Source organism: Streptomyces sp. NPDC006872, from assembly GCF_040635845.1.
Classification (GTDB): domain Bacteria; phylum Actinomycetota; class Actinomycetes; order Streptomycetales; family Streptomycetaceae; genus Streptomyces.
Window position 1 is genome coordinate 170,775 of sequence record NZ_JBEYIL010000019.1, and the last position, 57,671, is coordinate 228,445.

Genomic DNA, 57,671 nt, shown 5'->3' on the forward strand with positions numbered 1-57,671 from the left:
TCCCGGCCATGACGTCCCAGTCCTTCCTCAAAGCGGAGCTCACCGGAGCGGGCTACGGCACCGCCGGGCATCTGATGACCGTGATCGGCTTCACGGCCGCGGGCGATGTGATCGCCAACGACCCGTTCTCGGCCGACGACTCGGCGGTGCGGCGCGTGTACCGGCGGCGGGAGTTCGAGAACGTCTGGCTCAGGACCAAGCGCCACAACGCGAGCGACAATGTCGTCTCCGGCACCGGAGGCGTCTGCTACCTCTACTTTCCGGCGCGTCCGACCGCGCGCCAGTGCCAGGCCCTCACGGCAGTGGGCGTCCCCGTGTGAGTAAGGTCTCTGCCGCAAGGGACCCGCGAGGTGGCAAGGTGGAAGGGCAGGTGGGGGGAATCCACCCAGTTCGTCCGACCTCAGCGAGACACCATGACCGCACAGACAGCCACCGCCGCCCGCACCCGCACCGGCGGTCCCGAGACCGACGGCCCGAAGCTCCTGGAACACGTCATGGGCTGGGTTCTCGTCGCCGTCGTCGCGATGCTGATCACCCAGCTCGGACTGCTGTGACGGGTGGGACCTGACGCGCGGTTGACCTGACATACTGCGGATGTCCCGCAGACTGCCCGAGACCAGGGTCGAAATTGAATATCAGTGAACAGCGCGAAGTCGCCCGTCCCCGGGCACGCGGCACCGAGCGCTCACTGGCGCGTCGCGCCGAACTCATCTCCATCGGGCGGAAGTTGTTCGCCGACACGTCCTACGACGCGCTCTCGATGGACGACATCGCCCGGCAGGCGCACGTGGCCAAGGGGCTGATCTACTACTACTTCCAGTCCAAGCGCGGCTACTACCTGGCGATCATCCAGGACTCCGTCGCCGATCTGGTCACCTTCGCGGCGAGCGGTCATGAACTGCCCCAGGTGGACCGGGTGCACCGCACCATCGACAGCTACCTGCGCTACGCCGAGCACAACCAGGCCGCCTACCGGACGATCGTCAGCGGCGGCGTCGGCTTCGACACCGAGGTGCACGCCATCCGGGACGGGGTGCGCGCGGCGATCGTCTCGACCATCGCCGAGGGCGCGTACGGCAGTGCCGACATCCCGCCGCTGCCCCGCATGGGCCTGCTGGCCTGGGTGTGCAGCGTCGAGGGCGCCACCCTGGCCTGGATCGACCGCCCCGAACTCTCCCGCGAGGTCATGGGCGACCTGCTGGTGAAGACCCTGGGCGGCTCCATGCGCGCCATCGAGGAACTCGACCCCGCCTTCCCCGCGCCGAAGCCGGCCCAGCGCGAGGACTGACCCCGGAGAAGAGGACTGGCGCACCGGGCAAGAGGACTGACGCACCGGGCAAGAGGACTGACGCACCGGGCAAGAGGACTGACCCACCGGGCAAGAGGACTGACCCACCGGGCAAGAGGACTGACCCACCGGGCAAGAGGACTGACCCACCGGGCAAGTGGACTGACCCACCGGACAAAGGGACTTGGGGCGAAGGCTCGTGGTCCTCCGCCCCAAGTGGCCTACCCGGTGGGCTACTTGATCGCCTTGATCAGCTCACCGTTCGCGGTGTCCCCGCTCAGCTCCCAGAAGAACGTGCCGCCCAGGCCCGCTTGCGACTTGTACTTCATCTTCGTGGCGATGGTCGCCGGGGTGTCGTAACTCCACCAGTCGTTCCCGCACTTGGCGTACGCGGTGCCGCCGACCGTGCCGGTCGCCGGGCACTTGGTCTTGAGCACCTTGTAGTCCTCGTTGCCGGCCTCGTAGGTGCCGGCCGCCGGCCCGGTGGCCGTGCCGCCCGGCTTCGCCTGGGTGACGCCGGTCCAGCCGCGCCCGTAGAAGCCGATGCCGAGCAGCAGTTTGCGGGCCGGGATGCCCAGGCTCTTCAGCTTGGCGATCGTGGCGGCGGAGTCGTAGCCCTGCTGCGGAATGCCGGGGTACGAGGTCAGCGGCGAGTGCGGTGCCGTCGGGCCGGTGGCCGCCCAGGCGCCGAAGTAGTCGTACGTCATCGGGTTGTACCAGTCGACGTACCGTGCCGCGCCGCCGTAGTCCGCCGCGTCGATCTTGCCGCCGGCGGTGGCGTCCGCGGTGATCGCCGCGGTGATCAGCTCCCGCTTGCCGAACTCGGCGCGCAGTGCCTTCATGACGTCCCGGAACGCCTCCCGGCCGCTGGTGTCGCAGGTGAGGCCGCAGGCGTTCGGGTACTCCCAGTCGATGTCGATGCCGTCGAAGACGTCGGCCCACTTGGGGTTCTCGACGAGGTCGTGGCAGGACTTGGCGAAGGCCGCCGGGTCCTTGGCCGCCTCGCCGAAGCCGCCCGACCAGCTCCAGCCGCCGAACGACCAGATGACCTTGAGGTTCGGATGCAGCTTCTTCAGCTTGCGCAGCTGGTTGAAGTTGCCGCTGAGCGGCTGGTCCGCGGTGTCGGCCACGCCGTCCACGGACTCCTCGGCGGTGAACGGCTTGTCGGTGTCCGCCCAGGAGTCGCCGAGGGCGCACTTGCCGTCGGTGACGTTGCCGAAGGCGTAGTTGATGTGGGTGAGCTTCTTCGCCGAGCCGGACGTCTCGATGTTCTTGACGTAGTACTGGCGGTCGTAGATGCCCCAGTCGGTGAAGTAGCCGACGACCTTGGAGCCGGTCGCGCCGGTGGTGTGCCCCTTGGCGGGGCCGGGCTCGCCGGCGCTGGCGGTGCTCGCGCCGACGAGCAGGGCGGCGCCGAGAGCGGCGCAACAGGCGGCTGACAGGAGCGTCCGGAACCGGGCGCGGGGGTGGAGCGGGGTGTGCATCGGGTGTCTCCTCGCAGGGGACAGGGAGGGGATCGCACGCCGATTGGCATGAACGCGGGGAAGCGTTGGACCGAAACGGTAGGTGGACTAGACCAGTCAGGTCAATGGTTTGGACCAATCAGCCGTGCGGTGACGGCGCCGCGCGCGCATACTCACAGCGCGAAGCCGCGAGTCGGCCACGGAGGAGGAAGCCGCCATGCCCGACCGCCCGCCGACGCCGGTGGACCGCGTCCTGCCCACGGCCGAGGCCCGGCAACTCATGACGCTGGTGCGCGACATCGCCCGCCGCGAGATCGCGCCGGCCGCCGCGGCGGAGGAGGACGCCGGGCGCTTCCCGCGCGAGCTGTTCACCCTCCTGTCCGAATCGGGGCTGCTCGGTCTCCCGTACGACTCCGCGCACGGCGGCGGCGACCAGCCCTACGAGGTCTATCTCCAGGTCCTCGAAGAGCTGGCCGCGGCCAGGCTCACCGTCGGACTCGGGGTGAGCGTGCACACCCTGGCCGCCTATCCGCTGGCTGCCCACGGCACGCGGGAGCAGCGGGCCGCACAGCTGCCGGCCGTGCTCGGCGGCGGGCTGCTCGGCGCGTACTGCCTGTCCGAGCCGTCCTCCGGTTCGGACGCGGCCTCGCTGCGGACCCGGGCCGTGCGGGAGGGCCGGGGAGACTGGGTGATCACCGGCACCAAGGCCTGGATCACCCATGGCGGGATCGCCGACTTCTACACCGTCATGGCCCGCACCGGCGGCGAGGGCGCGCGGGGGATCACGGCGTTCCTGGTGCCCGCCGACGCCGTGGGCCTGAGCGCCGCGGCCCCCGAGCGGAAGATGGGGCTGAAGGGCTCGCCCACCGCCCAGGTCCACTTCGACGGCGTGCGCGTCCCGGACGCCCGGCGCATCGGCGACGAGGGCCAGGGCTTCGCGATCGCCCTGGCCGCGCTGGACTCCGGGCGGCTCGGCATCGCTGCCTGCGCGGTCGGTCTCGCCCAGGCCGCCCTGGACGAGGCAGTCGCCTACGCGGTGCGGCGACGGCAGTTCGGGCGGCCGATCGCCGACTTCCAGGGGCTGCGCTTCCTGCTCGCCGACATGGCGACCCGGATCGAGGCGGGCCGGGCGCTGTACCTGGCGGCCGCGCGGCTGCGGGACGCCGGCCGGCCGTTCGCCCGGCAGGCGGCCATGGCCAAACTCCACTGCACGGACGCCGCCATGCAGATCACCGTCGACGCCGTCCAGGTGCTGGGCGGGTACGGCTACTCCGCCGACTTCCCCGTCGAGCGCTACCTGCGCGAGGCCAAGGTCCTGCAGATCGTCGAGGGGACGAACCAGATCCAGCGGATGGTCATCGCCCGTCACCTGCTGGGTCCGGAGAGCCGCTGAACTGCCCGGGCCGCACCTGCGGGGCCGCCAGCCGCGCCCACTCCGGGTCGTGGCGTCCCGGCAGGGTACGACCCCGGTCGGCCCAGAGACGCAGCAGCGCGCGGTAGATGGGCGGGTCCTGAGGGGCCGGCGGAGCCAGCGGAACCGATCCTGCACGGACGGCCTCGGCGCGACCGGACTCCGTGCGACCGGACTCCGCGCGGACGGCTTCCGTGCGGAGGGCCTCTGCGCGGACGGGTTCCGGGCGAAGGGGGACGAAGAGCTGGCGGTGACGCCCGGGCGCAGCCGAAGAGGTGGGGGTCATACCAGGGCAACGCGCGGCCGCGGGGCAGGTCACCGGCAGGCGTGGTCGAGCGTGAGTTCGGGCAGTGCCCCGGTTCCGGTCCGACTTTCATCTGGTCGCCGGACAGTGTCTGACGTACCGTCAAATCCCTTGCCCTCAGGGAGGTGCGCTCATGGGCGACGACCGCCCCGTGCCGCTCGACGAGTACCCCGTCCACCAGGTGCCCCTGTCGATGAAACACGTCGCGACCGGGGACCGGAACGCCTACGACCGCTGCATCTTCCACGTCCTCGACCACGAGGGCCGGGCCCTGCTCATCGTCGGCCTCGGGGTCTACCCCAACCTCGGTGTGATCGACGCCTACGCCACCCTGCGCCTCGGCGATCGCCTCTTCGCCGTCCGCGCCTCCGACGCCCTCGGTGAGGACCGTATGCGGCTGGAGGTCGGCCCACTGCGGATCCGGGTCGAGCGCCCGCTGCGGGACTTCGTGCTGAGCTGCGCGGCGGACCCGGACGACCCCGAGGGGCTGTCGTACGAGATCCACTGGTCGGCGGACTTCCCGGCCCTGTGGGAGCCGCACCACCAGCAGCGGCGCGGTGGACGGCTCACGCTGGAGGGGAAGCGGTTCGTGCAGGCGGGACGGTGCGTGGGGTGGCTGCGCGCGGGCGGCGCCCTGACCCGGCTGACGGCCGGCGCGTGGACCGGAACCCGCGACCGCAGCTGGGGTGTACGGCCGGTGCCGGGCGAGGAGGGCGGGCGACTCGCCCAGGACCATCCGACCGAGGGGTTCCACTGGATCTGGTGCCCGGTCCGCTTCGACGACCGCTTCCTGATGGTCATCACCCAGGAGGACGCCGACGGCTACCGCTCCCTGAACGACGCCACGCTCGTCCGCCCCGGCCGCCGTGACCGCCAACTCGGCTGGCCCCAGGCGGAGATCACCTACCGGCCCGGCACCCGCCGGCCGGAGCGCGCCCTCATCCACCTGGGGGACCACCGCAAACCGCTGGAACTGGAGGCGGAGATCCTCACCTCCTCCCCGCTCGCCGTCGGCGCCGGCTATCCGCCCGCCGACGACTGGCAGCACGGCACCTGGCGCGGCCCCCGCTGGACCGACCGCCGCACCTACGACCTGGCCGGCCCGCACCCCCTGGCCGGGTACGGGGTGACCGACCACGCCGCCCGGTTCCGTCTCGACGGCCGGGAGGGCCACGGGATCTTCGAACACGGTTCGTTCGGCCGCCACGACCCGAGCGGCTTCACCGGCTTCGACTCCGTTGCTCCGCAGGGGAGTTGAGAGCATGCCCACGGCACCGCGGCCCCGCACCACCACCCGGGATCCGGAGGAACTGGCCCGCCGTCTGACCGCCTGGCTCGCCACCCGGCTGCCGGGCGCCAAGGCGGTCGGCGTGACCGTCCCCGCCGCCAACGGCATGTCCAGCGAGACCCTGCTCTTCGACGTCGAACACCCTCGACCGCCCGTCCGCGCCTGTGCGCTGAGGCTCGCGGCGGATCCCGCGGCGTACACCGTCTTCCCCGTGTACGACATGGCCCGGCAGTACCGCACGATGCGAGTCGTCGCCGAGTGCACGGACGTGCCCGTGCCCCGTGTGCTGTGGCTCGAGGAGGACCCCGGCCCGCTCGGTGCGCCCTTCTTCGTCATGGAACGCGTCGAGGGGCGGGTCCCGCCCGATGTGATGCCCTACACCTACGAGGGCAACTGGCTGCACGCGGCGAGCGACACGGAACGGGAGCGCCTGGAGGCCGCGACGATCGGACTCCTGGCCCGGCTGCACGACCAAGTACCCCTGAGGAAAGCCGAGTTCCTCGCTCTTCCCGGCGAGGGCGACGCGCTGCGCCGGCATGCCGCCGCCCAACGGGCCTACTACGACTGGGTCGTCGACGGCCTCGCCCGCTCACCGCTCATCGAGGACGCCTTCGACCGGCTGGCCGAGCTGTGGCCCGACGATCCGGGCACACCCGTCCTGAACTGGGGCGACGCCCGCATCGGGAACGTGATCCACGACGGCTTCGAGCCCGTCGCCGTCCTCGACTGGGAGATGGCGGCCCTCGCCCCGCGCGAGGTGGACCTCGGCTGGACGCTCTACCTGCACCGCTTCTTCCAGGACCTCACGGTCGCCTCCGGCGGGCGCGGACTGCCCGACTTCCTGCGCCGGGAACGCGTCGAGGAACGCTATGCGCGGCTGACCGGCCACACCCCGCGGGACATGGACTTCTACACGCTGTACGCCGCGCTGCGGCAGGCGATCGTGATGCTGCGGGTGGCCTACCGGCAGGTGTACTTCGGCGAGGTCGCCGTCCCGGCCGATCCGGACACACTGATCCTGCACCACGGCAGTCTGCGGGCCATGGTGCAGGGCAGCTACTGGGGTTGAGCCGGTGAGCCGAGCGCGGGAGCCGTGCTCAGGCGGCCGCGCGGCGCATCGCCGGCACCCGCATCGGGCGCGAGGCCGGGCCGCCGACGTGCGAGAAGGGCTGGGTGCGCCAGTCCAGCCCCTGAGGGAGCGTCAGCAGGAGCGCGGTGTCCTGCTCCTGGGGCTCCACGGACTCGTCCGCGGGCCGGGCCTCGGAGGCCCCGCGCCCGGTCCCGGCGCAGACCGTGAGCCCGAACGGGTTCCACGGCGAGGCGCACAGGGCGTGCTCCGGCAGCACCTCCTCGTCCGCCAGCAGCGCGATGGGCTGCGCGCAGTCCGGGCAGATCACCCGGTACATCTCGAAGGTGTCGTACGCGTCGAAGTGGTCGGCGTCATCGCCGTCGAAGCCGTCGGCGTCGAAAGGTTCGACGCCCTCCGGCTCGGGCTCGACGACCGACTGGAGCCGCTTGGGCGCGGTGCGACCAGGGCGCTTAAGACTCTGCATGGGATTCTCCCCCTCGGGCTGGGCCGTGAAGGCACTGCGGCCTCGACCACAGCAAGCACTTCCCAGCCCGTCTCGGAGGTAATCACGAGGGCATCACGAAGCCTTGACGAGCGCTGTGGCATTCGTCACATGCCACTTGCAGGTGCCCAGGGCGCGGCCGAGTGCGTCGGATGGCTCACAAGTGACCCACAGCGGGCTCGTGGTCGACCTTCGGACACATCACAAACCGGCTATGACCTGGGCTGTATAGGTATACGCGGAGATCGCACGCACGGTAAGTTCTTGCGTCATGGAGGAGCTGGACCGACAAATCGTGCAGCTGCTCGTCAAGGACGGGCGGATGAGTTACACCGATCTGGGCAAGGCCACGGGCCTGTCCACCTCGGCCGTGCATCAGCGGGTGCGCCGGCTGGAACAGCGCGGCGTCATCCGCGGGTATGCGGCCGTCGTCGACTCCGACGCCGTCGGGCTGCCCCTGACCGCCTTCATCTCGGTGAAACCGTTCGACCCCAGCGCCCCCGACGACATCGCCGAGCGGCTGGCGGGCGTGCCGGAGATCGAGGCCTGCCACAGCGTGGCCGGCGACGAGAACTACATCCTCAAGGTCCGTGTGGCCACCCCGCACGAGCTGGAGGAGCTGCTGGGACGGCTCCGGGCGCTCGCCGGGGTGTCGACGCGCACGACGGTCGTGCTGTCCACCCCCTACGAGGCCCGGCCGCCGCGGATCTGAGGGGTCCCCGTGCCCGGGCCGCCCGGGGAAGGCGCGAGACTGTTCCCCATGAGTGAGCGCACCCCCGAGCCGAACACCGTCCTGCTCCGCCGAGGAGAGGTCCACAGCCCCGCCGACCCGTTCGCGACCGCGATGGTCGTCGAGCGCGGCCAGGTCGCCTGGGTCGGTTCCGAGGGCGCCGCCGACGCCTTCGCGGACGGCGTCGACGAAGTGGTCGACCTGGACGGAGCCCTCGTCACCCCGGCGTTCACCGACGCCCATGTGCACACCACCTCCACCGGCCTCGCGCTGACCGGGCTCGACCTGTCCGCCGCCCCCTCCCTGGCGGCCGCCCTCGCCCTTGTCCGGGACTTCGCGGCGGCCCGTCCGCACGACAAGGTGCTGCTCGGGCACGGCTGGGACGCCTCCCGCTGGCCGGAGGGCCGCCCGCCCCGGCGGGCCGAACTGGACGAGGCCACCGGCGGCCGCGCGCTCTACCTCAGCCGGATCGACGTCCACTCGGCCGTGGTCGGCACCGCCCTGCTCGACCTCGCGCCCGGAGCCCGAACGGCGGCCGGCTGGACCGACGGCGAGCCGCTCACCCGCGACGCCCACCACGCCGTCCGCGCCGCCGCGTTCGCAGCTGTGACGCCCGCTCAGCGCGCCGAGGCCCAGCGGACCGCCCTCGCACACGCCGCCGCCCTCGGCATCGGCTCCGTCCACGAGTGCGCCGGGCCGGAGATCTCCTCCGAGGACGACTTCACCGATCTGCTGCGGCTCGCCGCCGAGGAACCCGGCCCGCGGGTCGTCGGCTACTGGGCCGAGCAGGATGTCGACAAGGCCAGGAGGCTGGGCGCGCTCGGCGCCGCCGGGGATCTGTTCGTCGACGGCGCCCTCGGCTCCCACACCGCCTGTCTGCACGCCGCGTACAGCGACGCCGCCCACACCGGCACCGCCTACCTGGGCGCCGCCGAGGTCGCCGCGCATGTGACGGCCTGCACCGAGGCCGGTCTCCAGGCGGGCTTCCACGCCATCGGCGACGCCGCCGTGACCGCCGTCGTCGAGGGCGTGCGCGCCGCCGCGGAGAAGGTCGGCCTCACCCGGATCCGCGCCGCCCGGCACCGCGTGGAGCACGCGGAGATGCTCACGCCCGAGACGATCGCCGCCTTCGCCGAACTCGGCCTCACCGCCTCGGTCCAGCCCGCCTTCGACGCCCTGTGGGGCGGCGAGGAGGGCATGTACGCCCAGCGGCTGGGCGCCGAGCGGGCTCGCACCCTGAACCCCTTCGCGGCCCTGCTGCGGGCCGGCGTCCCGCTCGCCTTCGGCTCCGACAGCCCGGTCACCCCCCTCGACCCGTGGGGCACGGTCCGCGCCGCCGCCTTCCACCGCACCCCCGAGCACCGCGTCTCCGTACGCGCCGCCTTCACGGCCCACACCCGCGGCGGCTGGCGGGCGATCGGCCGCGACGACGCGGGCCTCCTGGTCCCGGGCGCGCCCGCGGACTACGCGGTCTGGCGTACGGAGGAACTCGTCGTCCAGGCCCCCGACGACCGGGTCGCCCGCTGGTCCACCGACCCCCGTTCCGGCACCCCCGGGCTGCCCGACCTGACCCCCGGCGCCGACCTGCCGGTGTGCCTGCGCACGGTGGTGGGCGGCCGCACGGTGTTCGTGCGGCCGAGCGAGTGATCTCCCGCGGCCGCGCGGCGAAGATCACCCGTCCGCCCGCCGCAGTGCGACCTGCGTCTCCTCCCCGCTGACCAGGCCATTGACCGAATAACCGCAGGTCGAACAGCTGTTGACAGCCGACTGCGGCGGGCCGGTAGGTTCGGCGGAGTCCACCACCGGACGCCCCGCCGGGGAACATCCGCGCACTCGCCGCGGCGCCGCTGGGTCAGGGACGGTGTGCCGCACCGGCGCACCGCCACTGGCAGCCAGGCTCAGCGCCCGTGCCGCAGCGAGGGAACGTTCCGGCCGGTCGGGGAGGTGTGACCCGGGTGGGGCCCGGGCGCTCAGTAGACAACGGCATTCGGTCGACCCGCAGCCAGCGGGTCCCGGGCCGGCCCGAAGGGCGCCGGGCCCCCATCCGCAGCAGGCTTGCCCGCACCTGTGCGGGGTATGTGTGCACATACGAGCCCAAAAGCAGATTCTTACCCCGCTCTTTCGGATACGACACCATGATTCGAACGTCCAGTCACGTCCGCTCAAGCGGCGGCCACTATGGTGGTCCCCTGCGTACGGACTTGAAGGGGCAGTAGTGAACGACGGCGACGGGACCCTCGCGGCACAGGACCGAGGGAGGCGGTTGGGCCCGCTCGGCACGGCCTTGGTGATCATCCCGACCTACAACGAGGCGGAGAACATCAAGAGCATCGTCGGCCGGGTGCGCAAGGCCGTCCCCGAGGCCCATGTCCTCGTGGCCGACGACAACAGCCCCGACGGCACCGGCAAGCTCGCCGACGAACTGGCCGTCGGCGACGACCAGGTCCAGGTCCTGCACCGCAAGGGCAAGGAAGGCCTCGGCGCCGCCTACCTCGCGGGCTTCCGCTGGGGCCTGGAGAACGGCTACGGCGTACTGATCGAGATGGACGCCGACGGCTCCCACCAGCCCGAGGAACTCCCGCGCCTGCTCACCGCGCTGAAGGGCGCCGACCTGGTCCTCGGGTCGCGCTGGGTGCCCGGCGGCCGCGTGGTGAACTGGCCCAAGTCCCGCGAGGTCATCTCCCGCGGCGGCAGCCTCTACTCCCGCCTCGCCCTCGACCTCCCGCTGCGCGACATCACCGGCGGCTACCGCGCCTTCCGCCGCGAGACCCTGGAGGGCCTCGGGCTCGACGAGGTCTCCTCCCAGGGCTACTGCTTCCAGGTCGACCTCGCCCGCCGCGCGGTCAGGGCCGGCTTCCACGTCGTCGAGGTGCCCATCACCTTCGTCGAGCGCGAGCACGGTGACTCCAAGATGAGCCGCGACATCCTCGTCGAGGCGCTGTGGCGGGTCACGGCCTGGGGCGTGGGGGAGCGGGTCGGCAAGATCACCGGCCGCACCGCCGACCAGCCGGAGCGCTCGGAGACCCCCGCGAAGTCTCACAGCGACGGCTGACCGTCCCCTTATCCCGCTCTGAGCCGGGTCCGGGCACACTGGAAGCATGACGACAGGCGCCCCGACCCCCGCGTACCCGACGACTTCCACCCAGCAGCCCCGCCGCTCCCGCCTGCGGACGTTCCTGCCGCTGGGCCTCGCCGCGTGGCTGGTGCTGGAGATCTGGCTGCTGACCGTGGTCGCGGGCGCGGCCGGCGGTTTCACGGTCTTCCTGCTGCTGCTCGCCGGGTTCCTGCTCGGCGCGGTGGTCATCAAGCGGGCGGGCCGACGGGCCTTCAAGAACCTGAACGAGGCACTGCAGCGCGGCACCGCCCCCAGCCGGGGCGGCGGCAACGGCCTCATGATGCTCGGCGGCCTTCTGCTGATGATCCCGGGTCTGGCCTCCGACGCCCTGGGCCTGCTCCTGCTGCTCCCGCCGGTCCAGAAGGCCATCGGCGCCTACGCCGAACGCAAACTTCGCCAGTCGGCCCCCGGCACCCTGGGCGACGCCTTCCAGCAGGCCCGGATCCACCGCCCGGACGCCAAGGTGGTCCCGGGCGAGGTCATCAGGGACGAGCAGTGAGTAATTCTTCGGGCGGGCCGGCATCCTCCAGCCCGTCCGGCGTTTGAGGACGAGGCCCTTTCAGGGCCGAAGGCGGCCCGGGGGCACAGCTCCCAGGGCCGGTCGCACAACGCGCACCGCATGCCAATGACCGCGGGCGCCGTACGTAACCTCACGTACGGCGCCCGCGGTCATTCGGCGTGCGCTGTATGGCCGCCCCAGCCCCGCAGGGCTACGCGGACTTGCGGCTGTCCCGGGGATGTACCGCAAGGTTCATCGCCCCGGACCGCAGAACGGCCAGCCGCTCCTCGAGGACCTCTTCGAGTTCCTCGCGGGTCCGCCGCTCCATCAGCATGTCCCAATGCGTACGCGCGGGCTTGGCCTTCTTTTCCTCAGGGCCATCGCCGTCGACGAGGAGTGCAGGGGCTCCGCAGACCTTGCACTCCCACTCCGGCGGAATCTCCGCCTCGACCGAGAAGGGCATCTCAAAGCGATGTCCCTTCTCGCATGCGTACTCCACGGCCTGGCGCGGGGCCAGGTCGATACCGCGGTCCGTCTCGTAGCTGGTCACCACGAGGCGCGTGCCGCGAAGAGCTCGCTCACTCATGAATCGTGCCTCCCGGGCTTGTCGCCCACAGGACAGGTGTCGCTGTCGTCGTCATCCGGTCAACGTCCGGTCGGCGGTAAAGATTCCCGTTCCGAGTCCCGTTCCGGGTCATGCGTCGCCGTCGTAGCCGCAGCCTTGTCAACCAGTGCAGTACCCACCGGCGCCCGGTTTGTCACATCTGAAAGGAGATGTCACCCAGCGTTTCGGCATCTTTGACGCGCAGTAACGGTACGCCTGGCAGGCCAAACGCGTACACTACCGCCCTTTCGCTCTGAGTGCTAAATCCTCTCGGGCACCGGATTCCCCACGCCCTCGATCGCCCGCCGCACGGGGACCCGCGCGAGCAGCAGGAACCCGATGACGAAGAAGACCACCAGGGAGATGATCGCGTCCCGATAGCTTCCGGTGAGCTGGTAGGTGATCCCGAACAGCAGCGGGCCGAGCCAGCTCATGCCGCGGTCGCTCATCTCGTACGCGGAGAAGTACTCGGCCTCCTTGCCGGGCGGGACGAGATGGGAGAAGAGGGAACGAGAGAGGGCCTGGCTGCCGCCGAGGACCAGTCCGATCGCGGCCGCCAGCAGGAAGAAGCCCACCGGCGCCCCGGCCGGCAGGAAGTACCCGGCGCCCAGCGTCAGCGTCCAGGCCACCAGGGAGCCGAGGATCGTCCGCTTCGCGCCGTACGTCCTGGCCAGGCGTCCCATGCCCAGCGCGCCCGCGACGGCGAGCACCTGCACCAGCAGGACGGCGCCGATCAGCGTGGACTGGCTGAGGCCGAGCTCCTCGGAGCCGTAGACCGAGGCCTGGGAGATCACGGTCTGGATGCCGTCGTTGTAGACGAGGTACGCGAGGAGGAAGGCGAGGGTCAGCGGATGGCGGCGCATGTCGCGGACCGTCGCCGCGAGCTGGCGCAGCCCCGGAGCCGTCGCCGCCTCCTTGCCTTCCGTCCGTGCGGCGGTCGGCCGGTCGCGCAGCCGCAGCAGCGGGACCAGCGTGAAGCCGCCCCACCACAGCCCGGCGGAGGCCAGACAGATGCGCACGGCCGTCGACTCGGAGACGCCGAAGGAGTCGTGGGCGAGATAGAGCACCAGGTTGACGACCAGCACCAGCGAGCCCGCCGCATAACCGAACGCCCAGCCCCGGGAGGAGACCGCGTCGCGCTCCTCGGGCGGGGCGATCTGCGGCAGGTAGGAGTTGTAGAGCATCATCGACACCGACTGGGCCGCGTTCGCCACGATCAGCAGCGCGCCGCCGAGCAGATAGCGGTCGCCGCCCAGGAAGAACATGCCGGTGGTGGCCGCGGCGCCCACATAGGCGGCGGCGCCCAGCAGGGGCTTCTTGCGGCCGGTGCGGTCGGCGGCCGCGCCCACCAGGGGCATCACCAGGACGGCCACGATCACCGACAGGGACACCGAGTACGCGAAGAACGAGCCCGCGCGGACCGGGATGCCCAAGGGGTGCACATACCCGTCGGCGTCCGCCGCGTGCTTGGCGACCGACGTCAGATAGGGGCCGAGGAACACGGTGAGCACGCTCGTCGAGTAGACGGAGCACGCCCAGTCGTAGAAGTACCAGCCGCGCTGCTCGCGCCGCCGCTCGGCGGCCTCGTCGGACGCCGCCGTCCGCACGGTGTCGATGCCCACCCGCGCCCTCGCTTCCCGCTTCCCGCAACCGCGCGCGGGGGGCGGGCCCGAGGTCAGACCCAGACGCCCCGGTCCTCCATGACCTTGCGCAACGTGTCGATGTGATCGGTCATGATGCCATCGACTCCCAGGTCCAGGAGCCGGTGCATCCGATCCGCGTCGTTGATCGTCCACACGTGCACGTGCAGCCCGCGCGCGTGGGCGGTGCGGACGAAGCGCCGGTCCACGACCTGGATGCCCGACTGGGCCTCGGGCACCTGCGCGGCGATCGCCGAGCCGCGCAGCGCCGCGGGCACGCCCCAGGACCGCAGCCGCAGGTTGAGCACGCCCCGGGTGCCGTACGACGTCGCCAGGCGCGGCCCGGCCAGCCGCTGGGCGCGCACGACACGGGCCTCCGAGAACGAGCCGACGCAGACGCGGTCCCACGCGTCCTTGGACGCGATCAGCTTGAGCAGAGGGTGCAGAGCGGGCTCCGCCTTGAGGTCGACGTTCCACCGCACCTCGGGGAAGGTCTCCAGCAGCTCCTCGAAGAGCGGCACCGGCTCCTTCCCCGCCACGCGCGCGTGGCGCACGTCCGACCACGGGAGGTCGGCGATCCGGCCCGCGCCGTCGGTCAGCCGGTCCAGCGTCGCGTCGTGGAAGGCGACGAGCTTGCCGTCCCGCGTGGCGTGTACATCGGTCTCCAGGTAGCGGTAGCCCGCCTCGACCGCGCGCCGGAACTGCGCCACGGTGTTCTCCAGACCGTCCGCGGCCCCGCCGCGGTGCGCGAACGCAATGGGCCCGGGATGGTCGAGGTACGGGTGGCGCATCAGGGTGGTCACGGACGAAGTATTGCTCCCTGGGGTGTCCCGGTGGCAACGACCGTGCTGCCGCCGGATGCCGCGGGAACGGCGAACACCCGAAGGAAGAGCTGGGCGAGCGGACCGATCGCCACCGCGTAGAGCAGCGTGCCGACTCCGATGGTGCCGCCGAGGGCGAACCCGGTCACCACGACCGCCACCTCCACCGCGGTCCGCATCAGCCGGATCGAACGCCCGGTGCGCCGGTGCAGCCCCGTCATCAGCCCGTCGCGCGGACCCGGACCGAAACTGGCCGCGATGTAGAGGCCGGTGGCCACCCCGTTGAGAACGATCCCGGCCAGCAGCAGGGGCACCTGAACGGCCAGGGCGCGGGCCTCCGGGACCCACGCGAGCGTGCCGTCCATCGCGAGGCCGACGACGAAGACGTTGGAGACGGTGCCCAGGCCCGGGCGCTGGCGCAACGGGATCCACAGCAGCAGCACCGCCGCGCCGACGACGATCGACACCACGCCGATGGTCAGTCCGGTCAGCTCGGCGAGCCCCTGGTGCAGCACGCCCCAGGGCTCCAGGCCCAGCCCCGCCTGCACGAAGAGGGCAGCGCTGGCGCCGTACAGCACGAGGCCGACGTAGAGCTGGATCAGCCGACGGGCGAGGCGGCCGTTCGGATCCCGCAGCGGTGATTGCCGCAGCGGTGAATCCTGCAGAGACGATTCCTGCGGCGGTGATTCCTGCGGCCGTGAATCCTGTGGTGGCGACTCGGACACGGGGTCCCCCTGGTGGTGGTAGTGGCCTGACTCGTGACACTCTGTGGCTTGGAAGCGAACGTCATCCATGGCCAATTCGGGGAAGGTGGACTGATCACCATGGCGCAGTGGACCTCAGCGGTGGGGGCCGCGCAGCTCGCGCGACTGCTCAAGTCCCAACAGGACCGCCCGGCGGGCCCGGGAACGCGCCGTCCGCCCGCCTACCGCGCGCTCGCCGACGGCGTCCGGCTGCTGGTGCTGGAAGGCCGCGTTCCGGTCGCCGCCCGGCTGCCCGCCGAACGCGAACTGGCCCTCGCCCTGTCCGTGAGCCGTACGACCGTCGCCGCCGCCTATGAGGCGTTGCGCGCGGAGGGGTTCCTGGAGTCCCGGCGCGGCGCGGGCAGCTGGACGGCCGTCCCGGCGGGCAACCCGGTGCCGGCCCGCGGCCTGGAGCCGCTGCCGCCCGAGGCCCTCGGCTCGATGATCGACCTGGGCTGTGCGGCCCTGCCCGCGCCGGAGCCCTGGCTCACCCGTGCCGTGCAGGGCGCGCTGGAGGAGCTGCCGCCGTACGCCCACACGCACGGCGACTATCCGGCGGGGCTGCCCGCGCTGCGGGCGATGATCGCCGAGCGGTACACCGCGCGCGGGATCGCGACGATGCCCGAGCAGATCATGGTCACGACCGGGGCGATGGGGGCCATCGACGCCATCTGTCATCTGTTCGGCGGGCGCGGCGAGCGCATCGCCGTCGAGTCGCCCTCCTACGCCAACATCCTTCAGCTGATGCGTGAGGCGGGCGCCCGCCTGGTGCCCGTCGCGATGGCCGACGGGCTCGCCGGCTGGGACATGGACCGCTGGCGCCAGGTCCTGCGCGACGCCGCGCCGCGCATCGCCTACGTCGTCGCCGACTTCCACAACCCGACCGGCGCGCTCGCCGACGAGGACCAGCGGCGCCGGCTCGTGGAGGCGGCCCGCTCCGCAGGCACCGTGCTGGTCGCCGACGAGACCATGAGCGAGCTGTGGCTCGACGACGACGTCGAGATGCCGCGGCCCGTGTGCGGCTTCGATCCCGCCGGGTCGACGGTGATCACGGTCGGCTCGGCCAGCAAGGCCTTCTGGGCCGGGATGCGCATCGGCTGGGTGCGGGCGGCCCCGGACGTCATCCGCAGCCTGGTCGCGGCGCGCGCCTACGCCGACATGGGCACGCCCGTGCTGGAGCAGCTGGCGGTGAACTGGCTGTTCAGCACCGGGGGCTGGGAGCAGGCCGTCGAACTGCGGCGAAGCCAGGCCCGGGGGAACCGGGACGACCTCGTCGCGGCGGTGCGCCGGGAGCTGCCGGAGTGGGAGTACTCCGTGCCCAAGGGCGGGCTGACCCTCTGGGTCAGGGCCGGAGGCCTCTCCGGGTCGCGGCTCGCCGAGGCGGGGGAGCGGGTGGGCCTGCGGGTGCCGTCCGGACCCCGGTTCGGGGTCGACGGCGCTTTCGAGGGGTATGTGCGGCTGCCGTTCACCGTGGGCGGCGCGGTCGCGGAGGAGGCGGCCGCTCGGCTGGCCGCCGCCGCCCGGATCGTCGAGAGCGGCGGCGCAGCGGGCGGCGAGGGCCCGCGCACATTCGTCGCGTAGAGAAGGCGACCGCCCTGGGGGCGAGGCGGGGACAGGCGGGCTTGATCCGGCGGGCTTGATCAGGAGGGCTCGACCAGGCCCGCCTGCCATGCCGGCGGGCCTGGTCGGCCGCCTGCGCTCGCCGACGGATCTGGCACGCGCGGGCGGCCGGTGGCGATCTGGTCGCCCGCCTGTGCTCGCCCGTGCCGGGAGGCCTGGTCAGCCGCCCGTCTGCGCCGATGCGTCCGGTTACCCGCCTGCGGTCGGCACCTGCTCGGCGACCGCTGCCTCCGTGACCGACGTCTTCGTGACCGACGTCTTCGTGACTGGCGCCTCCGTGGCCTCGGCCTTCGCCGGCAGCGGCAGTGCCTTGGTGTCGGCCGGGGTGGAGCGTGGGGGCAGGAGGTCCAGCACCGCCTGGCGGTGGGCGTTGCTCGTCGCGTCGTCGTAGGGGTCCGGGGTCGCCGGTACCTGCAGTCGGTGTACCGGACCCGATCCCAGCCGGGCGTAGCCGCGTCCCGGCGGGACCTGGTCGACGGGAGTGGTGTGCGGGGGCGCGCCGAGGACCGTCTCCAGTTGGCCGGTCGTCGCCGGGCCCAGCACGACACGCGCGCGTGTGTGCTGCCGTACCGCGTCGCTCAGTGAGTCCACGGTGTCGAACTGTTCGGCGACGACCACCGTGACCGCGGCCGCGCGGCCGTGCCGGAGCGGGACCTGGAGGAGGGACTGCGGGTCCTTGCGGCCGTCCGCCTCGGCCAGATGGGTGAATGCGGTGGGGCGGTCCAGGAGGATCCACAGCGGCCGCTTGGTGTCCTCCGGCGGCGGGTGGCCCGCCTGGCGGGCGCGGTTGGCGGCGATGAGCCGGCGCTCCGTCTCCCCGGCCGCCCACTCCAGGGCGGTCAGTGCCCCGTCCAGGCCGACCTCGACGCCCAGGACGCCGTCCCGGCCGGTGAGGCACGCGTACTCGCCCGTGCCGCCGCCCTCGACGACGAGGACGTCGCCCTGGTGCAGGGCCTGCAGGGCGATGGAGCGCAGGAGGGTCGACGTGCCGCTGCCGGGCTGGCCGACCGCCAGCAGGTGCGGCTCGGTGGAGCGGACGCCGGTGCGCCAGACGACCGGCGGGACGTCGCGCTGTGCCTCGCCGAAGGCCAGCGGGAGCGTCCGCTGGACCCGGGAGGGGTCGGTGAAGCCCAGGACCGTCTCGCCGGGGGCGGTGACGAAGCCCTGGGCGCAGATGTCGGTGGGGAGGGCGGGCAGGACGCTGACCGTGAGTTCGTTGCCCTCCTCGTCCCAGGCGAAGAGGTATTCGCGGCCGCGGCCGGACTTCGCGGCGAGCAGCTGCTCGATCCGCGCGCGGGGGCCGGCCTCGCCGTCCGGGAAGTACGCCGGATAGTGGATCACGAGGTGGGCGACTCGGCCCGAGTCGTCGAACTCCTGCTCGGGGAAGACCTTCTCCCAGTCGCCGCCGTGGGCGTACAGGGGAGAAGGGTCGTCCGCCGTGGAGAAGTACGGGACCAGGGCCTCGTACAGCACCTGGAGTCGCTGGATCTGCGATTCGTCAAGGCCTTCGGGGACCGGGGTGCGGTCCCTGCCCTGCCAGGCCGCCGCCGCCATCAGGGTGATGACGGCGAGCAGCGGACCGTACGGCACCAGTACGACGACCAGGATCACCGAGGCCGCCAGGAACAGCAGCGGCCCGCGTTTGTCCTTGGGCGTCTCGGCCCATCTGCGCCGCCCGGCCGAGGCCAGCCGGCGCAGTCCGCGGGTGATCGTGATCAGCGGATGGAGGACATCGGTGGCGCTGTCGGCCGCCGTCCGGGCCAGCTCCCGGCTTCGGGCGATCTGCGCGCTGCCTGTGCTCAGGATGCTGGGGAGGGGGCGCCGGGCCACTGCTGTCTCCTGGAGGTGCGTACGGGCGGGACGTGCGGCGTCAGAACTTGATGCCGCCGAGAAGGCTGGCCAGGCTCTCGCCGCCGGCCTTGATGCTCGGGGCGATGGCCGTACTGGCCATGTAGAACCCGAACAGGGCCGAGACCACGGCGTGGGACGCCTTGAGCCCGTCCTTACGGAAGAAGAGGAAGACGATGATGCCGAGCAGGACTACGCCTGACATGGACAGGATCATTTGGGTTCTCCTGGTTCGCGGGGGACAGTCACCATGAGTACTTCCAGGCTCACAGGATGTATCCATACGATAAAAGGTGCAACTAGGTGAAATACGGCTGATTTCCCCCAGGTGGCGGAGGGTCTGAAGGGTGCCTGAGCAGGAGAACTGCGTCGAAAGGGGCCGTTCGTGATCTTTGCCGACGGCCGCACCGGCCATGGGTCCGACGAGCCAGTACCCTGGCGATTCACCTGAACGGTTGTAGCGAGAGGCGGTCCGGCCGATGACTGAAGCCCCCGACCCCGAGGTCGTGGAGCTGGCGACCAAGATCTTCGATCTGGCCCGGCAGGGGCAGACCGAGGAACTCGTGGCGTACGTCGACGCGGGCGTTCCGGCCGACCTCACCAACGACCGCGGCGACTCGCTCGTGATGCTCGCCGCGTACCACGGGCACGCCGACGCGGTCCGGGCCCTGCTGGCCCGCGGTGCCGAGGCCGACCGGATCAACGACCGGGGTCAGACCCCGCTCGCCGGGGCCGTCTTCAAGGGTGAGACGGAAGTCGTCAAGGTCCTGCTCGAGGCCGGCGTCGACCCTTCCCAGGGGACGCCGTCGGCCGTCGACACGGCCCGTATGTTCGGCAGGGCGGAGCTGCTGGAGCTCTTCGGCGTGCACTGAGCCGACGTGTCCTGAGCAGGTCAAAAGAAGTTCCTGACCAGGTAAAACAACGACCACGGGGGAGGCGGTACAAGGCCGCCGGAAATTTCGGTCGCGGCAGGTAGAACAGCCGGGTCATCATGACGTCGTGATTCACGGACGCGATGGCTGGGCAGGTGTTGCCGCACCGCGCGGGCCGTGATGCGGTCCGCATGGGCCACCGACGAGAGGCAGAGGAAAATGGTCTACAGCAAGCAGGAAACGGCGGGCGCCCCGACGTGTTGTCACGCGGCCAGGTAATGCACGTCCCCGGTTGCGTCGACGCTTGATGTGAGGCTGTTTCCCATGTTCGATCCGGTCATAGCGCCCAGCGGTACGCTGCTCGGCCTGCTCCAGAGGGGCCGCGGCGACGGCACGCTGCACGCGCTCACCGCCCCGCGAGCCGAGGCGCTCGCGGCGCTGAACCACTGTGTGCTGCGGGACCCCCGCCACGACTGGCAGGTGGAGAACCGCTCCCTTTACTACGCCCGCCTCTACCTCGACCTCAGCGGCGAGCTGGACGAGATCGAGGCCCACCTCTTCGACGTCGAGGACGTCTTCGACACCGAGGAGTCACGCACGGGCCTCGCCCTGGCCGTCCTCGGCCACCTCGCCTCCTACGGCAGGCGGGACGCCCTCGACCTGCTGCGCAGATACGCCGCATCGGGCTCCAACTGGGCCTGGGCACTGGACGAGCTCGCCCTGCGGGACGACGACGCCGGCCTGCGCGCCCTGGCCGCGCCGGTGCTCGCCCGGTTCGCCACCGATCCCGAGGGCGAGGCCGAACTGGCCGCCGTCGTACGGGACGCCTTCGAGCCACGGCCCTGGCGGCTATGGGCCGAGGATCCACGCGAACACGTCTCCACGCGTGTGCGTGCCGCTCAGGAGGCCGGCTGTTTCGACCGCTGGCAACGGCAGATGAGCCCCAGCGGACCCCGTCCGGGCTGGAGCGTGCAGGCCGTGTTCGAGTGGGCCCAACAGGGCATCGAACGCGGAGCCGCGCTCCATGTCCCCGCCGCCCGCTGCCTCTCCGCCGTGGCCGGACCCGAGGACCGCCCCGAGATCGTGCAGGCGGCCAAGGACGGCACCGAGGGAGCCCGCTGCACCGCCCTGCGCTATCTCGCCGACGCCAATGATCCCGACGCCCTGCTCCTGATCGAACAGGCCGCCGCGGCAGGCCCGACGCCGGTCGTGGAGGCCGCCGTCGACGCCTTCGAGCGCATGCGCAGCGTCGCCGCCGTCGACCGGGCCCGCGGCTGGGCCCACCGGCCCGACGCCCTGGGCGCCGCCGCCGGCCGTATGCTCGCCTGCCGGGGCGGCACCCGGGACAGCGACCTGGTCCTCGGCGCCCTGCGCGAGGCCGTACGCGGCGAGGGCTGCGACGCGCCGACCCTGTGGACCCTCGTCGACGGCGCCGGACGGCTGGGCATCGTCTGCGCGGCGCCCGTGCTGCGCCATATCTACCGCGAGACGGCCTCGTCCCATCTGCGCGGGCGCTGCGCCCGCGCACTCGCCGCCACCGACCCCTCCTACGCCGCAGGCTTCGCCGTCGAATGCCTCTGGGACTGCGAGGAGGGCACCCGCGAGATCGCCGCCCGGCACGCCGAGACCGGTGACGCCCGGGTCGTGGAGCGCCTGCGCCGACTCGCCGCCGACCCGGCCGAGGAGGCCGAGGTCCAGACGGCCGTACGGAGCCGGATCGGACCGGACGCGGCGTCCGCCATGTGAACACGGAGCAGGCCGCCGCCGGAGGGGAGCCTGGCGGGGGCCTGCACCCGTTCATGAACACGAAGTGGCCGGTGGGGCGGACGGGCATGGACGGCGTCCGACCTGCGTGGTGCGGATCGGCTCCGCACCGACTGCGCAGCGCAACGCTCATGGGACGTTTGTCATTCGGAAAGATCCACGTTGACGCGGCCACGTCCAGGGCGGCGACAACACGGGTATGCGTGTCGTCATCGTGACCGAATCCTTTCCCCCCGACGTGAACGGCGTGGCCCATTGCGCCTTCCAGACCGCCCGACACCTCGTCGATCGCGGTCACGCCCCCGTCGTCGTCGCCCCGGCCACCGCCGCCGGGACCGGGCCGGACGCCGAAGCGCCCTGCCCCGTCATCCGCATCCCCTCCCTCCCGCTCCCCGGCTACCCCCAGGTCCGCGTCGCCCTCCCCAGCCGACGCGTCGCCGCCGCCATCGCCGAGCACCGTGCCGAGATGGTCCATCTGGCCAGCCCCTTCATCCTCGGCGTCCGAGGCATGGCGGTCGCCGCCCGGCTCGGCATCCCCGCCGTCGCCGTCTACCAGACCGACCTGGGCGGATACGCCCGCACCTACATGGGTGCCGGCGAGGCCGCGGCCTGGCGTCGGATACGGTCCGTCCACGCCGCCGCCGACCTCACCCTCGCCCCCTCCAGCGCGGCCCTGCACGACCTGGACACGCACGGCGTGCCCCGGGTGAAGCTGTGGCCGCGGGGCGTGGACACCGCGCGCTTCCGCCCCGAACACCGTGACGACGCACTGCGCCGCGCACTCGCGCCCAACGGCGAGCTGATCGTCGGCTACGTCGGCCGGCTCGCCCCCGAGAAGCAGGTCGAGCTCCTGGCCGGGGCCTGCGGGCTGGACGGCGTCCGGGTCGTGGTGGTGGGCGACGGGCCCAGCCGGCCCGGCCTGGAGGACGCCCTGCCGGGCGCGGTCTTCCTGGGCAAGCGCACCGGCGACGAACTCGCCCGGATCTTCGCCTCGCTGGACGTGTTCGTGCACACGGGCCCCTTCGAGACGTTCTGCCAGACCGTGCAGGAGGCCATGGCCAGCGGCGTGCCGGTGATCGCGCCCGCTGCGGGCGGCCCCCTGGACCTGGTCGACCACGGGCGCACCGGGCTGCTCTTCCCGCCGCGCGACGAGGCCGCCGTGCGGGACGCGGTGGCGGCACTGGCCGCCGACCCCGCGCGGCGGACCGCCTTCGCCGCCGCCGGGCGGGCCACGGTCGAGGGGCGCACCTGGGCCGCCGTCGGCGACCGGCTCATCGGCCACTACCAGGACGTGCTCGCCGCACGCCGACTGGTGGTGGCGGCATGACCGGCCCGAACAGCGCGAACGGAACGATAGGCGCGAACGGCGTGATCGGCCCGAACGGCATGAGCGACGTGCAGGGCAGGACCGGCGTGGACGACCGGGATGTCGCGGGCCGCGTCCCGGGCACCTGCTCCGGGCCGCTGCGGATCGTGCGCCTCGCCAACTTCGTCGCCCCCGCCTCGGGCGGCCTGCGCACCGCCCTGCGCGAGCTCGGCAAGGGCTATCGTGCGGCCGGCCACGACTCGGTCCTGATCGTGCCCGGCGAGCGGACGAGCGACCGGGAGACCGAGCAGGGCCGGGTCATCACCCTGCCGGGGCCGCTGCTGCCCGGCACCGGCGGCTACCGCGTGCTCGCCGACAAGAGGCGGGTCGCCCGGCTGCTGGAGGAGCTCGCCCCCGACCGGCTGGAGGTCTCCGACCGGACGACGCTGCGCTGGACCGGCAAGTGGGCGCGGCGGGCCCGGGTGCCCGCCGTGATGGTCTCCCACGAGACCGCCGACGGCGTCCTGCGCACCTGGGGCGTACCGGAGGGAGCGGCCCGGCGCGCCGCCGACTCGCTCAACCTCCGTACCGCCCACACGTACGCGCGCGTGGTGTGCACCACGGAGTTCGCCGAGCGGGAGTTCGTGCGGATCGGAGCGCGCAACGTGGTGCGGGCGCCGCTCGGCGTCGACCTCGTCGAACGCCACCCCGCCCTGCGGGACGAAGGGCTGCGGGCCGTCCACGCGCGCGTGGACGAGACCTTGCTGGTGATGTGCACCCGCCTTTCCGTGGAGAAACGGCCCGGGACGGCGCTGGACGCCCTGGAGGCGTTGCTGCGGCGCGGTGCCCGGGCGGTGCTGGTCGTCGCCGGGGACGGGCCGCTGCGGCCGCGGCTGGAGCAGCGGGCACGCGAGCGCGGGCTGCCCGTGACGTTCCTCGGGCATGTCGCCGACCGCGGTGCGCTGGGGGCCCTGCAGGCCTCCGCCGACGTGTGCCTGGCACCGGGGCCCGCGGAGACGTTCGGGCTCGCCGCCCTGGAGGCGATGGCCTGCGGGACCCCCGTCGTCGCGAGCTCCTCTTCGGCGCTTCCCGAGGTGATCGGGGCCGCGGGGGCCACCGCGGCCGACCGCGGCGAGGCGTTCGCGGAGGCCGTGGAGCACCTCCTGGAGCGCCCCTCGGCGGCACGCCGGGAGGCGGCACGCGCGCGTGCGGAGTGCTTCGGCTGGGGGACGGCGGTCGACGCGTTCCTCGCGGCGCACGACGCGACGCTGCCGACGCCGGTGGCGCCCTTCGTGCCCGGAGGCCTCGGATGAGACCCGTCCGCTTCGTCGCCCTCGGTGACTCGCTCACCGAGGGCGTGGGGGACCCCGTCGGCGAGGGTTGGCGCGGCTGGGCCGCACTGCTCGCCGACGGCCTCGCCGCGGAGCCCGAGGGAGCCGTGCAGGGCGCGAAGGCCGTGGAGTTCACCAACCTCGCGATCAGCGGGGCGCAGACGCGGGACGTGCTGGAACGGCAGCTTCCGGCCGGCCTGGAGCTGCGGCCCGACGTCGTCTCCGTCGTCGTCGGCGTCAACGACACCCTGCGCTGCACCTTCGACATCCACGCCGTGGCCGCCCGGCTCGACACGGTGTACGCCGCCTTCGCCGAGCAGGGCGCGGTCCTGCTCACCGCGTGTCTGCCCGACCCGGGGGGCACGCTGGGGCTGCCCGGGGCCCTCGCCCGCCCGCTGGCCCGTCGGCAGCGCGCGGTCAACGCCGTCGTCCACGCGCTCTCCGAGCGGTACGGCGCCGTCCATCTGCACGCCTGTGAGGGCGCCTGGCTGACGGACCGGGCCATGTGGAGCGCGGACCGGCTCCACCCCGGCGAACGGGGGCACCGGCAACTGGCCGTGCGCTTCCACGCGTTGCTGGCGGAGGCGGGCCTCGCGACCGGGCGCGCGCCCTCGCCCGAGCCCGAGTTCCCGGCGCCCACGACGTCGGCGAGCCTGTGGTGGCTGGCGACCGCGGGCACCGGCTGGGTGGCCCGGCGGTGCACCGACCTGCTCCCGCAACTGCTCACGCTGGCCGCCGACGAGATGCGTCACCGCGCGCGCGGGACGAGCGCACGGCTCGACCTGCGGGCGTCCGCGGCCGTGTCCGCCGCACTCGCCGCCCTGTCGGTGGCGGAGCGGCAGCCGGACGCGGCGTGAGCGATCACCGGCGGTACCGGCGTCACCGTCGGCGTACGGCCACGAAGCGGACCGGTGTCCCCGGCGCCGCCTGGGCGGCGGCCGGGAGGTCGCTCGCGCGCACGACCCCGATCACCGGGTAGCCCCCGGTGGTCGGGTGGTCGGCGAGGAAGACCACCGGCCGGCCTGCCGGCGGCACCTGTACGGCGCCCAGGACCATGCCCTCGCTCGCGAGTTCCCCGCCCACCGCTCGCTCCAGGGCGGGCCCGTCGGTGCGCAGCCCGATGCGGTTGCTCGCCGAGGACACGAGGAACGTCCGCGAGGTGAAGGCGCGGACGGCGTCCGGGGTGAACCAGTCGTCGCGTGGGCCGAGCGTCACCCGCAGGACGAGTTCGGCCGGAGGCCCCGGCTGCGGGGCGACGTCCACACGCGTGTGCGCCCCGGCGGGCTCACACCCCAGGGGGAGGACGGCGCCGGCCGTGAGCGGCGCGGGGCCGAGTCCGGAGAGCAGGTCCGTGGACCGGCTGCCGAGGACCGGCTCGACGGCGATGCCCCCGGCCACGGCCACATAGGCGCGTACCCCGCGGACGGCCGGTCCGACGTCCAGCACCGCCCCGGCCGGCACGCGCACGGATGCGCCCCAGGCGGCGGGGCGGCCGTTCACGGAGACCCGGCAGGGCGCGCCCCCGACCGCCACGGTCACGTCGGAACGCGGCCTGAGGGCACAGCCGCTGAGCGTCGTCTCCAGGACGGCCGCGTCGAGCGGGTTGCCCACCAGCCGGTTGACCAGGGCCGCAGCGGGCGCGTCGAGCGCACCGGAACGCGGCACGCCGAGATGTGCGTGTCCGGCCCGGCCCAAGTCCTGCACGGTGGTGAGCGCTCCGGCGCGGACGACGCAGAGTGCGCGGTCGCTCATGCGGGCGCCGCCGTCTTCACCGGTTCCGCCGTCGTCGCCGCTTCCGCCGGAACGAAGCGCACGCGCGTGCCCGGGGACAGCAGTGCGGCCGGCACGCGCGCGTGGTCCCACAGCACCGCCTCCGCCGTACCGATGAGCTGCCAGCCGCCCGGCGACGAGCGTGGGTATACGCCCGTGTACGGCCCCGCCAGCGCCACCGAGCCGGCCGGCACGGCGGTGCGCGGGGTGGCCCGGCGCGGGACGTCGTAGCGCCCGGGCAGGCCGGTCAGATAGCCGAAGCCGGGCGCGAACCCGCAGAAGGCGACCCGGAACTCGGCGCCCGCGTGGATACGGGCCACCTCCTGTTCCGCGACGCCCCAGTGCGCGGCGACCTCGGCCAGGTCGGGGCCGTCGTAACGCATCGGGATCTCCACCACGTCCTGCACGCGCGGGGGAGCGGGCGGTACGACGGAGGCGGCGAGCTCGGCCGCCAGCCGGTCGGGGTCCGTCAGGCCGTCCAGGAGGACGGTGCGGGCCGCCGGGACGATCTCGCGCGCGCCGAGCAGACCGGCCGCGCGGCGCCGCAGCAGCTCCGCGTGCAGGGCCTCGGCCTCCGCGCCCGACGCCACCTCGACGAGCAGGGCGTCGTCGCCGACGGGCAGGACACGGATGCTCATGCGAAGGCCTCCACCCGTACGCCCGACTCCTCCAGCCGACGCCTGACCCTGCGGGCCAGCTCGACCGCGCCGGGCGTGTCGCCGTGCAGACACAGGGAACGCGCGCGTACCTCGACGGAGGACCCCGTGTGGGAGGTGACCCGGCCGAGGCGGGCCAGGCGTACCGACCGTTCCACGACGGCGTCCGGGTCGGCGACCACGGCTCCGGCCAGGGCACGCGGCACGAGCGTGCCCTCGTCGGTGTACGCCCGGTCCGCGAACGCCTCCGGGACGGCCCGCAGCCCCGCCTTGCGGGCCAGCTCCAGCAGGCGCGAGCCCGGCAGCCCGAGCACGGGCAGCGCGGCGTCGGCCAGGAGCACCCCGTCGACCACCGCGCCGGCCTGCTCCACGTCGTGCACGACCCGGTTGTAGAGCGCGCCGTGCGGCTTCACGTACGCCACGCGCGCGCCCGCCGCCCGGGCGAACACCTCCAGGGCGCCGATCTGGTACGCCACCTCGGCGGTCAGTTCGGCGGAGGGCACGTCCATGGCGCGCCGCCCGAATCCGGCCAGGTCCCGATAGGAGACCTGGGCGCCGATCGTCACGCCGCGCTCGGCCGCCAGCTCGCACACCCGCCGCATGGTGGCCGCGTCCCCGGCGTGGAAGCCACAGGCCACGTTGGCGCTGGTGACGACGGACAGCAGTTGCTCGTCGTCGGTCAGCTGCCAGCGCCCGAAGCCCTCGCCGAGGTCGGCGTTCAGATCGATCGCGGTCGTCGCGGTCATGGTTCCTTCGTGTCTCCTTCTCAGGCCACGCGGTACTGCTCGTCGCGGGCGTCGGTGAGGAACATCTGCCCCGGGGCGTGGGTGAGGGCGAACGGCGGGCGTGAGGCCATCACCGCGGCCTGCGGGGTCACTCCGCAGGCCCAGAACACCGGGATGTCGTCCGGCGCGGCGTCCACGGCGTCGCCGAACTCGGGCCGGCCGAGGTCGTCGATGCCCAGTCCCGACGGATCGCCGCAGTGTACGGGGCTGCCATGGACCGCCGGGAGCAGACTGCTCTCCCGGATCGCCGCCGCGAGGTGCTGCGGCGGCACCGGGCGCATGGACACCACCAGGGGGCCGTGCAGTCGGCCCGCGGGCCGGCACTGACGGCTCGTCACGTACATCGGGACGTTGCGCCCCTGCTCGAGGTGCCGGATCGGGACGCCCGCCCCGGACAGCGCCCACTCGAAGGTGAAGCTGCAGCCGATCAGGAACGACACCAGGTCGTCACGCCAGTACGCGCGCGCGTCCGTCGGCTCGTCCACCAGCTCGCCGTCCTCCCACACCCGGTAGCGCGGCAGATCGGTGCGCAGGTCGGCGCCCTCGGCCAGGACGGTCGTCCAGGAGCCGGCGTCGGTGACGTCGAGGACGGGACAGGGCTTCGGATTGCGCTGGCAGAACAGGAGCATGTCGTACGCCCAGTCCGCGGGCACCGAGATCAGGTTGACCTGGGTGTGACCCGCCGCGACCCCGGCCGTGGGGCCCGCCAGGCCCGCCCGGAAGCGGGACCGGGCGCCGGCGGGGCTCCACGCGTGCGCGTACTCGTCGACGACGGTGACGGGACGGTCCTCGCTGCGAGGCGGACGGCGGTCCTGCGCGGGGAGGAGAGAGGGACGGCGGTCCTGAGTGAGGATCGGACGGTTCACACCAGCTCCTTCCCGCGCGTCTCCGGCAGCCCCAGCAGCGCCACGGCGGCGATCGCGTACCCGATCGCACCGAAGACCAGCGCGCCGCCCACACCCCAGCTGTCGGCCAGGAAGCCGACCGTGGTGGGGAAGACGGCGCCCACGGCGCGGCCGGTGTTGTAGGTGAAGCCCTGTCCTGTGCCGCGCAGGGCCGTCGGATACAGCTCGCTCAGGTAGGAGCCGAAGCCGCTGAAGATCGCCGACATGCAGAACCCGAGCGGGAAACCGAGCACGAGCAGCAGGGTGTCCGCGCCGCTCGGGATGTTCGCGTACGCCAGGATGCACACCGCCGACAACAGGGCGAACAGCCAGATGTTGCGGCGCCGGCCCAGCCGGTCGGTGAGGTAGCCGCCGGTCAGGTAGCCGAGGAAGGCGCCCGAGATCAGGAAGGTCAGATAGCCGCCGGTGCCGACCACCGACAGACCGCGCTCCGACTTCAGGTACGTCGGCACCCAGGTCGCCAGGGTGTAGTAGCCGCCCTGCACACCCGTGGAGAGCAGGCCCGCGAAGAGCGTCGTGCGCAGCAGCGGGCCCTTGAAGATCGCCGGGAACGAGCCCTTCTCGGCGCTCTGCCGGCGTGCCGCCGTGGCCTCCGGCGCGTCCTGCACCCGACGCCGCATCCAGACGACGAGCAGTGCGGGCAGGGCGCCCGTCCAGAACATCACGCGCCAGGCCACGTCGTCGCCGAAGAACGAGAAGACCAGCGTGTACACGAGCGCCGCGAGGCCCCAGCCGACGGCCCACGAGCTCTGGATCGCGCCGAGGGTGCGCCCCCGGTGCTTCGCGCTCGCGTACTCGGCGACCAGGATCGCGCCGACCGCCCACTCGCCGCCGAACCCGAGGCCCTGCAGGGAGCGGAAGACCAACAGCGTCTCGTAGGTGGGCGCGAAGCCGCAGGCGACGGTGAAGACGGCGTATGTGATCACCGTGATCATCAGGGCCTTGACCCGGCCGATCCGGTCGGCCAGGACGCCCGCGACGGCGCCGCCGACCGCGGAGGCGACCAGCGTGACGGTGGTGAACAGGCCGGTCTGGCCGCTGTCCAGACCGAAGTACGCCGCCAGCGCGACCATGCTCAGCGGCAGCGTGAAGTAGTCGTAGGAGTCGAGGGCGTAGCCGCCGAAGGCGCCGGCGAAGGCGCGTCGGCCGCGCGGCCCGAGGGCGCGCAGCCAGGCCGGCGCGCCGTCGTCGGCGGCGTGTTCGGTCGTCCCTGGACGGACGTCGGTGGTGGGGGCCTTCGGTGGACGGGTCGTGCTCATGGGGCACCTCGCTGAGGGATGACGGAGGGTGCTGGGAGTGAGCCGTGCCGTGCGGGAGGCGGGTCGCCGCGGTGGGGACGGGGCGGCGCCATGGAAAGGAAGGTAGAGGATCGTTGAACGATCCTTCAATACCCGTGTTGTTTCGTTCTCGTGTCTGCGGTTGAATTCCGGGCATGGCAGAGCAGCTGGCGGGACTGGCCGACGACCGCGCCCTCCTGGGCCGCACGAGCACGGCCGAACGTGTTTCGGACATCCTCAGAAGCCGCATCGCCGAGGGCTATTTCCCGCCGGGCGCACGGCTGTCGGAGGACAGCATCGGCGGGGCGCTCGGGGTCTCCCGCAACACGCTGCGCGAGGCGTTCCGGCTGCTCACCCACGAGCGCCTGCTCGTCCACGAGTTGAACCGCGGGGTGTTCGTCCGGGTCCTGACCGTCGAGGACGTCGAGGACATCTACCGCACGCGCACGCTCGTCGAGTGCGCCGTCGTACGTGGGCTGGGCGAGCCGCCGTACCCGCTGGAGGGCCTTCGGGCGGCCGTCACGGAGGGGCAGGTGGCGGCCGTCGAGAATGACTGGAAAGGACTGGGTACCGCCAACATCCACTTCCACCGGGAACTGGTGGCGCTGGCCGGAAGCGTCCGCACCGCCGAGCTGATGAACAGTGTCTTCGCCGAACTGCGCCTCGCCTTCCACGTCGTCGACGATCCGCGTCGGCTGCATGAGCCGTACCTCCAGCGCAACCGCCAGATCCTCCAGGCGCTCGAGGCGCGGGACGCGGAAGAGGCCGAGCGGCTGCTGGCCGTCTACCTGGCCGACTCGCTCGAACGCGTGGTCGACGCCTACCGGGGAAGGGTCGAAGAGGACGGCACGTCGTAGGGGCACGGGGGAACTGCGCTCGTAGGCAGGCAGGCGTGAGACTCCCCAAGGGGCGCGGGGAACTGCGCGACCGGCCCCACCGGCCCGCCCCCGAAGAGCACCCGGTGGTCGCCCGGCCGACCGCCGGAGGCGATAGGCGTCGTTTGGGTCGATGTCAGACCGAGGACCTAGTCTGTGCACCGTGACTTCGCCTGCTTCGACGGACCGTGTTCCGCCCCAGCTCAGCGCGGGGCCGCGACCCGCTCTGGGCCCGGCCGCCGACGAGGGCCTGGCGCGGCGGCTGCGCGCGCTCGCCTGCACCGCGCCGATCCACGACCTCGACGTGCGCAAAGCCAATCTCGCGGGTGAGTACTCGGTCTACGGCATGGCGGAGATCGCCCTCGCCGCCATCGACCTCGTCACGCTCAACATGGACTTCGACACCGGCGCCGACCACGACCAGATAGTGGCCCGCCTCCTGCCGCGCATCGCCGCACAGGCCCCGCAGCGGCCCGTCGCCGAGCACGAGCGGGTGGCCCGCTGGGTCCTGGAGAACCTGATCAACGTCGGCAGCGTCGACCGCGGCTTCCGCGCCGCGTACGGCACCTTCGCGCCGGACGGCACCTACGTGCGCCGCGACTACGACTTCAAGCTGATCGAGGAGGTCCCCGGCCACGGCGGCGTGGTCTACCTCCGGACGACCGACGAGGCGGTCAACGTCCTCGTCGGCGCCCTCGACACCGATGTGACCAGCGCGCAGATCGCCGCCGAGGTCAAGCTCGAGGTGCTCATCCGCCGCGGCCGCCTCGCCGACGCCCAGCTGGCCGCCCAGCAGGCCCGCTACCGGACCGTGCAGTACTCGGAGACGCTGCGCCGCGCCCTGGAGGCGACCCGGCGCAACGTACGCGCGGTGGACTGGCTCAACGCGGTGCCCGACATGATCGCCGAGGCCCTCGACCACGTCGCCGACCGCTACCGCCACGAGAACGCGATCCTCACCAACATCCGCAAGGCCCGGGACGAGATCGAGGACGCGGAGAACAAGCGGCGCGCCGCCGAGCTCGTCGACATCGTCAAGGACTGCATCCGCCGCCACACGCAGCTGCAGTCCCGGCTGCTGGAGGCCGGCCCGCTGTTCCGCGCCGAGCAGGACCGGCAGGCCTTCGCCACGCCCATGACGTCGTCCGGGATCGACCTCTACGGACACCTCGTCGCGCCCGTGCTGCCGTTGCCCCTGGAGCAGGCGGTCCGGGTCACCGACGCCTTCTTCGCGCGCGGGACCGGGCTGCGCACGCCGGTGTCCGTGCGGGTGGGCGACCTCGTCGACCTGTTGCTGACCCCGCCCGTGGAGCGCGAGCACCTGGGCGCGGAGATGCCGGAGCCGGACCTCATCGCCACGCCGGACGACAGCCGGTTCAGCGAGGAGCAGCTGGCCGCGGCGACGGAGCTGCTGGATCTGCCGGCCGATGCGCCGCGCCGGCTGTCCGGGCTCCTCGCCGAGGCGCGCAGGCGGGACGCCGATCTGCCGTACCTGGTGGCCCTGCTGGCGGTGCACGCCGCCAGCCCGGCGGTCGGCACCGCCTACCGGCAGGGCGAGCAGAAACTGGTGTTCGCCGTGGACGACGGGACGGAGCTGGACGACCCCGAGTTCGGCGGCGCCGACCTCATCGTCGGCACCGCCCTGCTGGACGCCGCGGGGATGGCGGCCGACCGCACGGAGGCGGCATGAGCGCCACCGGGAACCGAATGAACGAGCACGTGAGCAGCAAGGAGCCGAAGCCGTGACCGAGCACGTCGAGTGGAGTGACACGGAGGCCCCCGCCCCGGCGGCGCACGCCCCCGTCACCCCCGCCGACGCCGCCGACGCGGCGCGGCTCGTCGCCTTCGGGTTGCAGCCCAAACTGCAGCCCGCGCGGGACCAGGAGTACGCGGAACTGCTGCGGCGGTACCGGGAGGACCCGGCGTTCGCACGGCTCGCCGACGCCGTCGCCGCCGGTCTCGGGCTGATCGTCCTGGAGGTGTCCCCGCGCGCGGGGATGGCGGTGACCGCCGCCGAGGACTCGGTGTTCGCCGTGCGGATGGGGGACTACGCGCGTCGCACGTCCGCCGACGGCGGCGACCGGTTCCTGCACGGGCTCGCCCATCTCGCCGTCGCCGCGATGGCCTTCCCCCGGCCCGAGGACCTGGCCGACGACGGGTACATCGGGCGGGTCAGCGTCAACGGAGTCGACGCCTTCGTGCGCCAGGCCTGCCGTCGGCTGGAGGAGCGGGCGGAGGAGCAGGGCCAGAACACCGACCCCGCGACCGACGCGCCCGGCCTGGAGGCCGCCTGGCGGATCTGGACCAGACGCAGCGCCACCGGCGCCACCAAGGACGCGCGCAGACTCGCCGGTTCGACGACCGGCATCGTCGGCAAGGCCGTCGCGTTCCTCACCGACTCCGGATTCCTGCAGCGGACCGGAGACGACAACGGCGGCACCTACCGGACGACCGCCCGCTACCAGCTCCAGGTGCGCGACATGGCCGGCGCCGCCGCCATGGCCGAGCTGCTGGAGCTGGGCGTCGTCCCGGTCACCGACGGCTCGCCGACCCTGCTGCCCGCCGAGGAGACCGACGACCTGGAGCTGGTGTCCGACGCCGGGCTGCCGTTCCACTCGTAGAGCCTCAGCGCTCCCCCCACCCCCTGATCTGCCGAAGACTTACGAGAGTCCGCCATGTACGAGCTGTCCCGGGTCCGCCTCTACTCCATCGGGCCTGCCGGTGCGCGCTACGCCGACACCGTGCTTGACCTGCGGGGCGTGGGCGACATCGTGCCCGACCCCGCCCCCACACAGGCGGAGTTCTTCCAAGAGGAGCCCGTCGGCCCGCCACGCCGGCCCGCGCCCGCGGGCGTGCTCTTCCTGGAGAACGGCGGCGGCAAGTCCGTCCTGCTCAAGCTGATCTTCTCCGTGATGCTGCCGGGACACCGCAACACCCTCGGCGGCGCCAGCTCCGGCGTGCTGCGCAAGTTCCTGCTCGCCGACGACTGCGGACACGTGGCGCTGGAGTGGCAGCACGTGCTCACCGGTGAGTGCGTCGTCGTCGGCAAGGCGAGCGAGTGGCGCGGCCGCCAGGTGTCCAACGACCCGCGGAAGTTCGCGGAGGCCTGGTACTCGTTCCGGCCCGGGCCCGGGCTGAGCCTGGACAACCTGCCCGTCGCCGAGTCCACCGCCGTGCGCCCGCCCGTCGAGGGCGCGTCCGGGGCGCAGGGGCGGCGACGCACCATGAAGGGGTTCCGGGACGCCATCACCGAGGCGGGGAAGGCGTATCCGCACCTGGAGGTGCACTGGGAGGAGATCCACGACCGCTGGGTCGAGCACCTCACCGAACTCGGCCTCGACCCCGAACTCTTCCGCTACCAGCGGGAGATGAACGCCGACGAGGGCGAGGCCGCCGGCCTCTTCGCGGTCAAGAAGGACTCCGACTTCACCGACCTGCTGCTGCGCGCGGTGACCGACACCCGCGACACCGACGGGCTCGCCGACCTGGTCAGCGGCTTCGGCAACAAGCTGGGCCGCCGCGCCGAGCTGATCGCCGAACGGGACTTCACCGCCGGGTCGGTGGACCTCCTCGGGCGGATCGTCGAGGCCGCCGAGGCCCGCTCACGCGCGCGTGAGGTGCACGCCGGCGCCGAGCGACGCACCCGCGCGCTGGCTCGACGGCTCTCGGCGCGAGGCGTGCAGGAAAAGGCGCGGGCCGGCGACCTCGCCCAGCGCGTCACGGCCGCCGCCTACGCCGTCACGCACTCCGAGGGGGCACGCGAGCGCAGCGCGCTGATCGCCGCCGAACTCGCCTTCCGGCACGCCTCACTGGCGCTCGCCGCCGCGGAGAAGTCCGCCGCCGCGCAGAAGCGCGAACTCGCCGACGCCCGCACCCTGCACGCCGCCTGGCAGGCCGCCGAGGCCGTGCTGCGCCACCGCGCCGCCGCGGACCGGGTCGCACGCGTCTCCGCCGCGATCCAGGAGGCCGAGCGCGACGCCGCTCCCGCGCTCGCCGCCCGCGCCAGGGCCGCCGTCGATCTCGTCCGGGCCCTGCACGCGGCCGCGGAACGCGCCGAGACCCTCGCCAACGAGGAGGAGGAGCGCTCGGCGGCACTTCAGGAGCTCGGCGAGTCCGCGCACCGGGACGCGACCTCCGCCGCCACCGACGCCCAGCGCGCCCGCAGCGAGGTCGGGCACCTGCGTCAGCGCCTCTCCGAGGTCGAACAGGAGACCGCCGAAGCCGTCCGCGCGGGCTGGCTCGACGACAGCGCACCCGACGCGGACCCCGCCCGCGCGGCCCTCGCCGCCAGCGACGCCGAGAAGACGGCCGTCGCCGCCTGGGACACCGCCCGCGAGGCCTCGCGCCGGGCCGCCGAGCACGCGCGCGAGGCCGCCTCCGCCGAGTCCCGCGCCGAACTCACCGCGGCCCGGGCCGCGGACGCGGCGACGGCAGGGCAACGGTCGTACGACGCCGAGCGGCGGCTCGCCGAGTCCCTGGCCGGCGAGGAACGCCTCACGGAGCTGCTCGGGCTGACCGGCGGCGGCACGCGTCGGCCGATCCCGCAGCCTCGGCAGGAGGGCGAACCGGAGCACGGCCCCTCGCTCACCTCCGAGGATCTGGACCGTTGCGCCGACGAACTGCGCGAACTCCTCGACGACGCCGTCTCCTCCGCCGAACGGCAGCTCTTCGAGCTGCGCACCGCCGCCGCCGACGACTCCCGCATCCTCGGCGCCCTCGGCGACGGCGGACTGCTGCCGCCCGGCCCGGACGTGCTGGCCACCGTCGAGTTCCTCGGCGAACACGGCATCCCCGCGCTGCCCGGCTGGCGCTACCTCGCACAGGCCGTCGACCCCGCCGACCACGCGCGTGTGCTCGCGGCCCGGCCCGAACTGGTCGACGGCGTGATCATCACCGATCCGGACTCGCACGTACGCGCGCGTGAGGCGCTCGGCGAAGCCGCGCTCCTGCCGCGCTCGGCCGTGGCCGTCGGCACGGCCGCCGCCCTGCTCGCACCGACCCCGCCGGCCGACTCCCACAGCGGCGACGTCTTCCTCGTCCCGCCGAACCCGGCCATGCACGACGAGCACGCCGCCGACGAGGAGCGGCAGGCGCTGCGCGCCCGGGCGACCGAACGGGACGAGGACATCCGTCGGCTCGCGGCGCGGCTCGGCAAGGACCGCGAGCTCGCGGCGCGGCTCGCTTCCTGGCGTACCGGCTGTCCGGCCGGGCGGCTCACCGAGCTGGCCCAGGCCGCCGGGGAGGCGCGCGCGTTCGCCGAGGAGTCCGAGGCCGAGCTGGCCGAGGCGCGCACCCTGCGCGCGGAGGCCGACGAGACCGCCGCCGAAGCGGCCCAGATGCGTGACGAGCGCCAGGAGGCCGCGCAGAAGGCCCGGCGTGCCGCCGACGCCCTCGCCGGGCTCGCCTTCCGGTTGCGTGAGCGTGCCGGTTGGCAGGTCAAGGTGCGTGAACTCGCCGACGAGGCCGCCGAGTCGGAGGCCCGCGCCCAGGCCTGCCTGGAGCGCGCCCGCGCAGCCGACGAGGACCGGCGCGGCGCCCAGCGAGCCGCCGACGACGCCCGCCGCACCGCACGTGCGCTGCGCGCCGAGCGCGCCGAGATCGCCGGCGCCCCCGACGACCTGCCGGCGGACGCGGCAGGCGCCGCCCAGTCCTCCCTGCCTGCCCTCCGCGAGGCCTACCGGGCAGCCTCCCAGCTGTACGAGAAGGTCGGCGTCGGCGCCGATCTGCGCGCCGAGCAGGCCCGCGCCGAGAGCGACGAGAGCGGGGCCCGCGCCGAACTCGACCGGCTCAGCAACAAGGTCCGCACCCGTGCGGAGCTGCTGCTGCAGTCGCCCGACGGCTCCGACGGACCCTCCCGGCAGGCCGCCGCCGCGCGCGCGGAAGAGCTGGTGCAGCTCCTGGAGACCCGCGTGTCCACCTCGAGCGAGCAACTCGGACGATTGCGCGGCGAGGCCGAGCGGCACGCGCCCGAGGACGGCGAGGCCCACACCGAGCTGACCGAGGAGCTCCAGCCGCGCGACGCCGAACACGCCCAGGCGCTGCTGCGCACGGCGACGGCCGAACTCGCCTCCCGCACCGACGCGTTGAGCCAGGCTCGTGATGCCCACGCCGAACTCCTGCACGCCCACCGCGCCGCCGAGGACGCGGCCGGCGGCTTCGACGAGATCGCCGCGATGCTCCGCGACCTGCTGCGCGAGCACCCGCCCGAGGACGAGCAGGAGGAGCCGGAGCCCTACCCCGGCACCCTGGAGGAGGCCCGCCAGTCGGCCGCCGAGGCCCGCCGGTCACTGCGCGGCTGCGCCGCCGACCTGTCCGCCGCGGAGTCGGCCGTACGCGAGGCCGGCGACATCCTGGTACGGCATGCCAACTCCACGCGCTACGAGCAGGTCCGCACCCCGGCCCGCCAGCAGATCCGCGAGCTGCCCGCCTCCGCGCTGCCGGAGCACGCCCAGAAGTGGGCGGACGCCTTCGCGCCCCGACTCCGTGTCCTCACCGACGAGTTGGCGCAGCTGGAGCGCAACAGGGACTCGATCGTGGACCGGCTGCGGGGCCTTGTGGAGTCCGCGCTCGCCACCCTGCGCTCGGCCCAGCGGCTCTCCCGGCTGCCTGAAGGGCTCGGGGAGTGGTCGGGGCAGGAATTCCTGCGCATCCGCTTCGAGGAGCCCGATCAGGCCACCCTCACCGAGCGCCTCGGCGAGGTCATCGACGAGGCGACCCGGGCGGCCGTGAAGAAGAACTCCGACCTGCGGCGCGACGGCATGTCACTGCTGCTGCGCGGCGTCGGTGCGGCGCTCCAGCCCAAGGGCGTCGCCGTCGAGATCCTCAAGCCGGACGCCGTCCTGCGCGCCGAGCGCGTCCCCGTCGGCCAGATGGGCGACGTGTTCTCCGGTGGCCAGCTGCTCACCGCGGCCATCGCCCTGTACTGCACGATGGCGGCGCTCAGGAGCAACGACCGGGGCCGGGACAAGCATCGCTACGCCGGCACGCTGTTCCTCGACAACCCCATCGGGCGCGCCAACGCGACCTATCTACTGGAACTCCAGCGCGCGGTCTCGGACGCCCTGGGTGTGCAGCTCCTCTACACCACCGGTCTGTTCGACACGACGGCGCTGGCGGAGTTCCCGCTGGTCATCCGTCTGCGCAACGACGCCGACCTCCGTGCGGGCCTGAAGTACATCAGCGTCGAGGAACACCTCCGGCCGGGCCTGCCGCAGCAGGCGCCGGCCGCCGAAGGCGACGCGGCCCAGGTGCACAGCGAGATCACGGCGACACGGATGTTCAAGCGACCGGCATAGCCCCGGCCGACCCGGGCCGCCCCGCTCGATGAGACTCGATGAGATGGGAGGCGCCCGCCTCCTCCCACCACGGGGAGGAGGCCGGCGAGCGTGGCCCATGAAGCGAGGGGACCGCACCGCGATGGTGCAGTCCCGCGGCTCGCTTCAGGAGCCGTCGATCCACCTCAGGAGTGGGACAGCTGTCCGGCGCCGCCCTGCCTGCGTATCCGCTCGTGCGCCCGCTCGGTGGCGCGATTCTGCCGTCGCGCCCGGCGGCGCTCGCGGCGCAGCGACCGCGCGGTGCTGCTCGGCGTCGACACCACGCCGTTGCGCTGGTTCCACACCTGCCGGGTCACCCAGATGTCCAGCGCGCCCCAGGTGGCCAGCACCGTGCTGACCACACTGCTGATCACCATGGGGAAGGCCAGCCAGGATCCGGCCAGGGTGCACAGGAAGGCGACCATCGCCTGAATCAGCGTCACGGCGATGATGAGCACCGCTCGTACGGCCGCCGTGCGCACCGGGTCGGGCATCCGCCGTCGGCGCGCGGGCTCCTCCACCCACAACGGCCGGTAGGCCGCCCGCTCCTGTCCTTTGGCGGACGCACCGCCGACGCCGGTGCCACCGCTCCGCCGGACGCCTTCCCGCGCGGCTGCGACGGCACCCGCGGCCGCCGGGACGGCGCGGTCGGGCGCCTCGCGACTGACCGCCGGAATGTCGCGCCGCTCCGCTGTCACGTGCCCGTTCCCAGGGATGTCGCGTTCAGATGCCTCGGGATCCCGCAACGCTGTACCACGCGCCGTCGCACCCTCCTCGGGTGCCCCACGCCGCTCCGCCGTGCCCATCACCGTGTCACTCCCCACCGCCGACAGACCGCTTGCCTCCGGGTCGAAGACCCGGCTCCCCAGTGGCTGCCCGGCTTGCGCTGATTTACGCCGCCCAGGTGCGGCATACGGCTCGTGTGGCCGATTCCGCCCCCAATTCCCAATGAGTAGGACGAACGACGTGCCCTGAAGATTCCCAAGTTGCGAAAAAATCTGGCCAACTCGTTTGCACGGCCGATCGGTTCCGGCCGGGCCCGGTCGGCCGGATTCGGGGAGGGAATCTCCCGCATTGCCCGGACAACGCACCATGTCTCGCCCTCGGTACGGAGGTTCAGCTTCCGGACAGCTCTTCGAGTTAACTGTGTGTCGGTAGTAGGCTCACGCCGTTTGTTGACGCACATGCGTACCCCCTACCGGTGGGGGTTCGAGCTGGGGGAGGCCATGCGCTTTCGCGGGAAGTCCATCCGCCGGAAGATCGTGGCGCTGCTTCTCGTGCCGCTGGTGTCCCTGACCGTCATCTGGGGCTTCGCCACGGTACTCACGGGACGCGAGGCGAGCCGCCTGTTCACCGTGTCGTCCCTGGTCGAGAACGTCGGCTACCCCATCGAGGACACCGTCCGCGTCGTCCAACAGGAACGCCGCCAGACCCTGGTCTACCTCGCCGACCCTCGTGCCGCCGACGCGCTGTCCGCACTGCGCCGCACCCGGACCGCCACCGACGAGGCACTCGCCGAGATCCGCAGCAACGCCCAGGACCCCGATGTACGCGACGTCCTGGACCAGGACGACGGCGAGGGCCTGACCGCGGTGCTCGACGCCTTCGAGGGCGTCGACTCCCTGCGCCGAAGCGTCGAGGAAGGCACCGTCACCCGAGCCCAGGCCCTCGACCTCTACACGCAGTTGATCGACCCGTGCTACGCCCTGCTGGCCAAGCTGGACGTGGTCGACAGCGTGGAGATGGACAAGCAGTACCGGGCCCTCGTCAGTGTCGCCCGCGCCCGTGAGCTGCTGTCCGAGGAGGACGCGCTGCTCGGGTCCGCCTTGGTCGTGGGCCGCCTCAGCCGCGAGGAGATCCGCGACGTCTCCGATCTGGCGGCCCAGCGGGAGGTGGTCTACGAGATCAGCCTCGCCCAGCTGCCCACCGCGGAGCGCGAACGCTACGAGAGCTTCTGGAAGAACGCCACCACCGCCCCGCTGCGCACGGTCGAACAGGCCGTCGTCGCCGCCATGCCCGGCGACCTCCCCCGGGGCGCCAGCGCCAGGAATTGGGACACCGCGGCCGGAAACGTCCTCGACGAGCTCGGCACACTGGACGAACAGGCCAACGACCGCTATCAGGACCGCGTCCGGCCGGTGGCGATCGAGGTCATCGTCAAGGCCGTCTTCGCCGGCGTCTTCGGACTGATAGCCCTGCTCGTCTCCCTCGTGCTGTCCGTGCGCATCGGCCGCGGCCTCATCCGCGATCTGCGCCAGCTCCGGCTGGAGGCCCACGACGCGTCCGGCGTACGGCTGCCGAGCGTCATGCGCCGGCTGTCCGCCGGCGAGCAGGTCGACGTCGAGACCGAAGTGCCGCGGCTCGAATACGACAAGAACGAGATGGGCGAGGTCGGCCAGGCCCTCAACACCCTCCAGCGCGCCGCCGTCGAGGCCGCCGTCAAACAGGCCGAGCTGCGCTCCGGGGTCTCCGAGGTGTTCGTCAACCTCGCCCGCCGCAGCCAGGTTCTGCTGCACAAGCAGCTCACCCTGCTCGACACCATGGAGCGCCGCACCGAGGACACCGAGGAGCTCGCCGACCTCTTCCGCCTCGACCACCTCACCACCCGCATGCGCCGACACGCCGAGGGCCTGGTGATCCTCTCCGGCGCCGCTCCCTCCCGGCAGTGGCGCAAACCCGTCCAGCTCATGGACATCGTGCGCGCCGCCGTCGCCGAGGTCGAGGACTACGAACGCATCGAGGTCCGTCGCCTGCCGCGCCTCGCGGCCACCGGCCCGGCCGTCGCCGACCTCACCCACCTGGTGGCCGAACTCCTGGAGAACGCCACGGTGTTCTCCCCGCCGCACACCGCCGTCCAGGTGTTCGGCGACCGGGTCGCCAACGGCTTCACCCTCGAGATCCACGACCGCGGCCTCGGCATGGCGCCCGAAGCCCTCCTGGAGGCCAACCTCCGGCTCGCCGAGACACCGGAATTCGAACTGTCCGACACCGACCGCCTCGGGCTCTTCGTCGTCAGCCGACTCGCCCAGCGGCAGAACGTCCGTGTCTCTCTGCAGCCCTCGCCGTACGGCGGGACGACCGCCATCGTCTTCATCCCCGACGCTCTGCTGACCGACGACGTCCCCGACACCAACGGCATCGGTTTCCGGCTCGACCGTCCCCGCCCTCCGAAGGAGGGCGAGTCGGCGGAGGCTCGTCGGCCCGCACTCTCCCCGGCCTCGGTGCAGCTTCCCGGAGTGCCCGCCTCGATGATCGACGGTCCGGTCGAGCTGGAGGCCCCCGTCGGCCTGGACACCCTCGGTGGCTTCCCGGCCACTCTGGACGAGGAGGACGACGACCACGGCGGCCTGTTCCGCCCCCGTCGCTCCCTCACCCGTGGCGCTGAGGACGAGTCGGCCGCAGGAGCCGTCGACCTGCATCGCAGGCTGTCCGACAGCCCCGGCGAACCCGACGGGTCCGTCACCGACGACCCGGTACCGCTGCTGCCGGGCCGCCGCGCGCCCAAGCTGGTCAGCTCGCACGGTCGCCCGGTCCAGGAACAGCGACTCCGGCGGGCGGAGACGGACGCGGAGTCCCCGGCCGGGCCCGGCCCCCGCCGCATGGAGAACGAAGGACCGGCGCCTCTGCCGTCCCGCCGCCGCGGTATGACGGCCCAGATACCCCGCAGCGGCGGCGCGACCGAGCGCCCCGCGCTGCCGGAGCATCCCGGCCGTGGCGTGGAAGAGCCTGCCCAGCCCCCCGCCCTCCCACGGCGCACACGGCAGACCGCGGCCCGGCCCGGCGGTCCCGACGACACGGCCGAGCGCTCCGACACCGCGTCCGCCCCGGCAGGAGCCGGCGCCCGGAACCAGGGAAGCGCGGCTCATGACACCGGCTCCGGCACAGGAGCGTTGCCGCGGCGCGTGCGGCAGGCGAACCTGGCCCCACAACTGAGACAGGGCCCGGCTCCGCGCACCGAGAACCGAGCCGACCCCGCAGACCGGGACGCCGACGAGGTACGCAGCCGGATGGCCTCGCTCCAGCGCGGCTGGCAGCGCGGCCGCGTAGAGAACGCCGCGGGCGATGACGCCCACAGCGGCACAGCACCACAAGGAACGAACAAGGGGGACGGTCGATGACCGCACCGAAGGCGACCGGCGAAAGCACCACCGGCAACGGCGAGCTGAACTGGCTCCTCGACGAACTCGTCGACCGCGTCGCCAGCATCCGCAAGGCGGTCGTCCTCTCCGGCGACGGCCTTGCGACAGGGGTGTCCAGAGACCTGACCCGGGAGGACGGCGAGCACCTGGCCGCCGTCGCCTCCGGATTCCACAGCCTTGCCAAGGGCGTCGGCCGCCACTTCGAGGCCGGCAGCGTCCGCCAGACCGTCGTCGAGCTCGACGACGCCTTTCTGTTCGTCACGGCCGCCGGTGACGGCAGCTGCCTCGCCGTCCTCTCGGACGCCGACTCGGACGTGGGGCTCGTGGCCTACGAGATGACGCTCCTCGTCAAGCGGGTCGGCGTACATCTGGGCACCTCCCCGCGCACCGATCTGCCCGCAGGCGGGTAGTGGGATGGCATGAGCACAGACGGTCAGGGAAGAAGTCACTGGTTCGACGACGAGGCCGGACCGGTCGTCCGTCCGTACGCCATGACGCGGGGCCGTACCACCAGTGCGGTCCAGCACCGCCTCGATCTGATCGCGGTGGTCGTCGTCGAGCCCCACGCCGACGATCCGGACGCGGACTCCTCGTTGTCCCCCGAGCACGTGGACATCGTGGATCTGTGCCGGGACGCTCCGCAGTCGGTCGCCGAACTCTCGGCCGAACTCAACCTGCCCATCGGAGTCGTACGGGTCCTCGTCGGTGACCTCGTGGACGCGGAATTCGTCCATGTGAACCGGCCTGTACCCCCTGCCGAGCTGCCGGACGAGAGTATTCTGCGCGATGTGATCAACGGCCTCCGAGCGCTGTGAGCAGCGCGGAAGCGGGGTGAAGACGTGAGCGGCTGGCAGTTCTGGGTGGACCGGGGCGGCACCTTCACGGACATCGTCGCGCGTCGCCCGGACGGTCGGCTCCTGACGCACAAACTGCTCTCGGAGAACCCGGCGCGGTACGCCGACGCGGCCGTCGCCGGCATCCGCACCCTCCTGGAAGGTGCGTCGGAGCCCGTCGAGGCCGTCCGCATGGGCACGACGGTCGCGACCAACGCCCTCCTGGAACGCAAGGGCGAGCGCACCCTGCTCGTCATCACCCGCGGCTTCCGGGACGCGCTGCGCATCGCCTACCAGAACCGCCCGCACATCTTCGCCCGCCGCATCGAACTCCCGGAGCTGCTGTACGAGCGGGTCCTGGAGGTCGACGAGCGCATCCGCGCCGACGGCACGGTCCTGCGCGCCCCCGACCTGGCCGCCCTGGCCGGGCCCTTGCAGGAGGCCTACGACGACGGGATCAGGGCCGTCGCCGTCGTCTGCATGCACAGCCATCTCCACCCGGCGCACGAACAGGCCGTAGGGCAGCTGGCCGCCCGCACCGGCTTCCCGCAGATCTCGCTGTCCAGCGAGGTCAGCCCCCTCATGAAACTCGTCCCGCGCGGGGACACCGCAGTCGTCGACGCCTACCTCTCGCCCGTGCTGCGCCGCTACGTCCGGCATGTCGCCGACGAACTCCGCGATGTGCGGCTCATGTTCATGCAGTCCAACGGGGGGCTTGCCGAGGCGAGCCAGTTCCGCGGCAAGGACGCCATCCTGTCCGGGCCCGCGGGCGGCATCGTCGGCATGGCCCGGATGTCCCAGCTCGCGGGCTTCGATCGGGTCATCGGCTTCGACATGGGCGGCACCTCCACCGACGTCTCCCACTTCGCGGGCGAGTACGAACGGGTCTTCACCACCCAGCTCGCGGGCGTGCGGCTGCGCGCTCCGATGCTGGACATCCACACCGTTGCCGCGGGCGGCGGCTCCGTCCTCCGGTTCGACGGCTCCCGTTACCGCGTAGGGCCGGACTCGGCGGGCGCGGACCCCGGGCCGGCCTGCTACCGCGGCGGCGGCCCGCTCGCCGTCACCGACGCCAATGTGATGCTCGGCCGTATCCAACCCGCCCACTTCCCCGAGATGTTCGGACCCGACGGCGACCAGCCCCTCGACCAGGCACTCGTACGGGACCGATTCGCCGTCCTCGCCCGCGAGATCCGCGAGCGGACCGGAGACGACCGCACCCCTGAGCAGGTCGCGGAGGGCTTCCTGCAGATCGCCGTCGCCAACATCGCCAACGCGGTGAAGCGGATCTCCGTCCAGAAGGGCCATGACGTCACCCGCTACGCCCTCACCACCTTCGGCGGCGCGGGCGGCCAGCACGCGTGCATGGTCGCCGACTCGCTCGGCATCCGTACCGTCCTCGTCCCGCCCATGGCCGGTGTGCTGTCCGCGCTCGGCATCGGGCTCGCCGACACGACCGCCATGCGCGAACAGTCCGTCGAGGAGCCCCTGGAAGCCGCCTCCCTGCCCGGGATCCTCAAGACCGCCGACGACCTCGAAGCGGCGGCCCGCGCCGAACTGCTCGCCGAGGACGTTCCCGACGACCGTGTCCGGATCGTCCGCCGCGCCCAGCTCCGCTACGACGGCACCGACACCACCCTCACCGTCGAACTCACCGATCCCACCGCGATGTGCCACACCTTCGAAGAACGTCATCGCGCCACGTACTCCTTCACGCTCGACCGCCCGATCGTCGTCGAAGCGCTCTCCGTCGAAGCCACCGGCATCACTCGACCCCCTGACCTGTCGGCCCTCGCCCCGTACGAAGGCCGCACCGCCGCGCCCGAGACCGTCCGCCTCCATACCGGCGGCGCCTGGCACGACGTCCCACTCCACCGCCGGGAGAACCTCCCTCCCGGCGAGACCCTCACCGGCCCCGCGATCATCACCGAGGCCGGCGCGACGACCGTCGTCGACCCGGGCTGGGAGGCCGGGACGACCCACGACGGGCATCTGGTCATGGAACGAGCGGCGATTACGCAGAGTTCCGATCTCGACACGAAAGCCGACCCGGTTCTGCTCGAGGTCTTCAACAACCTCTTCATGTCCATCGCCGAACAGATGGGCGCCCGCCTGGAGTCCACGGCCCAGTCCGTGAATATCAAGGAGCGCCTCGACTTCTCCTGCGCCCTGTTCGACCCCGACGGAAACCTGGTGGCCAACGCCCCGCACATCCCCGTCCACTTGGGCTCCATGGGCACAAGCGTCAAAGAGGTCATCCGCCGCCGCGGCTCGGCGATGCGCCCCGGCGACACGTACGCGGTCAACGACCCGTACCACGGCGGCACGCACCTGCCCGACGTCACCGTGATCACCCCGGTCTTCGACACCGGCAGGACCGAGAGCGCCGACATCACGGACAGTGACCCCAAGCTGCTCTTCTACGTCGCCTCGCGCGGCCACCACGCCGAGATCGGCGGCATCGCCCCCGGCTCCATGCCGGCGAACAGCCGCACCATCGACGAGGAAGGCGTCCTCTTCGACAACTGGCTGCTGACCGAGAACGGCCGCTTCCGCGAGGAGGAGACCCTCCGCCTCCTCACCGAGGCGCCCTACCCCTCACGCAATCCGGGGACCAACCTCGCCGACCTGCGCGCCCAGATCGCCGCCAACCGGAAAGGCGTCGACGAAGTGGCCCGCATGATCGAGAACTTCGGGCTCGACGTCGTACAGGCCTACATGAGGCACGTCCAGGACAACGCGGAGGAATCCGTGCGCCGCGTCATCGACGCCCTGGACGACGGCGAGTACTCCTACGAGACCGACTCGGGCGCGATCATCCGGGTACGCGTGCGCGTGGACCGCGAGAACCGCTCCGCGACCGTCGACTTCACCGGCACCTCACCGCAGTCGGCCACCAACTTCAACGCGCCCTTCTCCGTCGTCAACGCAGCCGTCCTGTACGTCTTCCGGACCTTGGTCGCCGACGACATCCCGCTCAACGACGGCTGCCTGCGCCCTCTGACGATCGTCGTGCCGCGTGGCTCCCTGCTCGCGCCCGAACCGCCCGCCGCCGTCGTCGCCGGCAACGTCGAGACCTCCCAGGCGATCACCGGCGCCCTCTACGCGGCTCTCGGCGTCCAGGCCGAGGGCTCCGGAACCATGAACAACGTCACCTTCGGCAACGAACGCCACCAGTACTACGAAACAGTCGCCTCCGGGTCAGGCGCCGGCGACGGCTTCCCCGGCGCGAGCGTCGTTCAGACCCATATGACGAACTCGCGGCTGACCGACCCCGAAGTCCTGGAGTGGCGACTGCCCGTGCAACTCGACGAGTTCGCCATCCGGCCCGCCAGCGGCGGAGCAGGACGGTGGCGCGGCGGAGACGGCGCGGTCCGCCGCATCCGCTTCCACGAGCCCATGAGCGTCTCCACCCTGTCCCAGCACCGCCGGGTCCCCCCGTACGGCCTGGCGGGCGGCGCTCCCGGCGCGCTGGGCGCCAATCGGGTGGAACGCGCGGACGGCACCGTCGTCCGGCTCGGCGGCAGCGACTCCGCGGACGTCGGCCCCGGCGACGTACTCGTCATCGAGACCCCCGGCGGCGGAGGCTACGGCCCGCCGCCCGACAACCCCCAGTCAAGCCATCAAGCAGGAGAAATGATCGATGATCTTCGGGCGTTCTGAGCGTGGCAAGCCCCCGGTCGAGCCGGTCACGCTCAAGATCCTGGTGGCCGGCGGCTTCGGTGTGGGCAAGACGACGCTCGTCGGCGCCGTCAGCGAGATCAGGCCGCTGCGTACCGAGGAGTACCTCACCGAGGCCGGCCGGCCGGTCGACGACACCACCGGCGTCGAGGCCAAGCACACCACCACCGTCGCCATGGACTTCGGGCGCATCACCCTGCGCGAGGACCTCGTGCTCTACCTGTTCGGCACACCCGGACAGGAGCGGTTCTGGTTCATGTGGGACGAACTCTCCGAGGGCTCGCTCGGCGCCGTCGTGCTCGCCGACACCCGCCGCCTGGAGGACTGCTTCGCCGCCGTCGACTACTTCGAACGCCGCTCCATACCCTTCCTCATCGCCGTCAACTGCTTCGAGGGCGCCGATCGTTACCCCGAGGAGGACGTACGCGGGGCCCTCGACCTCGATGACGACGTCCCGGTGATCTTGTGCGACGCCCGCGACCGAAGGTCGGTCCGAGACGTTCTCGTCGGCGTGGTCCAACACGCGATGGACTACGGGGCCGACCGCCGCAAGGCCGTCACCACCTGAGACGCCCGCACCGCCGACACGGCCCGTACCCCCGCCGACCGGGGTACGGGCCGTGGCTCAAAGGGACACGCGCGTGCCGCGATGCGCAAGCCCGCGCGCCTCCTGCCCCCTCACGTTCAAGACTTCGCGCCTTAGCCGGTTCGTCGCATCGAGCACGCGCGTGCGAGGTGCGCCTTCGTGACGTAGCAGGTGAGTTCGGTGACGACACCGCGCGCGTCGGAGAGCCAGTACTGTGCGAACAGTTGGCCCACTCTTCGACGGCACCGGCCGGTCACCGGTGTGGAGCAGCTGAAACTGTCCGTCCCGTTGACACCGGGAAGTTTTCACCGACGCTCAGGGAGCGTCAAGGAGGCCGACGGCAACGGTTGGGGGTGCAGCGGTCGAAGGACCGGGACCGCCCCTCACGAGCCTCGCAGTCCTCCCTTGCCCATATGCGGCCCATACGGAGCCCCGGCGCCTCTGACGGGCGCTCGACCGCCTGTCGGCCCTTCCAGCCGCTCGCGGCATCGAAGCCACCGACCGTCAGCGGTCCCGGGTCTGTCGGCCCCCGGTCAGCCCACCCCCGGCTCCGCACCCACCGCCCCGGTCCCCGCAGCCATCGGCTGCGACCCGCGCCGGATCTCGTATCCGGCCAGCCCCGCCCGACCCACCACCCAACTCGCCCCTCGCAATGACTTCGCAGCCTTCTTCAACGGTGCGAGAAACGCCGCAGCCTGGCGGTGATCCGTCACGCTGCCCGGTTGGCACAGGACCGTGGCCAGCGACAACGTGACCGGGAGCCCGCCTGCCGACCACGGCGCGTCCAGCACGGAGACGGCCAGCGGATCCAGGCCCTGCGGATCGGCCAGGACCAGGAAGTCGTCCCCGCCGATGTGCCCCACGCGCGTGTTCCCGGAGGCGGCGATCTGCAACGCTCGTCCCACCGACCGGATCAGCTCGTCACCCGCCGCGAACCCGGCCCCGTCGTTCACCTGTTTGAAGTGGTCGATGTCCAGCCAACTCAGCGCGAACGCCCACCCCGCCGCGATCCGGCGGTCCACCTCTCCGGTGATCGCGTCCGAACCGGGCAGCCGCGTCAGCGGATTCAGCCCGGCCGCCTCCTCGACCCGGCTCTCGGCCAGCGCCCGCACGAGGTCCGCGAGCCGGACGACGCCCACGCATCGCCCGTCGTGGTCGACCACGGCCACGTCGTCGGAGGTGCGGTCCCGGTCTCCGTCCGCGACCACGTCCAGTACCTCCCATGCGGTCGCGTCGACTCCTACCGTCCGCGGCGGATCGCCGAGCTTGACCGCGGGACGGTCCGCGTACAGGGCGTGGCCGTAGCGCCCCGACATCGACAGCAGGAAGCGTGACCGATGCACCGACCGCACCGGGACCCCCGTGCGGTCCACGAGCAGTACTCCGGACACGTCCGGCGACCCGGTCAACAGCGCCCGCACCTGACCGGCGGACGCGGTCGCGGGCAGCAGCGCCGCCGGTCGGACGAACTCCCGCACCGACGGCCCCGACCTGGTCGCCGACACGAAACCGGAGCTCAGGGACGGCATATACACGTCCGCGGCGGGCAACCGGCTCGGCGGCGCGAACAGCGCGCCCTGCGCCAACTGTGCCCCGGCCGACAGCGCGGCCGCGCACTGCAGCTCGGTCTCCACGCCTTCGACGACCAGGAGCGCCCCCAGCTCGTCGCACAGGGTCCGCATCGCCCGCACCGCCGAGGGCCGTGCCAGGAGCGAGGCGTCGAGCTTCACCAGGTCCGGCGCGATGTCGACCAGCAGCCGTAGAGGCGCGTCCCCGTCCCCGACACCGTCCGCACTGATCCGGAAACCCTGGCCCCGGAGTGCGGCCAGGGCCTCCAGGAGCGCGGGCTGCGGGACGTGCGTGTAGGGCGGGACGACGTCCAGTGTCACCTCCCAGGGCAGCCGCCCTGCCTCGCGCACGGCGCCGTGCAGGGGGACGAGCCCGCCGAGATCGGCGAGGGTGCCGGCGAACACGTTCACGTGCAGGGGGAGCATCGTCTCCTTGCGTGCCGCGGCGCGAACCGCCAACACGGCCAGTCGGCCGTCGAGTTCGGGATCCCGGCGCGCCTGGGCCAGGACGTCGCCGCCCTCCGGGCGGGCGAGTATCTCCAGCCCTGCGACCCCTCCGGTGGCCAGGTTGACCACCGGTTGGAAGGCGAAGCGGAGAGTGTCCGTCCAGGAGCGCACGGGAGCATGATGACGCTGCCGGCGTGCACTCAGGCCCAGTTCACGAGACGTTCACACAGGATTCCGAGGCGATCGCAGAGAGTGAAATACCTCGATCAAGGGCCTGGGGGCGCGAGGCTTCCCATCCCTCTTCATCGCACCGCGACCACCGCCGAACCATGACCGAACAGCCCCTGGTTCGCCGTGACGGCCACGCGCGCGTCCGCGATCTGGCGATCTCCCGCCTGTCCCCGCAACTGCCAGGTGACCTCGCAGACCTGAGCGATCGCCTGTGCCGGCACCGCCTCCCCGAAGGAGGCCAGCCCACCGCTGGCGTTCACCGGTATGCGGCCGCCGGCCGCCGTCGCGCCCTCCCGGAGCAGCTTGGCGGCCTCGCCGTCGCCGCACAGCCCCAGGTCCTCGTACCACTGCAACTCCAGGGCGGTGGAGAGGTCGTAGACCTCGGCGAGCGAGAGGTCCTCGGGACCGATGCCCGCCTCCTCGTAGGCGGCTCGGGCGATCGAGGCCCGGAACGGTTCACCGGCCGCATCAGACCCTGCCGCGGAGTCGGTCGCGATGTCCGGCAGATCCAGCACCGTGTTGGGGTATCGGGGCGTCACGGTGGACACGGCTCTGATCCGCACCGGATCCATCGCTCCGTGCCGACGGGCGAACTCCATGCTGGACAGCACCAGCGCCGCTCCGCCGTCCGACGTCGCGCAGATGTCCAGCAGCCGCAGCGGATCGGCGACCACCGCGGACGCGGCGACCTCCTCCGCGGTCACGCGCTTGCGGTACCGCGCGTTCGCATTCAGCGCTCCCATGGCGGCGTTCTTCACCTTGACCTGGGCGAAGTCCTCCGGCGTATCCCCGTGCACGGCCATGCGCCTGCGCGCGTACAGCCCGAAGTACGTCGGATTGGTCGCCCCGAGCACCCGGAACCGCAGCCAGTCCGGGTCGTCCGGCCGGTCCCCTCCTGCCGGACGGAAGAAGCCCTTGGGGGCGGAGTCGGCCCCCACCACCAGCACCACGTCCGCCAGTCCCGCGAGGATCTGGGCCCGGGCCGTGCTGATCGCCTGAGCCCCCGACGCGCACGCCGCGTACACACTCGCGACCCGGGCTCCCTGCCACCCCAGGGCTCTCGCGAACGTCGCTCCGGCCACGTACCCCGGATAGCCGCCACGCACCGTGTCCGCGCCGACGATCGAATCGACGTCCCGCCAGTCCACGCCCGCGTCCGCGAGGGCCGCACGCGCCGCCTTCACCCCGTACTCGACGAAGCCGCGACCCCACTTGCCCCACGGATGCATCCCCGCGCCGAGCACCGCCACCTCTGCCGTCATCCCGCCACCCCCGTCGGCCGCCATCGCCAGGTCGTCCAGGTCGTCTCCGCGTCCTCGTCGAGCACGCCCGGTACGACCTCCACCTCCATGCCCACCGCCAGATCGGTGACGGTGACCCCGGGAGCCGCCTGTCCCAGCACCACGATCCGCTCGGACTCCAGCTCCACAGCGATCAACGCGTACGGTTCCCATGGAAGTTCCGGATCGGTCACATAGGGTGACGGAGGGCGGTACCGGCTGTCCGTGTACGACCAGACACGCCCGCGCCGCGAGAGCGGGACCGCCGCCAGATCGCCGCCCTGGCAGCCCGGATTGCGACAGTGCGTGTCCTCGCGCGGGAAGAAGACCGCCCGGCACCCCGAGCACCGCGTCCCGAGCAGTCTGAAGTCGTCGCCCTCCCCGGTGAACCAGCCGGCGACCACGGGTGTACGTGTACGCGACAAGGGGTCTCCCTCCGGGTGTGCCATCTGACGGATCGTCAGGAGTGTGGCATGCCCGCCCGGAATTGGGCAGGGAGGAGACATGACACGACTCTCCAGTGCCGTACGCAGCGTCGTCACCGTGCTCGCCGCCCTGCTGACCGTGACCACCGCCTCCGCCACGGCGCAGGCGCACACCGATCCCGAGGCCCCCGCCGACTTCGTGGCCCTGAGAACCGTGGACCCGACCATCCTTCAGGAGATGCGCTACTTCACCCCGCACAACTTCGTCGGCGTCCCCGTCGACGGCTACCAGCAGCCCATCTGCATCCTCACCCGGCCGGCCGCCGAAGCCCTCCACGAGGCCCAGACGACGCTGCTGCGGCAGGGATACACGCTCAAGGTGTACGACTGCTACCGCCCCCAGCGCGCCGTCGACCACTTCGTCCACTGGGCCGAGGACCTGAACGACGAGGCGACGAAGGCAGAGTTCTATCCGAACGTCGACAAGACCCGTCTGTTCGCGGACGGTTACATCGCCGAGAAGTCCGGTCACAGCCGAGGCTCGACCATGGACCTCACCATCGTGAAGCTCCCCGCCACACCGACCAGGCCCTATCTGCCCGGCGAACCGCTCGTCCCCTGCTACGCACCGCAGGAGCAGCGCTTCCCCGACAACTCGGTCGACATGGCCACCGGGTTCGACTGCTTCGACACCCTGGCCCACACCCTGGACGCGCGCGTACAAGGACAGCAACGGGCCAACCGGCTGCTCCTCAAAGGCACCCTGGAAGACCTCGGCTTCGTGAACCTCGCCGAGGAATGGTGGCACTACACCTTCAAGCCCGAGCCCTACCCCGACACCTATTTCGACTTCCCCGTCTCTGCCGAGTCTCTCTCCAACGGCCACTGAGCAGCCTCAGTACGGCGCCCTCCCCAAGATCGGATACGCTCCGCCGCGTGTCCGAAACTCTGCACTCCACTTCGAACTCCGCGCGCGACTCCCACTGTTCGAGTTGCGGAGCGCCCTACGGGGAGGGCGTCACCGGCTGGCCCCGCACCTGTCCGGCCTGCGCCACCGTCGCATACCGCAACCCGCTACCGGTGGCCGTAGCGCTCCAGCCCGTGTACGACACGAAGGGCACCGCCCTGGTCGTCATCACCCGAACCATCGACCCCGCGCGCGGGGGCGTCGCACTGCCCGGCGGCTACATCGACGACGGTGAGGACTGGCGGCAGGCCATCGTCCGCGAACTCAAGGAGGAGACCGGCATCGAGGCCGCGCCCCGCGATGTGCGGCTGGCCGACGCCATGAGCTCCTCCGACGGCCACCTACTGCTGTTCGGGCTCCTTCCGGAGTGCCCCGCGGAGCGTCTCCCGGAGTCCGCCGCCACGGACGAGACCGAGGGCTGGCACCTCCTGCGCAGGGCGGAGCAACTCGCCTTCCCCCTGCACACGCACGCCGCGCGGGCGTTCTTCGAGGGCCGGTACATCTAGGGCCTGCGCCTGCGGATCACGCCGGAGGGGCGGAGCCGGGTCCGTGGGCTCACCCGCCCTGATCAGACACGGTCGCCTTTCTCCGACCTGGTCCGCCGGCCAGGCCAGAGCTCACCCCTGGCCGAGCCCGCGTACGCGCACCGGGTCGGACGGTGCGCACACCCCGTCCTCACCCTCCCGCTCGACGACGACCCGCGAGCCCTGCCAGCGGGCGATGTACCGTTCGGTCACCGGCTCCTCCCAGCCGTCGCCCGCGTCCCGCACCACCAGGCCACCACCCGTCCGCCCCTGGACCGGCGCCCACACCTCCAGCTCCAATCCGCCGTCGTCGCCCCGCACGGGCAGGACGGCGCCGGCGCGCGCGAACACCGGAATACGCGACAACGGGGCGTCCACGAGCACCTGCCCCGGCCCCTGGTACCCCCGCCCCGTCGCGGTGTCGTACCAGAGCCCCCGCGGGAGCTGCACCGCACGACGGTCGGTGCCCGGGTCCATCACCGGCGCCACCAGCAGACAGTCACCCAGCAGGAAGGCGTCCTCGCAGTCCCGCAGTGCCCGGTTCCGGGGCGCGCCCCACCACAACGGGCGCACATAAGGGGCGCCGGTACGCCGGGCCAGATGCGCCAGCGTCACGAAGTACGGCAGTAGCCGCCGACGCTCGACGAGCGCCACACGCGCGTGCTCCAACACCTCGGGACCGAACTCCCACGGCTCCCGGCGCCCCGCCCGCAGGCTTGCGTGCGTGCGGAACAGGGGCAGGTACGCGCCCAGCTGGAGCCAGCGCAGATACAGCTCGGGTGACGGACTGCCGTCGAAACCGCCCACGTCCGGGCCGGAATACGGCACCCCGCACAGCCCGAGCCCCATCACCAGGGACAAGGACGCCCGCAGTCCCGGCCATCCCGTGGCGACGTCCCCGGACCAGGTGCCGCCGTACCGCTGCAGGCCCGCCCAGCCGGACCGCGAGAAGACGAACGGACGCTGGTCCGGAACCAGCTCCCGCAAGCCCTCGTAGGCCGCCCAGGCCATGCAGAGCCCGTACACGTTGTGCGCCTCGCGATGATCACCGCCGCGCCCCTCCAGGGAGTGCCGCGCGGAGCGAGGCAACGTCGATTCCCCGAACGCGGCGAACGACGTCGGCTCGTTCATGTCGTGCCAGAACCCGGAGAACCCCTGCGCGATCCGTTCGGCGTAGAGACCACCCCACCACTGCCGCACACGTGCGTGCGTGAAGTCCGGGAAAACCGCCTCTCCAGGCCACACCACGCCCTCGACGACCTGCCCCGACGCATCGCGCACGAACACGTCCTCGGTGACCCCGCTCTCGTACACGGCGTTGCCCGACGCGGCCTTGACCGCCGGGTCGACGATCGACACCAGCCGTATCCCGTCCCGCCGCAGCTCGTCGGCGAGCACCGACAGCTTCGGGAAGCGGTCCTGGTCGACGGTGAACACCTGATGCTCGTCGTAGTGGTCGATGTCGAGATGGACCGCGTCGAGCGGCAGACCGTGCTCCTGATAGCCCGCCACGATCCGCCGTACCTCCTGCTCGGTGCCGAAACCCCAGCGCGCGTGATGATGACCGAGCGCCCACACGGGCGGCACCGCCGGAGCCCCGGTGAGCGAGGCCCAGGCGAGGAGCACGCGCGCGGGAGTGCCCACGATCACCCAACGGCGCAAAGGTCCGCCGTCCATCCGCACCTCGCACGCTCCCGGCCGGTCGTGCCCGGAGCCGGCCCCCTCCTCGCCCTCGCGCAGCATGACCGTGCCGTCCCAGGACGTGTCGTGGAACACCAGATGGGTGGCGGCGTCGGCCACCACCACTTGCACCGGCATCGTGAGATAGAGCGGATCATCGCCGCGATCGAACGCATGTCCGGGATCCGTGTTCCACAACCGGTACGTCCCGTCACGCAGCCGCGGCCCGGACGCCCTTCCCCCGAGGCCGAAGAAACGCGCGTCCGCCGCCACCTCCGAGCGCTGCATCCAGCGAGCCTGGCCACCGTCCTGCGGATCCCACCACCGGGGCGGCAGATCACGGCGCAGCATCACGCCTCCCGGCGTGCACACCTCGATGGCGCCGTGCCGTGAGACCACGACCGTCACCCGCTCGGCGACGACCCGCCATCCGCCGTCCTTGTCCGGCTCCAGCACCGCCCGTGGATCCGGCTCCGGACAACGGCCGGCCAACGCGTACGACGGCTCGGGCTCCGCACCGTCCCAGCCCCAGAACACGGCCCCGTTCACCGCGACATGGATCCTCAGCTCCGAGCGGCTGAACCGGAGCGTCCCCCCGCCGGGTCCCGGCTCCGCCTCCTGCACCGGACCCGGCACCCGCGCGCGCTCGGGACCCCGCACCGGCAACCCGGATGCGTCCGCGCGCCTCCTGCGCCACGCGGACCGCACGGTGCGCAAACCCTGGGCAGTCCCCGCAGAACCGACCGCCTTCATCGAACGCACCAGGTCACGACCGTCCATGCTGTTCACCCTGTCACTGACCGCGCCACGCGCGCGGGTCGTTCAACTGCCGTTCACCTGTGGCGGGACCACATCTTCACGACACGGACTGTGTGGAGCCCACCCTGGTGCAGAAGTCGATCACATGGCATCGTCCGTGTCAGCCGCGTCACGCGCACCACCCCAGCTCGTGCGCGGGCGACGCACACGACGCGCAGAGTCCGGGAGCCGCCCCATGCCGACCGTGAACCCCGAGCCGCTCTGGCGGCCAGATCCGCAGCGCATCGCCCAGGCCCAGGTGACGAAGTTCCAGACCTGGGCGGCCGAGCACCACGGAGCTCCGTCCGAAGGCGGCTATCCGGCGCTGCACCGCTGGTCCGTCGACGAGCTGGAGACGTTCTGGCAAGCCGTCACGCAATGGTTCGACGTACGGTTCTCGACGCCCTACGCGCGCGTGCTGGGCGACCGCTCCATGCCTGGCGCCCAGTGGTTCCCCGGCGCGACGCTGAACTACGCCGAACACGCCCTGCGCGCGGCCGCCACCCGCCCGGCCGAACCGGCCCTGCTGTATGTCGACGAGATCCACGAGCCGAGCCCGGTGTCCTGGTCCGAGCTGCGCCGCCAGGTCGGCTCCCTCGCCGCCGCACTGCGCGCCCTCGGCGTCCGCCCGGGAGACCGGATCAGCGGCTACCTCCCGAACATCCCGCAGGCCGTCACAGCGCTCCTCGCCACGGCCGCCGTGGGCGGTGTCTGGACCTCCTGCGCCCCCGACTTCGGCGCCCGCAGCGTCCTCGACCGCTTCCAGCAGGTCGAACCCGTCGTCCTGTTCACCGTCGACGGCTACCGCTACGGCGGCAAGGAGCACGACCGCCGCGACGTCGTCGCCGAACTGCGTGCCGAACTGCCCACGCTGCGCGCCGTGGTCCACATTCCCCTCCTGGGCACGGAGCCGCCCGAGGGCGCCCTGGACTGGGCGGCCCTGACGGCCGCGGACGAGGAGCCCGTCTTCGAGCAGGTCCCCTTCGACCACCCCCTCTGGGTGCTCTACTCATCCGGTACGACCGGCCTGCCCAAGGCCATCGTCCAGTCCCAGGGCGGCATCCTGGTCGAGCACCTCAAGCAGCTCGGACTGCACTGCGACCTGGGCCCCGAGGATCGTTTCTTCTGGTACACCTCGACCGGCTGGATGATGTGGAACTTCCTCGTCTCCGGCCTCCTGACCGGCACGACGATCGTCCTCTACGACGGCAGCCCCGGCCACCCGGACACGGGCGCGCAGTGGCGCGTCGCCGAACGCACGGGCGCCACCCTCTACGGCACCTCGGCGGCCTACGTCATGGCCTGCCGCAAGGCGGAGGTGCACCCGGCCCGCGACTTCGACCTCTCGCAGGTCCAGTGCGTCGCCACCACAGGGTCCCCACTCCCGCCCGACGGCTTCCGCTGGCTGCACGACGAGGTGCGCGACGACCTGTGGATCGCCTCCGTCAGCGGCGGCACGGACGTGTGCTCCTGCTTCGCCGGAGCCGTCCCGACGCTCCCGGTGTACACCGGCGAACTCCAGGCGGCCGGCCTCGGCACCGACCTGCAGTCCTGGGACCCGAGCGGTCACCCCGTGATCGACGAGGTCGGCGAACTCGTCGTCACCAACCCCATGCCCTCCATGCCGGTCCGCTTCTGGAACGACCCCGACGGCAGCCGCTACCACGACAGCTACTTCGACACCTACCCCGGCGTTTGGCGCCACGGCGACTGGATCACCGTCACCTCACGGGGCTCCGTCGTCATCCACGGCCGCTCCGACTCCACGCTCAACCGCCAAGGCGTGCGCATGGGCTCCGCCGATATCTACGAGGTCGTCGAACGGCTCCCCGAGATCAAGGAATCCCTGGTCATCGGCATCGAACAGGCCGACGGCGGCTACTGGATGCCCCTTTTCGTACACCTCGCCCCCGGAGCAGTCCTCGACGAGGCACTCCTCGCCCGCATCAAACAGGCCATCCGCGAACAGCTCTCGCCGCGCCACATCCCCGACGAGGTCATCGAGGTACCCGGAGTCCCGCACACCCTCACCGGCAAACGGATCGAGGTCCCCGTCAAACGCCTCCTCCAGGGCACCCCACTGGAAAAGGCCGTCAACCCCGGCTCCATCGACAACCTGAACCTCCTGCACTTCTACGAGGACCTCGCCCGCAAGCGGTCCTGAGCCCGCCCACCCCTCGCGACCCCGCACTCGCCGTCACCACGGCGAACGCCGTCGGCGCTTTCGGCAGGCTCACCTGCGATGCCCTTACCGCCGCGACCTGCAGGTTTCGACATTGCGCAGTCCGAGGTCGACTCACGAGAACCCCATTGTCAGTGCCGTCGATTACTGTGAGTGAGCATTGATCGACTGTGCACACAGGGGGACAACATGGCACACACCGACCACCGAACGATGCGACGCGTCCTGCGCCGTGAAATCGCCGGCACCATCGGCCTGCTCACCGACGAACACGACTTCCGTGCCATGCGGCGCTACCGCACCTTCACCTTCGACGATCACCCGACCTACCTCCAGCAGGTCGAAGACCTCCTGAGGGTCCGCGCACTGCAGGGCAGCCACACCACCGTGGCGCTCTTCGACCCGCAGGAGTACGCCGAGTACTGCGCCACCAAGGGCCTCGACCCCGACATCCCCGCCAACCGCACCCGCTTCACGGCCGAACTCGCCACCACCGGCCCCGCCATCCCCTACGAGGGCCAGCCCCTGGCC

At 72.3% G+C, this 57,671-nt stretch carries 47 protein-coding genes (2 of these 47 cut by a window edge); 29 read left to right on the top strand and 18 right to left on the bottom strand.

Features of this window, described 5'->3' with window-relative positions:
* The 3 genes from ABZ725_RS41320 to ABZ725_RS41330 all read left to right on the top strand — a co-directional run.
* Nucleotides 1–320, top strand: the final stretch of a protein-coding gene (locus ABZ725_RS41320; protein WP_358807494.1) for a peptidase C39 family protein. Its footprint begins 1,066 nt before the window's first position; the window shows 320 of its 1,386 coding nt (coding positions 1,067–1,386); the start codon falls outside the window, past its left edge; it ends in the stop codon at nucleotides 318–320.
* A 93-nt stretch (nucleotides 321–413) separates the two neighbouring features.
* Nucleotides 414–554: an SCO1431 family membrane protein gene (locus tag ABZ725_RS41325; protein WP_358807495.1), complete on the top strand. Its 141-nt coding sequence runs from the start codon at nucleotides 414–416 to the stop codon at nucleotides 552–554.
* A 74-nt stretch (nucleotides 555–628) separates the two neighbouring features.
* On the top strand, nucleotides 629–1,288 hold the full coding sequence (locus ABZ725_RS41330) for a TetR/AcrR family transcriptional regulator (protein ID WP_358807496.1): 660 nt from the start codon (nucleotides 629–631) through the stop codon (nucleotides 1,286–1,288).
* Between the two features lie 233 nt (nucleotides 1,289–1,521).
* Here the strand turns inward: ABZ725_RS41330 and ABZ725_RS41335 are convergent, their stop codons facing one another.
* Nucleotides 1,522–2,772: a glycosyl hydrolase family 18 protein gene (locus ABZ725_RS41335; protein WP_358807497.1), complete on the bottom strand. Its 1,251-nt coding sequence runs from the start codon at nucleotides 2,770–2,772 to the stop codon at nucleotides 1,522–1,524.
* Between the two features lie 196 nt (nucleotides 2,773–2,968).
* Here ABZ725_RS41335 and ABZ725_RS41340 point away from each other — a divergent pair, with 196 nt between their 5' ends.
* The 3 genes from ABZ725_RS41340 (at nucleotide 2,969) to ABZ725_RS41350 (ending at nucleotide 6,823) form a co-directional block, all read left to right on the top strand.
* Nucleotides 2,969–4,144, top strand: a complete 1,176-nt coding sequence (locus tag ABZ725_RS41340) for an acyl-CoA dehydrogenase family protein (RefSeq protein ID WP_358807498.1) — start codon at nucleotides 2,969–2,971, stop codon at nucleotides 4,142–4,144.
* 455 nt (nucleotides 4,145–4,599) lie between these two features.
* On the top strand, nucleotides 4,600–5,724 hold the full coding sequence (locus tag ABZ725_RS41345) for a hypothetical protein (RefSeq protein ID WP_358807499.1): 1,125 nt from the start codon (nucleotides 4,600–4,602) through the stop codon (nucleotides 5,722–5,724).
* Between the two features lie 4 nt (nucleotides 5,725–5,728).
* Nucleotides 5,729–6,823, top strand: a complete 1,095-nt coding sequence (locus ABZ725_RS41350; RefSeq protein ID WP_358807500.1) for a phosphotransferase family protein — start codon at nucleotides 5,729–5,731, stop codon at nucleotides 6,821–6,823.
* 28 nt (nucleotides 6,824–6,851) lie between these two features.
* Here the strand turns inward: ABZ725_RS41350 and ABZ725_RS41355 are convergent, their stop codons facing one another.
* Complete coding sequence (locus ABZ725_RS41355; RefSeq protein WP_358807501.1) at nucleotides 6,852–7,307, bottom strand: hypothetical protein; 456 nt, start codon at nucleotides 7,305–7,307, stop codon at nucleotides 6,852–6,854.
* 289 nt (nucleotides 7,308–7,596) lie between these two features.
* Between ABZ725_RS41355 and ABZ725_RS41360 the strand changes: the two genes are divergently transcribed.
* The 4 genes from ABZ725_RS41360 (at nucleotide 7,597) to fxsA (ending at nucleotide 11,669) form a co-directional block, all read left to right on the top strand.
* Entirely contained in the window at nucleotides 7,597–8,037 is a 441-nt protein-coding gene (locus tag ABZ725_RS41360) for an Lrp/AsnC family transcriptional regulator (RefSeq protein WP_310433982.1), read from the top strand.
* A gap of 48 nt (nucleotides 8,038–8,085) precedes the next feature.
* Nucleotides 8,086–9,702, top strand: coding sequence for an amidohydrolase (locus ABZ725_RS41365; RefSeq protein ID WP_358807502.1), 1,617 nt, complete (start codon nucleotides 8,086–8,088; stop codon nucleotides 9,700–9,702).
* Nucleotides 9,703–10,270: 568 nt separating this feature from the next.
* Nucleotides 10,271–11,107 (top strand): polyprenol monophosphomannose synthase, encoded by an 837-nt coding sequence (locus ABZ725_RS41370; RefSeq protein ID WP_358807503.1) that lies wholly within the window; start codon nucleotides 10,271–10,273, stop codon nucleotides 11,105–11,107.
* 46 nt (nucleotides 11,108–11,153) lie between these two features.
* A complete protein-coding gene (fxsA, locus tag ABZ725_RS41375) occupies nucleotides 11,154–11,669 on the top strand; it encodes an FxsA family membrane protein (protein WP_351918779.1) in 516 nt (171 codons plus the stop codon).
* A gap of 211 nt (nucleotides 11,670–11,880) precedes the next feature.
* Here fxsA and ABZ725_RS41380 read toward each other — a convergent pair whose 3' ends face one another.
* The 4 genes from ABZ725_RS41380 to ABZ725_RS41395 all read right to left on the bottom strand — a co-directional run bounded on the left by ABZ725_RS41380 (nucleotide 11,881) and on the right by ABZ725_RS41395 (nucleotide 15,399).
* Nucleotides 11,881–12,255, bottom strand: a complete 375-nt coding sequence (locus ABZ725_RS41380) for an RNA polymerase-binding protein RbpA (protein ID WP_020128921.1) — start codon at nucleotides 12,253–12,255, stop codon at nucleotides 11,881–11,883.
* A gap of 278 nt (nucleotides 12,256–12,533) precedes the next feature.
* Nucleotides 12,534–13,895, bottom strand: coding sequence for an MFS transporter (locus tag ABZ725_RS41385; protein WP_358807504.1), 1,362 nt, complete (start codon nucleotides 13,893–13,895; stop codon nucleotides 12,534–12,536).
* 53 nt (nucleotides 13,896–13,948) lie between these two features.
* On the bottom strand, nucleotides 13,949–14,716 hold the full coding sequence (locus ABZ725_RS41390; protein WP_358807505.1) for a glycerophosphodiester phosphodiesterase: 768 nt from the start codon (nucleotides 14,714–14,716) through the stop codon (nucleotides 13,949–13,951).
* Nucleotides 14,713–15,399, bottom strand: coding sequence for a hypothetical protein (locus tag ABZ725_RS41395; RefSeq protein WP_358807539.1), 687 nt, complete (start codon nucleotides 15,397–15,399; stop codon nucleotides 14,713–14,715). Before ABZ725_RS41395 ends, ABZ725_RS41390 begins: the two co-directional genes overlap by 4 nt.
* A gap of 159 nt (nucleotides 15,400–15,558) precedes the next feature.
* Here ABZ725_RS41395 and ABZ725_RS41400 point away from each other — a divergent pair, with 159 nt between their 5' ends.
* Nucleotides 15,559–17,058: a PLP-dependent aminotransferase family protein gene (locus ABZ725_RS41400; protein WP_358807506.1), complete on the top strand. Its 1,500-nt coding sequence runs from the start codon at nucleotides 15,559–15,561 to the stop codon at nucleotides 17,056–17,058.
* 228 nt (nucleotides 17,059–17,286) lie between these two features.
* Here the strand turns inward: ABZ725_RS41400 and ABZ725_RS41405 are convergent, their stop codons facing one another.
* Together ABZ725_RS41405 and ABZ725_RS41410 are read right to left on the bottom strand one after the other, a co-directional pair.
* Complete coding sequence (locus tag ABZ725_RS41405; RefSeq protein ID WP_358807507.1) at nucleotides 17,287–18,927, bottom strand: hypothetical protein; 1,641 nt, start codon at nucleotides 18,925–18,927, stop codon at nucleotides 17,287–17,289.
* A 40-nt stretch (nucleotides 18,928–18,967) separates the two neighbouring features.
* Nucleotides 18,968–19,162 (bottom strand): hypothetical protein, encoded by a 195-nt coding sequence (locus ABZ725_RS41410; RefSeq protein ID WP_020128927.1) that lies wholly within the window; start codon nucleotides 19,160–19,162, stop codon nucleotides 18,968–18,970.
* 262 nt (nucleotides 19,163–19,424) lie between these two features.
* On the opposite strand from ABZ725_RS41410, the gene ABZ725_RS41415 reads away from it, so the two are divergent.
* The 5 genes from ABZ725_RS41415 to ABZ725_RS41435 all read left to right on the top strand — a co-directional run bounded on the left by ABZ725_RS41415 (nucleotide 19,425) and on the right by ABZ725_RS41435 (nucleotide 25,075).
* Entirely contained in the window at nucleotides 19,425–19,817 is a 393-nt protein-coding gene (locus ABZ725_RS41415) for an ankyrin repeat domain-containing protein (protein WP_358807508.1), read from the top strand.
* Nucleotides 19,818–20,141: 324 nt separating this feature from the next.
* Complete coding sequence (locus ABZ725_RS41420) at nucleotides 20,142–21,563, top strand: HEAT repeat domain-containing protein (protein ID WP_358807509.1); 1,422 nt, start codon at nucleotides 20,142–20,144, stop codon at nucleotides 21,561–21,563.
* A 217-nt stretch (nucleotides 21,564–21,780) separates the two neighbouring features.
* Nucleotides 21,781–22,908, top strand: a complete 1,128-nt coding sequence (locus tag ABZ725_RS41425; protein ID WP_358807510.1) for a glycosyltransferase family 1 protein — start codon at nucleotides 21,781–21,783, stop codon at nucleotides 22,906–22,908.
* Entirely contained in the window at nucleotides 22,905–24,200 is a 1,296-nt protein-coding gene (locus ABZ725_RS41430) for a glycosyltransferase (protein ID WP_358807511.1), read from the top strand. The genes ABZ725_RS41425 and ABZ725_RS41430 overlap by 4 nt, the downstream gene beginning before the upstream one ends.
* Nucleotides 24,197–25,075, top strand: coding sequence for an SGNH/GDSL hydrolase family protein (locus ABZ725_RS41435; RefSeq protein ID WP_358807512.1), 879 nt, complete (start codon nucleotides 24,197–24,199; stop codon nucleotides 25,073–25,075). The genes ABZ725_RS41430 and ABZ725_RS41435 overlap by 4 nt, the downstream gene beginning before the upstream one ends.
* 22 nt (nucleotides 25,076–25,097) lie before the next feature.
* On the opposite strand, the gene ABZ725_RS41440 is transcribed toward ABZ725_RS41435, so the two are convergent.
* The 5 genes from ABZ725_RS41440 to ABZ725_RS41460 are packed head-to-tail and all read right to left on the bottom strand — an operon-like array spanning nucleotide 25,098 to nucleotide 29,593.
* On the bottom strand, nucleotides 25,098–25,970 hold the full coding sequence (locus ABZ725_RS41440) for a biotin-dependent carboxyltransferase family protein (protein WP_358807513.1): 873 nt from the start codon (nucleotides 25,968–25,970) through the stop codon (nucleotides 25,098–25,100).
* On the bottom strand, nucleotides 25,967–26,620 hold the full coding sequence (locus ABZ725_RS41445) for an allophanate hydrolase subunit 1 (protein ID WP_358807540.1): 654 nt from the start codon (nucleotides 26,618–26,620) through the stop codon (nucleotides 25,967–25,969). Before ABZ725_RS41445 ends, ABZ725_RS41440 begins: the two co-directional genes overlap by 4 nt.
* Nucleotides 26,621–26,622: 2 nt before the next feature.
* Nucleotides 26,623–27,390, bottom strand: coding sequence for a 5-oxoprolinase subunit PxpA (locus tag ABZ725_RS41450; protein ID WP_358807514.1), 768 nt, complete (start codon nucleotides 27,388–27,390; stop codon nucleotides 26,623–26,625).
* Nucleotides 27,391–27,410: 20 nt separating this feature from the next.
* On the bottom strand, nucleotides 27,411–28,283 hold the full coding sequence (locus ABZ725_RS41455; protein ID WP_358807541.1) for a putative hydro-lyase: 873 nt from the start codon (nucleotides 28,281–28,283) through the stop codon (nucleotides 27,411–27,413).
* 8 nt (nucleotides 28,284–28,291) lie between these two features.
* Nucleotides 28,292–29,593 carry an MFS transporter gene (locus ABZ725_RS41460; RefSeq protein ID WP_358807515.1) on the bottom strand — a complete coding sequence of 434 codons (1,302 nt, stop codon included), beginning with the start codon at nucleotides 29,591–29,593 and terminating at the stop codon, nucleotides 28,292–28,294.
* A gap of 173 nt (nucleotides 29,594–29,766) precedes the next feature.
* Between ABZ725_RS41460 and ABZ725_RS41465 the strand changes: the two genes are divergently transcribed.
* The 4 genes from ABZ725_RS41465 (at nucleotide 29,767) to ABZ725_RS41480 (ending at nucleotide 37,781) form a co-directional block, all read left to right on the top strand.
* The gene (locus ABZ725_RS41465; RefSeq protein ID WP_358807516.1) at nucleotides 29,767–30,468 is read left to right on the top strand and encodes a GntR family transcriptional regulator; all 702 of its coding nucleotides are present in this window, start codon (nucleotides 29,767–29,769) and stop codon (nucleotides 30,466–30,468) included.
* 181 nt (nucleotides 30,469–30,649) lie between these two features.
* On the top strand, nucleotides 30,650–32,176 hold the full coding sequence (locus ABZ725_RS41470) for a hypothetical protein (RefSeq protein ID WP_358807517.1): 1,527 nt from the start codon (nucleotides 30,650–30,652) through the stop codon (nucleotides 32,174–32,176).
* A gap of 52 nt (nucleotides 32,177–32,228) precedes the next feature.
* A complete protein-coding gene (locus ABZ725_RS41475) occupies nucleotides 32,229–33,107 on the top strand; it encodes a hypothetical protein (RefSeq protein WP_358807518.1) in 879 nt (292 codons plus the stop codon).
* 54 nt (nucleotides 33,108–33,161) lie between these two features.
* Nucleotides 33,162–37,781 carry a hypothetical protein gene (locus tag ABZ725_RS41480; protein ID WP_358807519.1) on the top strand — a complete coding sequence of 1,540 codons (4,620 nt, stop codon included), beginning with the start codon at nucleotides 33,162–33,164 and terminating at the stop codon, nucleotides 37,779–37,781.
* Between the two features lie 164 nt (nucleotides 37,782–37,945).
* On the opposite strand, the gene ABZ725_RS41485 is transcribed toward ABZ725_RS41480, so the two are convergent.
* Complete coding sequence (locus ABZ725_RS41485) at nucleotides 37,946–38,605, bottom strand: hypothetical protein (protein ID WP_358807520.1); 660 nt, start codon at nucleotides 38,603–38,605, stop codon at nucleotides 37,946–37,948.
* Between the two features lie 420 nt (nucleotides 38,606–39,025).
* Here ABZ725_RS41485 and ABZ725_RS41490 point away from each other — a divergent pair, with 420 nt between their 5' ends.
* From ABZ725_RS41490 to ABZ725_RS41510, 5 genes are read left to right on the top strand one after another with little or no spacing between them, the layout of a single operon-like run.
* A complete protein-coding gene (locus ABZ725_RS41490) occupies nucleotides 39,026–41,917 on the top strand; it encodes a nitrate- and nitrite sensing domain-containing protein (RefSeq protein WP_358807542.1) in 2,892 nt (963 codons plus the stop codon).
* Nucleotides 41,914–42,348, top strand: coding sequence for a roadblock/LC7 domain-containing protein (locus ABZ725_RS41495; RefSeq protein ID WP_351917069.1), 435 nt, complete (start codon nucleotides 41,914–41,916; stop codon nucleotides 42,346–42,348). The genes ABZ725_RS41490 and ABZ725_RS41495 overlap by 4 nt, the downstream gene beginning before the upstream one ends.
* A 9-nt stretch (nucleotides 42,349–42,357) precedes the next feature.
* On the top strand, nucleotides 42,358–42,753 hold the full coding sequence (locus ABZ725_RS41500) for a DUF742 domain-containing protein (RefSeq protein WP_358807521.1): 396 nt from the start codon (nucleotides 42,358–42,360) through the stop codon (nucleotides 42,751–42,753).
* A 24-nt stretch (nucleotides 42,754–42,777) separates the two neighbouring features.
* A complete protein-coding gene (locus ABZ725_RS41505) occupies nucleotides 42,778–46,434 on the top strand; it encodes a hydantoinase B/oxoprolinase family protein (protein ID WP_358807522.1) in 3,657 nt (1,218 codons plus the stop codon).
* Complete coding sequence (locus tag ABZ725_RS41510; protein ID WP_351917075.1) at nucleotides 46,415–47,020, top strand: ATP/GTP-binding protein; 606 nt, start codon at nucleotides 46,415–46,417, stop codon at nucleotides 47,018–47,020. Before ABZ725_RS41505 ends, ABZ725_RS41510 begins: the two co-directional genes overlap by 20 nt.
* Before the next feature lie 551 nt (nucleotides 47,021–47,571).
* Here the strand turns inward: ABZ725_RS41510 and ABZ725_RS41515 are convergent.
* The 3 genes from ABZ725_RS41515 to ABZ725_RS41525 form a co-directional block, all read right to left on the bottom strand.
* Nucleotides 47,572–49,224 (bottom strand): GGDEF domain-containing protein, encoded by a 1,653-nt coding sequence (locus tag ABZ725_RS41515; protein ID WP_358807523.1) that lies wholly within the window; start codon nucleotides 49,222–49,224, stop codon nucleotides 47,572–47,574.
* Between the two features lie 131 nt (nucleotides 49,225–49,355).
* Nucleotides 49,356–50,546 carry a lipid-transfer protein gene (locus tag ABZ725_RS41520; RefSeq protein WP_358807524.1) on the bottom strand — a complete coding sequence of 397 codons (1,191 nt, stop codon included), beginning with the start codon at nucleotides 50,544–50,546 and terminating at the stop codon, nucleotides 49,356–49,358.
* Nucleotides 50,543–50,968, bottom strand: a complete 426-nt coding sequence (locus ABZ725_RS41525) for a zinc ribbon domain-containing protein (protein ID WP_358807543.1) — start codon at nucleotides 50,966–50,968, stop codon at nucleotides 50,543–50,545. The genes ABZ725_RS41520 and ABZ725_RS41525 overlap by 4 nt, the downstream gene beginning before the upstream one ends.
* Before the next feature lie 100 nt (nucleotides 50,969–51,068).
* On the opposite strand from ABZ725_RS41525, the gene ABZ725_RS41530 reads away from it, so the two are divergent.
* Nucleotides 51,069–51,878: a M15 family metallopeptidase gene (locus tag ABZ725_RS41530; RefSeq protein WP_358807525.1), complete on the top strand. Its 810-nt coding sequence runs from the start codon at nucleotides 51,069–51,071 to the stop codon at nucleotides 51,876–51,878.
* 47 nt (nucleotides 51,879–51,925) lie between these two features.
* Nucleotides 51,926–52,462: an NUDIX domain-containing protein gene (locus ABZ725_RS41535; RefSeq protein ID WP_358807526.1), complete on the top strand. Its 537-nt coding sequence runs from the start codon at nucleotides 51,926–51,928 to the stop codon at nucleotides 52,460–52,462.
* 111 nt (nucleotides 52,463–52,573) lie between these two features.
* On the opposite strand, the gene ABZ725_RS41540 is transcribed toward ABZ725_RS41535, so the two are convergent.
* Nucleotides 52,574–54,940: a TIM-barrel domain-containing protein gene (locus ABZ725_RS41540; RefSeq protein ID WP_358807527.1), complete on the bottom strand. Its 2,367-nt coding sequence runs from the start codon at nucleotides 54,938–54,940 to the stop codon at nucleotides 52,574–52,576.
* A 214-nt stretch (nucleotides 54,941–55,154) separates the two neighbouring features.
* Here ABZ725_RS41540 and ABZ725_RS41545 point away from each other — a divergent pair, with 214 nt between their 5' ends.
* Together ABZ725_RS41545 and ABZ725_RS41550 are read left to right on the top strand one after the other, a co-directional pair.
* The gene (locus ABZ725_RS41545; protein ID WP_358807528.1) at nucleotides 55,155–57,122 is read left to right on the top strand and encodes an acetoacetate--CoA ligase; all 1,968 of its coding nucleotides are present in this window, start codon (nucleotides 55,155–55,157) and stop codon (nucleotides 57,120–57,122) included.
* A gap of 207 nt (nucleotides 57,123–57,329) precedes the next feature.
* On the top strand, nucleotides 57,330–57,671 hold the 5' end (the start) of the coding sequence (locus ABZ725_RS41550) for a hypothetical protein (protein ID WP_358807529.1). 552 nt of this gene lie beyond the right edge of the window; 342 of the gene's 894 nt are visible here — the first part of the coding sequence; the start codon lies at nucleotides 57,330–57,332; the stop codon falls past the right edge of the window.

Excerpts from the sequence above, each read along its gene's own strand:
- ABZ725_RS41325 (WP_358807495.1), top strand. The coding sequence starts at position 414 with ATGACCGCACAGACAGCCACCGCCGCCCGCACCCGCACCGGCGGTCCC.
- ABZ725_RS41335 (WP_358807497.1), bottom strand. The coding sequence starts at position 2,772 with ATGCACACCCCGCTCCACCCCCGCGCCCGGTTCCGGACGCTCCTGTCA.
- ABZ725_RS41340 (WP_358807498.1), top strand. The coding sequence starts at position 2,969 with ATGCCCGACCGCCCGCCGACGCCGGTGGACCGCGTCCTGCCCACGGCC.
- ABZ725_RS41345 (WP_358807499.1), top strand. The coding sequence starts at position 4,600 with ATGGGCGACGACCGCCCCGTGCCGCTCGACGAGTACCCCGTCCACCAG.
- ABZ725_RS41350 (WP_358807500.1), top strand. The coding sequence starts at position 5,729 with ATGCCCACGGCACCGCGGCCCCGCACCACCACCCGGGATCCGGAGGAA.
- ABZ725_RS41355 (WP_358807501.1), bottom strand. The coding sequence starts at position 7,307 with ATGCAGAGTCTTAAGCGCCCTGGTCGCACCGCGCCCAAGCGGCTCCAG.
- ABZ725_RS41360 (WP_310433982.1), top strand. The coding sequence starts at position 7,597 with ATGGAGGAGCTGGACCGACAAATCGTGCAGCTGCTCGTCAAGGACGGG.
- ABZ725_RS41365 (WP_358807502.1), top strand. The coding sequence starts at position 8,086 with ATGAGTGAGCGCACCCCCGAGCCGAACACCGTCCTGCTCCGCCGAGGA.
- fxsA (WP_351918779.1), top strand. The coding sequence starts at position 11,154 with ATGACGACAGGCGCCCCGACCCCCGCGTACCCGACGACTTCCACCCAG.
- ABZ725_RS41380 (WP_020128921.1), bottom strand. The coding sequence starts at position 12,255 with ATGAGTGAGCGAGCTCTTCGCGGCACGCGCCTCGTGGTGACCAGCTAC.
- ABZ725_RS41400 (WP_358807506.1), top strand. The coding sequence starts at position 15,559 with ATGGCGCAGTGGACCTCAGCGGTGGGGGCCGCGCAGCTCGCGCGACTG.
- ABZ725_RS41410 (WP_020128927.1), bottom strand. The coding sequence starts at position 19,162 with ATGATCCTGTCCATGTCAGGCGTAGTCCTGCTCGGCATCATCGTCTTC.
- ABZ725_RS41415 (WP_358807508.1), top strand. The coding sequence starts at position 19,425 with ATGACTGAAGCCCCCGACCCCGAGGTCGTGGAGCTGGCGACCAAGATC.
- ABZ725_RS41420 (WP_358807509.1), top strand. The coding sequence starts at position 20,142 with ATGTTCGATCCGGTCATAGCGCCCAGCGGTACGCTGCTCGGCCTGCTC.
- ABZ725_RS41425 (WP_358807510.1), top strand. The coding sequence starts at position 21,781 with ATGCGTGTCGTCATCGTGACCGAATCCTTTCCCCCCGACGTGAACGGC.
- ABZ725_RS41430 (WP_358807511.1), top strand. The coding sequence starts at position 22,905 with ATGACCGGCCCGAACAGCGCGAACGGAACGATAGGCGCGAACGGCGTG.
- ABZ725_RS41435 (WP_358807512.1), top strand. The coding sequence starts at position 24,197 with ATGAGACCCGTCCGCTTCGTCGCCCTCGGTGACTCGCTCACCGAGGGC.
- ABZ725_RS41440 (WP_358807513.1), bottom strand. The coding sequence starts at position 25,970 with ATGAGCGACCGCGCACTCTGCGTCGTCCGCGCCGGAGCGCTCACCACC.
- ABZ725_RS41450 (WP_358807514.1), bottom strand. The coding sequence starts at position 27,390 with ATGACCGCGACGACCGCGATCGATCTGAACGCCGACCTCGGCGAGGGC.
- ABZ725_RS41460 (WP_358807515.1), bottom strand. The coding sequence starts at position 29,593 with ATGAGCACGACCCGTCCACCGAAGGCCCCCACCACCGACGTCCGTCCA.
- ABZ725_RS41465 (WP_358807516.1), top strand. The coding sequence starts at position 29,767 with ATGGCAGAGCAGCTGGCGGGACTGGCCGACGACCGCGCCCTCCTGGGC.
- ABZ725_RS41480 (WP_358807519.1), top strand. The coding sequence starts at position 33,162 with ATGTACGAGCTGTCCCGGGTCCGCCTCTACTCCATCGGGCCTGCCGGT.
- ABZ725_RS41485 (WP_358807520.1), bottom strand. The coding sequence starts at position 38,605 with ATGGGCACGGCGGAGCGGCGTGGGGCACCCGAGGAGGGTGCGACGGCG.
- ABZ725_RS41490 (WP_358807542.1), top strand. The coding sequence starts at position 39,026 with ATGCGCTTTCGCGGGAAGTCCATCCGCCGGAAGATCGTGGCGCTGCTT.
- ABZ725_RS41495 (WP_351917069.1), top strand. The coding sequence starts at position 41,914 with ATGACCGCACCGAAGGCGACCGGCGAAAGCACCACCGGCAACGGCGAG.
- ABZ725_RS41500 (WP_358807521.1), top strand. The coding sequence starts at position 42,358 with ATGAGCACAGACGGTCAGGGAAGAAGTCACTGGTTCGACGACGAGGCC.
- ABZ725_RS41510 (WP_351917075.1), top strand. The coding sequence starts at position 46,415 with ATGATCTTCGGGCGTTCTGAGCGTGGCAAGCCCCCGGTCGAGCCGGTC.
- ABZ725_RS41520 (WP_358807524.1), bottom strand. The coding sequence starts at position 50,546 with ATGACGGCAGAGGTGGCGGTGCTCGGCGCGGGGATGCATCCGTGGGGC.
- ABZ725_RS41530 (WP_358807525.1), top strand. The coding sequence starts at position 51,069 with ATGACACGACTCTCCAGTGCCGTACGCAGCGTCGTCACCGTGCTCGCC.
- ABZ725_RS41540 (WP_358807527.1), bottom strand. The coding sequence starts at position 54,940 with ATGGACGGTCGTGACCTGGTGCGTTCGATGAAGGCGGTCGGTTCTGCG.
- ABZ725_RS41545 (WP_358807528.1), top strand. The coding sequence starts at position 55,155 with ATGCCGACCGTGAACCCCGAGCCGCTCTGGCGGCCAGATCCGCAGCGC.